This is a genomic window from Bartonella sp. ML70XJBT.G, from assembly GCF_028618575.1.
Taxonomy (GTDB): domain Bacteria; phylum Pseudomonadota; class Alphaproteobacteria; order Rhizobiales; family Rhizobiaceae; genus Bartonella.
In genome coordinates this window covers 57672-115342 of the sequence record NZ_JAQITA010000005.1, presented here as the reverse complement: position 1 = coordinate 115342, position 57671 = coordinate 57672, and the positions used below count along the sequence as shown (strand labels likewise).

Below are 57671 nucleotides of genomic sequence, written 5' to 3'. Positions count from 1 at the left end.
ACGTGATAAAGTCTCAGCAGCCCAATCTGAAGATTGCTGCTGTTTAGAAATATTCACATTCAGCAATTCACCACAAATTTCCTTTAATCCATGACGATCTGTGTAAGTACGCGTGAGTTTTGAAGCAATTTTTGTACAAAACACCACATCCGGCATCACGCCAAATGTATGTGCTAAAATAGAAAGATCAAAACGCCCAAAATGAAATATTTTTGTAATTGCCTTATCTTCAAGCAACTTAACCAAATTAGGTGCACTCTTTTGCCCTTTAGCAATCTGTATCACATCAGCACTGCCATCCCCCGGAGAAAGCTGAACAACACATAAACGATCACGATATGGTTGTAGACCTAAAGTCTCGGTATCAATGGCAATGGCATCAATTTGATAATTGTCTAAGTTTGGTAAATCACCTTGATGAACGCGAATCTCAGCCATTTACCCTCCTATTTGCTAAAGCAGCAAGAATACGTGCCCAAGACCGCTGCCCTTTATGAAATGATTTTAGATTATACTTTTCATTAGGTGAATGAATACAGTCATCAGCCAGTCCAAAACCAACCAAAAGAGTTTCCATACCAAGGATTGACTGAAAGTCTGCAACAATTGGAATCGACCCCCCCATACCTATTAAGACAGTAGGACATTCCCACTCTTGTGATAAAGCATTATGAGCTGCCTTGATAAAAGACGAATCATCAGAAAGTTGAAGAGCCGGAGCTGCACCATGACTCTTAAACTCAACTGTACAGTCAGTAGGAATTGAGCTGCGTACATAATTACGCAAAGCTTGGCGTATTTTCTCTGGATCTTGCTTATGGACTAAACGACACGATACTTTTGCGCTCGCTTGAGAAGCAATAACCGTTTTCATCCCTTCCCCTTCGTAGCCTCCACTAATACCATTCATTTCCATGGTAGGACGTGCCCACATAAGCTCTACAATGCATCGCCCTTTTTCACCAGAAGGAATGGAAAGTCCTACGGGACCAAGAAAATTTTCAGCCGTACAATTCAGCGCATTCCATGATTGCAAAAGATGTGGAGGTGTTTCTTCTACCCCATCATAAAAACCAGGAAGTGTCACTCTATTATTTTCATCATGAAGCCCAGCCAAAACTTTAGCTAAAATACGAATGGGATTGGCTGCTACTCCCCCAAAATAACCAGAATGCAAATCTCGATTAGCTGCTGTGATAATAATTTCTTCTGCCATAATTCCCCGAAGAGAAAGAGCAATAGAGGGTGTATTGGCATCCCACATGGATGTATCACAAACTAGGGCATAATCAGCCTTAAGTTCGTCTCTATTTTCTTTCAAAAATGGAATAAGAGAAGGAGAAGCACTTTCTTCTTCACCTTCACATAAAATAGTAACTTTAACAGGAAGCTGACCTGTCTCTTTCTTATATGCGCGGCATGCTTCAACAAAAGTCATGACCTGACCTTTATCATCTGAAGCTCCACGTGCACAAATAACTTTCTCTCCAGCTCTCTCCTTTAAAGAAGGCGTAAATGGATCATCTTCCCATAAATTCAGTGGATCAACAGGTTGAACATCATAATGTCCGTAAAATAATACGTGCAGACAATCATCCGAAGGTCCTGGATGATGTCCAACAACCATTGGATGACCTGGTGTATCACGCCGTGAAGCCTCAAACCCTATACTTTTTAAATCCTCTACTAACCAATCAGCTGCTTTACGACATTCATCCTTATAAGCCGAGTCTGTTGAAATCGATTGAAAACGTAAAAAAGAAAAAAGGCGTTCAAGGCTTTTGTCTATATTTTCATCAAGATGTGTTAATACTTTATTCAACATAAAAAAAAGCCTCCCAATCCTTAATATAATTAAAGAAATGACTTTAAGCTTCTTGTAGGATTTTGCAAGAGATCTTCTTCATTTTTGGCACTGTGAACAATAAAAACTTGAACGCCCTAACTGCAAAATACGTATAATAGGTGTTCCACATTGTAAACAGCCCTTCCCCTCTCGTCCATAAACTGAAAAAGCATGTTGAAAATAACCAAGAGAGCCATCTACATGCATATAATCACGTAAAGAAGATCCACCAGACAAAATAGCCTCAGAAATGACATGGCGTATATTCTGCGCTAAAGAATCTGCATATTCACGTGCACGTATCGTTTTCGAAGCTAATGTATATGCACCACGTTGTGGAGACAAGCGACTACGCCAAAGTGCTTCGCAAACATAAATATTCCCAAGACCCGCAATAATAGACTGATCAAGCAAAACTCCCTTAAGGGATGTTTTTTTATTAACGAAAACCCTTTGTAGATAACAACCAGAAAACGCATGACTGATAGGCTCAATCCCTAGCTTTTTTAAAAGCAGGTGCTCATAAAGCTTACTTGTATCCACTAAAAGCATAAACCCAAAACGACGAACATCGTTATAGGTAAGATGATAAATTTTGCCATCCTTTGCTTGAATATCCATGACAAAATGATCATGCTTAACAAATTTCTTTGTCGTAGAAGATGCTTCTTTTAAAAGGTCATCTTCTATGCGCCATGATCCTGACATTCCTAAATGGCTTAAAATTGTTTCATTTTCTGAAAGATGAAACAATAAATATTTTGCACGCCGACCAAGCTCTATAATTGTCCGACCAACAAGCCGTTCAGAAAACGCCTCAGGAAAAGGAAAACGTAAATCTTTACGATGAAGCGTGACGGATAATATCTTTGCACCAGTTATAACTGGCGCAAGTCCACGACGAACGGTTTCTACTTCAGGAAGTTCAGGCATTGTTTTTTTAATATTATATATTTTCCAACAATGCCATAGAAAAAATACAATATTAAGCCCATTCACCCTTACGAAATACAGGAACTCTTATACCATCTGGCCTAATACCATCAATGTCGATTTCACCAGATCCAATCATCCAGTCAATATGAATGACACTTTTATTACCACCACGCGCAGCAATCTCCTCTGCTGTCAATGATGCTCCATCCAAAAAACACTTGGAATAACACTGCCCTAAAGCGATATGACATGCAGCATTTTCATCAAATAATGTATTATAAAAAAGTAAATCGCTTTTGGAAATTGGTGAAGAATGTGGAACAAGAGCAACTTCGCCCAATCGGCTTGCACCCTCATCACTTTGTAAAACCCGTTGCAAAACTTCCTGCCCTGTTGATGCACGTGCATCAACAATACGCCCTGCTTCAAACCGTACCTCAATATTATCAATCAGTGCTCCTTGATAGGAAAGAGGCTTTGTCGAACGAACAAAACCTTCAACCCTATGAGCATGAGGAGTGGTGAATACTTCTTCTGTTGGAATATTAGGATTGCAGACAACACCATTTTTAGCAACGGATGCACCACCTTGCCATTCATGATCGTCCGCCAAACCCAGCATTAAATCAGTCCCTGGCCCCGTAAAGTGCAAAGCAGAAAAACGCTGCCTATTAAGCCAAGAGGAACGTTCCTTCAAAGTCGCATTATGAATAGCCCATGCCTCTATTGGGTCTTCTTCTGTGACACGTGAAGCAGAAAAAATTGCATCAGCTAATTTTTTAATCGCTTCATGAAGTGGCAGAGAGGGAAAAATCGCCTCAGCCCATCCTGTTGTTGGATAAGAAACAATGGACCAATTCATAGCAAAATTTGTTATTTGTTTAAGAGCCGGCTGGTAAGCCATTGAAGTGGCCTTATTTAAACGTGCAACCTTATCAAAATCTTGATTGGAAAGCAGCAGAGGATTATCACCAACAATCGCTAAACGTGCTGCTCCATTTTCAAAAGCCTTCGCCATTCCCTCATACAGCCAAGAAGGTGCACAATCAAAACTAGCAGTATGGGCATTTTCAAAACGTGTCAGCGATAACATATCATCGCTAAAAAGCGGTGTAATCACACCAGCACCAACCTTATAAGCATGATATGCAATACGCCGAACAAGAGGTAATGCTGAAGCTGGAGCAGTTAAAATAAGATCTTGTCCCTCTTGTAAATTCAGCCCAACTTTTACCGTAACTTCTGCAAGACGATTAAGCATTTCAGGTGAAATTGTCTCATGAATATCAAAGTACATTACCAATATCCTTCTCTTTGGTTGTGAAAAAATTACCGGATTCTGTACTGTTTTTCTAACATTGCAACGATTGCATTTAACTGATCCGATGAAGGCATAGTATAGGCCACTATTGTTTTGCTTTCCTCTTCCTTCTCTATACGATGAGGTGCGGATGTTGGAATGGGAACTTTATTAAGTTGTACGGCAAAAAAAGAGGGAGCATGCACCTCTTTTGCTTGCGCTACTTCTATTAAAGGAGATGTGTTTTGTTTTGCCTCTGTTTTTATTCCTTTATTTGCTAAACTTGCATCCATGAAACTCGCTGTATTTCTTGAGCGTTCTTGAGAAAATGCATAAGCAACATCATAGGGACGATCATTCGTAGGAACTTGAAGAGATCCATCCCGTGAACGCTTTTCATAAAAAGCATTTCCCCCTGCAACACGAACGTAGTGCATATTTGTATAAGGAAAAGATAAACCTGCGGTATGAAAAAACTTAGCATTTTTAAGTTTCTTATCCCGTTCGCCGCGCAAAACAGCATCTGCTGCTTCTCTAACACGGTTCACGGATGCAGGCTCTAGCATAGGACGCGTTAAAACGCCAGGAGCAAACTGTTTGTACTGACCAACAACACCGCAAATCGTTTTTGGATAAGCGCTTGAATTAACACGATTCATAACAACAGTGCCAACAGCAATCATTCCTTCTCGGCTGGTACGGTTTGATTCAAAATACATTGCACGCATCAAGCATTGGCGCTCGGTCAATGGATACATTACTGTCTTCTTATTATCATTTACATTTCCAACATTAAAATGATTTGAAGCACACCCAACAATAACAAACGGCGCTAAAAAACAGTTAACAAAAACAATCAAAAAATTCTTTTTCATCTTATACAACAGATCCCCAACTCTTTGAAGTATTTAAAATCTGAATGTGTTCTAAATCTACCTTCAAAAAAAGTATACGGTTAATTGTTACAACTTAGTAAAATTTTAATACAAGGAGTAACTAAAAGGCATTTATGCTCAATAAAAAATTAAAAACTTAGATTTACAGAGAAATACTGCTGTTATTCATGGAAGCAACCACACAGTATCAATTCTTAAACTTTAAAATCACAATAAAACAATACGCACTCGAGAACTCTTCAACAATTCTCCATACAAGAGAGATTGTAATATTCAAACTTTTTCTATCACTCTCGAAAAAACACGCCCCCCTTTAATACAAATTTAAATATAATGACTAGGAAAACTTCCCCTTTGACTAAAATATGTACAACGATACCACCTCATATCCAAATCTGTCAAATTAAGAATTAAAAATCCATGATATTATCTTGAAAAGCCTTTTAGCTGCTTCTTTACACCTGCCCATAATATCTCTAGCATACTCCGCTTACAGTTATATTGTAAAAAAGCGTTTAATACTTCATATCTTCAAAAAATGTTAATCTCTCTTTTTTTCACCTACTCCAACTTTATAGGTAAGATCATCACGAGGACGTTCAGAAGACATATGATGACCTGTTATAATATAATGCAACATCTCGGCAATATTGGTGACATGGTCACCAATTCTTTCAATATTTTTTAAACAAAAAAGTAAGTGTGTACAAACCGTAATATTACGCATATCTTCCATCATATACGTCAGAAGCTCCCGAAAAAGAGAAGTATACAGAGCATCAATTTTACCATCACGTTCACGTACAGCATCAACACGTTCCAATAAACGGCTCCTATAGGCACTCAACACTTCTTTTAACTGATTAAGTGCTAAAGCTGTAATCGTTTCAAGCCCATGATAAAAAGCTGCAGGTTGACGCGCTTCTGAAAGCGCAACTGTTCGCTTCGCAATATTTTTAGCCATATCTCCAATCCGCTCAAGATCAGAAGAAATACGAATGGCACCAATAATTTCACGCAGATCCACAGCCATAGGTTGGCGTTTGCAAATAATGGTAATCGCTTTCTCATCAATGTCACGTTCTGCTTCATCCAAAAATAAATCATCCGCAATAACTGCCGTCGCAAGTTGAAGATCACTACACACAATCGATGCAACAGAACATTCGATCATGTTTTCTGCATGATTCCCCATTTCTGTAATTCTTGCTTGCAAATATTTGAGTTCTGCATCATAAGAACGGACAGTATGGTTCATAGACATCTCTTATTCTCCTCAATTCACCTACCCAAAACGCCCCGTGATATAATCTTGCGTACGTTGTTCTTTTGGTGAAGTGAAGATCATTTCAGTTGCACCAACTTCTACCAAATGCCCTAAATGAAACATCGCTGTATATTGAGAAACACGTGCTGCCTGCTGCATCGAATGTGTCACAATAACAATTGTATAATTTTGTCGTAATGCATCGATAAGCTCTTCAATACGTGCTGTCGCAATAGGATCAAGAGCTGAACAGGGCTCATCCATCAAAATAACTTCAGGACTAACAGCAATGGCACGTGCAATACACAAGCGCTGTTGCTGTCCTCCTGATAAACTTGTCCCAAGCTCATGAAGACGATCTTTTACTTCTTCAAAAAGACCCGCCTGCCTCAGACTTTTTTCAACAACGTCATGTAATTCGGCACGTGATTTAACTAAACCATGAATGCGTGGACCATAGGCAACATTCTCAAATATCGATTTGGGAAAAGGACTGGGCTTTTGAAAAACCATCCCTACACGGGCGCGCAATTCTACAACATCAATCCGTGAATCATAAATATTTTCTCCATCTAAGGTAATAAGACCCGTTATTTTAGCGCTTTCAATCGTATCATTCATACGATTAAAACAACGCAAAAAAGTCGACTTTCCGCAACCTGAAGGACCTATCAAAGCTGTGACTTGATGTTCAGGAATATCAAGAGTAATACCATGAAGGGCCTCTTTTCCTCCATAAAAAACCTTTACATCTTGACCACGCATCTTAATTTTCATGACAAAATTTACCTTAGTTTAAAATATAAACTCTATCTCTCTTACTGCTTTATAGAAATCACTTTATCTAAATTACTGGCGTCGTTCAAATCGTCGACGTAAAAAAACCGCTGAAATATTCATGATCGCGAGAAAAATCATTAATATGATAATAGCACCAGAAGTCTTTTCAACAAAAGCACGCTCTACTTCACCCGCCCACATAAAAATCTGTACAGGCAAAGCTGTTGCCGGCTCCATAGGAGTGGTCGGAATATTGACCACAAAAGCAACCATGCCAATCAAAAGTAATGGAGCTGTCTCACCTAAAGCCTGAGCTACGCCAATAATCGTACCAGTCAAAATACCAGGAGCAGCTAAGGGAACGACATGGTGAAAAACCACTTGTGTTTTTGATGCTCCAAGCCCTAAAGCAGCAGCACGAATAGAAAGAGGAACAGCACGCAAAGCAGAACGTGTGGCAATAATAATTGTGGGGAGCGTCATAAGAGCTAAAACAAGCCCACCAACTAACGAAGCTGAACGTGGTAGGCCAAAAAAGTTAACAAACACCGCAAGTCCTAACAGACCAAAAACAATGGAAGGGACCGCAGCAAGATTATTGATATTCACTTCAATAAAATCTGTAAATTTATTTTTGCGTGCATATTCTTCCAAATAAACAGCAGTTGCTATTCCTATGGGAAGTGAAATCGCTAAAACTATCGCCATCATGTAAAAAGAGCCTATGATCGCAACACCTAAACCTGCAGTCTCAGGACGACTTGAAGCACCAAAGGTAAAAAAACCAAAATTAAATGTTTTATAAAGTATGCCATCATGCGCTAAGCGTTTCATCCATTCTACTTGGCGATTAGAAACTTTGCGATTTTTTTCTGCGACATGTAAATCAATTTGCCCTTTATAAGCAGAATCAATATCGGCTGCCACTAAGACTTTAATTTTTTGCATTGTACCAATGAGCTTTGGATTCTTGGTCACCATTTCACGCAGTTGAACACGCACACCACTTGAAAACATCCGGTTAACATCCCGCAATGATGCCCGATCATTTTGATCTATACCAAGCTTTTTCACCAAAGCATTGCGGACAAGAAGAGGATAATTAGCCGTTATAAGTACCTGTGGATTTGTTGCACGCTGTCCACTTGGATCAATGATCTTCTCATCCAAATAAATTGATAATGTCATTTCACTGTGAAAAAAAGCTGTATAACCCTGACTGATGATAGACCATAAAAGGGCAAATAAAAAAAACAGACCAATAAAAATGGCAATCATACCATACGCACGGAAACGCCGTTCAGCCCAATATCGGCGTTTGAGTCCAATATTGCGACGAGGAAAAAGAAAATCTTCATTCATTCATATTGTTCCCGATATTTACGTACGATATAAAGAGCAAGAATATTCATCAAAAGAGTCATCACAAAGAGTGTCATCCCTAAAGCAAAAGCAACAAGAGTTTGGGGAGAATTAAACTCAAAATCACCTGTCAATTGATTTACAATTTTTACTGTCATTGTGGTCATTGCTTCGAATGGATTGAGTGTTAAATTCGCAGCAACACCTGCTGCCAAAACCACAATCATCGTCTCTCCAATGGCACGGGATGCTGTTAATAAAATTGCTCCCATTATTCCTGGTAGTGCTGCTGGTATCACGACTTTTTTAATGGTTTCCGATTGCGTTGCTCCTAGACCATAAGAGCCTTCCCGCAAAATACGTGGAACAGCTGTAATAACATCATCTGATAAGGAAGAAACAAAGGGTATCAGCATAATTCCCATCACAACTCCAGCGGTCAAAACACTTTGAGCCATAATAAAACCAGCACCATCAGAAAGAGAAACAGAAAGATCACGTAAAAATGGACCAACAACCTTCAAAGCAAAAAAACCATAAACAATAGTGGGAATACCAGCAAGAACTTCTAGCAAGGGTTTTACTATTGAACGTAAGCGAGACGAAGCATATTCGGCCATATAGAGGGCTGAAAATAATCCTATTGGCACAGCAAAAAGCATGGCTACAAATGCTATATAAAGTGTGCCAGCAAGCAATGGTATTAAACCAAATTGCCCCACACCATCCCCTGAACCACTCGCTGAAAAACGCGGATCCCAAACCGTGCCAAAAAAGAAATTTGAAAAGGATACAGACTGAAAAAAGCTTATTGTTTGAAAAAACATAGAAAGCGCAATGGCTACTGTCGTCAAAACCGCAACAATAGAAGCACAAACCAATCCCATAACAATCAAACATTCAACCTTATTGCGCGCACGCTGATGCGGAGCAACTTGCATAAGTCCACAAATAAAACCAAAGGATGCAATGACAAAAAAAACACTATAACCAATCAACTGGAGCTTTTTAGAGGAAAATATCCATGACTGCGCTATCCTTAAAACATCATCTGATGCTTCATGAGGTAAAATCAATCCTTGCGCTAATAATTGTGCACGCACTTCTTCATATGAAGTATGAGCAAGATCTCCCTCAAAGTGATGAAGCATTTTGACTAAATTTCGAAGCGTCCCCCAAAGTAGGTCGTGATTTAGAAGCCCTGTTATATGCGCACCATATGTCTCAATCTCTCGAGAGGCACTATACTCTAAATAAATTGCACTCCCACTCTCCCAAAAAAGTAAAAAAACAAGCGGTGGAATAACCGTCATGAGAAACGTCCACCAACCGTAATAATACGCACGAGAATGCATCTTGCATTGTGTATATTCCAAAGTGCGTGCCCGCATATAAGAAATACAAAAACCAACAAATCCAAGAAGCAATAACAGAAAAATAATAACGGAAATGTGCATATTGTCTTTCAATTTTTGTAAAAAAGCAGCACAGACAACGTCTACACCAGCAAATCCAAAAAATTATTCCAATGTCATCACTCTACCAGCAGAAAAAGCAGAACGCTGGGCTTGACGCTCCTTTTCAGAAGCCACAATCAAACCATACTCAGCCAAAGGACTATCTGGACCAATCATTTGATCAGAAAGAAAAAAATCAACATATTCCCGTAATCCTGGGACAATAGCTAAATGCGCTTTCTTAACATAGAAAAAAAGGGGACGAGAAATGGGATATTGACCACTAGAGATTGTTTCAACGGTTGGTGCAATACCATTAATATCCGCAACTTTTAGCTTATCAGCATTGTTTTGATAAAAAGATAAACCAAAAACGCCAACTCCTGATTTATTAGAAATGAGACGCGCGAATGTTTCAGAATAATCGCCATCAATATCAATGGCTTTACCATCCTTACGCACAGCAACACACGCAGCATTTATTGCTTTCTCATCCATCCCCAAAGACTTCATCGCATCCACTGCTCCACTCTCTTGACAGCCCGCTTTTAATAGTTTTTCTTCAAAAACTTCACGCGTTCCATGCTTCTCTCCAGGGATATAAGCTGCTATCGTCCAATCAGGAAGAGCACCATTGATTTTGCTCCATTTTGAAACGTCATTGGGTTGCAATTTTCCGTCTTTCATAATTCGAGCAGCAAGTGCCCTATAAACATCTGCTGGCTGTAATTTCCAATCAGGACCATTGATATCTGTTGCAAAAACAATGCCATCATATCCAATGCGTATCTCTTCAACATCTTTGATACCAGCATCAAAACAAGACTGTAATTCACTAGACTTCATTGCCCGAGAAGCATTCACAATATCAATGGCATTCTCCCCGATGCCACGACAAAATTCCTTAATACCAGCTCCTGTCCCACCAGATTCGATAACAGGAACCTTAAACTGAGGGTACATTTCTCCAAATGCCTCAGCAACGATCTTTTGATAAGGTAAAACTGTCGATGAACCTGTCATCTGAATTTGATCACGTGCATTGCTAACATTCACTGATAACAATATCGCGAAAATCAGTCCCACCCCAACTGATAATAATTTGCTCATCTATAAACTCCTTAATGTGAATCAAATTCTCTTAATTTGCAGTACATGACAGTTTTAATTCTAGTTCATATTTGCAGCAGAACAAATATAAAAAATATTATTGATAACTTTTTCTGACAAAATCATGTTTGGATTCTGTGTCTAAATAAATTCAATTTGCACGTTTGGCCTCAATAACATCCCAGAAAAAATGAGCAATATCTGTACCGCAAAAGCGTTTTATTTCACGAATTCCAGTAGGAGATGTCACATTGATTTCTGTTATATAATCTCCAATCACATCAATTCCCACAAAAAGAAGACCACGTTCCTTTAAAGCTGGACCAATACGTTGGCAAATCTCATAATCACGTTTTGTTAAATCAATATTTTCTGCCCCCCCCCCAACATGCATGTTCGAGCGAACATCCGTTTCTGCAGCTATCCGATTGATCGCTCCAACGGGAGTACCATCAAGCAAAATAATTCGTTTATCCCCTTTGCGCACTGCATCTAAATAACGCTGAACAATAAAAGGTTCGCGATAAATTTGTCCAAACATTTCCAAAAGCGATGCTAAATTGCGATCATCCTGTTTTAAATGAAAAACACCAGCACCCCCATTGCCATAAAGTGGTTTCACAATAATATCACCAAATGTGGCTCTAAAAGTCATTATTTCTTCAATATCTTTTGTAATTAAAGTTTCTGGCATCAAATCAGGAAATTCCGTAACAAAAATCTTTTCTGGACTATTGCGCACCCATGCTGGATCATTCACAACAAGAGTCTGAGGATGAATGCGTTCTAACAAATGCGTTGTCGTAATATAATTAAGATCAAAGGGAGGATCCTGCCGTAAAAGAATCACATCCATATCGCTCAATTGCGTACGACATGGCTTGCCTAATTGATAATGATTCCCTTCTTCATCACGTACCATTAATGATTCTAGCCATCCAATCACACAACCATCGCGCATAGATAAACGATCTGGTGTATAATGAAAAAGAGAGTGTCCGCGTTCTTGCGCTGCTAAAGCAAGTGCAAATGTTGTGTCCCCTTGAATCTGAATGGTTGAAATATGATCCATCTGAATAGCGATTTTCATAAATAAAAGCTCCTTATACTAAAAACAGACTGGTCTATGCGCTATAAATTCCGTACATAAAAAGAACTATGACGAGGGAAAGCCTATGATACAAGACACTGACACAAAATTAAGCAGTGAAGAAATTGAACGCTATGCACGTCACATCATTCTGCCTGAAATTGGTGGTGCGGGACAACAAAAGCTTAAAGCCGCACGTGTTCTTGTTGTTGGTGCTGGCGGACTTGGGGCCCCTATCTTAACCTATTTAGCTGCCGCAGGCGTTGGTACTCTTGGAATTGTTGATGATGATATCGTTTCGCTTTCCAATTTACAACGTCAAGTAATTCATAAAACCAGCACAATTCATCAATGTAAAACGGAGAGCGCCACAGCTTTTATAAAAGACATAAACCCCCATGTTAGCGTTGAGAAACATAATATACGCTTGGATAAAAGTAATGTGGATAAACTGCTGAACGCTTACCACATTATTATTGATGGGTGTGATAATTTTACTACACGTTATTTGCTTGCTGATCACGCTGCTCACTGTAAAAAACCTTTAATCAGTGGCGCTGTAGAACGTTTTAGCGGCTCACTGACAGTCCTTATGCCTTATAAAGACAATAATCCTTACTATCGTGACTTCTTCCCAAATCCGCCTGCCCCTGGTGTTGTCCCAACATGTGCTGAAATTGGAATCATCGGCATTTTACCTGGAGTGATCGGAACACTACAAGCCATGGAAGCCATTAAACTGATCACAAATATTGGCGAACCATTAGTAGGTAAAATTCTCTTCTATAATGGATTGTCAGCACAATTTAATATCATTACCTATAAACGGTCAGATTCCAATAAAAATATCCATGCGCCTTAAGAATTTTGGGAAAATGTGATCTTTTCTAATCCACAAACGTGTAACATTCTTACAAAATCTCCTGAAGCCGAAAAAACCAATCTTTTACTGCAAATCACCAAAAGGCTACGAAGCTATTAAACTGATCATAAATATTGGCGAATTATTGTTTAAGACAAATCTTTTCTAGAATGGATGGTCCGTACAATACTCATTCCTATAGGCAACGAAAATGCTTCTGCCATCACATTTTGTGTATAAGAATTTTAGGGATGAGAAAAAATACGACCCGCGGAACCGTATTCAACCATTTCTCCATTAGCATAATAATCACTTGTATGAAAAAGCTTTAACAGCTTTCAAAGCATGACTCATGAATAGATAACTCAAGTGATATTTGAGTTGTAGATGGCGCAAAAAATGAATAATCTGCGCTTGCTTACTTACATTAAGCGAGGATGTTGTTTCATCAAGCATGATAAGGCGTGGCTTAAGAATCATTGTACGTGCAAGATCGATGCGTTGTTTCTGTCCACGAGAAAATTCATGGAAATAACATAGCAGAGAAAAGGAACGAAACAAATCTCATGCAAAGCGTCAATATATCAATAATCTCTTCTCTTTTCATATCCTCACAACTTCTGTTAAAGTTCTTTTCTCTATACTCTAGAATGAAAGTAAAGTTGCCGTTTTTTAGAGAAATCTTAGAAACCGTGTTTGATGAAATAAAGTAAATTCAGCCTTACAGAATTCTGTATGATTTCAGTGCATTGCATTCAGTAATTTACATCATAGAAAAATTTCTGGAGACAAATTTTCCTGTTTCATTCGTAAAATAAATCCTGATTATTTTTCTGATCTCCAAAACTTCAGAAGCAAATATTTTTCAACTGTATTTGTCATATTGTTTTTTTCAAAATAGATTTACCAGAGAGCGACATCCACCTGATGGTGACCAAACCACATAGGAAAAAAGTTAAAGTCGGTAGTATAAGATAACAAGACGGTGAAATTTTTGCAGGAAGAAATGAAATAGCGCTTAACACCGTTATTGAAAATATTCTTCCACTGAAAGATACAGCACCAATAATACCGGAAATATGCCCAGTTTGTTTTTGGGTAAGTTCTGAGAAAAATAGACTCTTTGCTCCTATCGGTACAGTGCAAATAAATCCATGAATTAAAGAAAAGGCGATAATTGCTAGAGCGGTTTGATTGCTATGGACAAAAAAATAAAGAGCAATACACATAAGGGCAGAGAAAAATGAAAAATATTTCATAGTAATCCTTATATTTTTTATCAAGTACGTGATACTTAGACATCAGTAAATTAGAAACATATTGAGCTGAGAAAGCTCCAATATGGCAGAACATAAGTGTCAACATTTGCGAAGTGTTGAGGTGGCTAATCTTTCTACCAGAGAGTATTATTGGCTGCCAGAAGTGATAAATAACTTGAATGCCAGCGCTGAAAAGGCACATCAGCAAAATAAACCATACTCCACCCACGGTGTTTTTAAATACCCAGAGCGTTTCCTTGGCATTTTGCAGAATATTTTTTGTTTTTGGTCCTTCCCTCACAGATGTGTTTTCTTCAGGAACAATAAGAAATATAAAGAAAATTACTCCCATCATGATGCCTGAAATAATATACCCCATAAAATATTGCCTAGAATAATAGATCGTTGCAATTCCTATGATACCACTGATAATGCTGCCGAAAGAGTTTATCTGGTGAGAGAGATGTGCATAATACGAAAAGCGATCTTGTTGATGCCCTAGAGAATGATAAATCCATCCATCAATGGCGCTAGCAATGAGGCAAATTCCTGCTGCATAGAGGATTTGTGCAATGATAAGCGCTATCATATTAGGGGCTTGAAGACAGAGAAGATAAAACAACCCCGTCATAAAAACCCCAACCGTTACTGAATATTTACGCCGATATCTGTCAGCGAAAACAGCACAAGGAAAATCAAGAAGTAAAACGGTTACCGAAAAGGCGACTTGAAGTAAAGCCAATTGGGATAGAGTAACCCCCATAGACATGAGAAAAATAGCATGATAAACACCGATTAACATCCGTACCGCGTGATAAGATCCGTAGGTTACTGCAAGCGTTCGAGATTTGTTCATTGTTTTGTTCCACAAACTTTGCAGTGGGGGATCTTTTTAAAGGAACGCTCTTCTGTGAAAAGCTTGCTACTCCATATTCCTATACGACGATCCGTGGAAAGGAGATCACCATAATTACCCAAAAATTTAAGAGCATCGTTAGTACACATAGCAGCTGAAAGAGCATTCACGGGAGGAAACGTTGCAACTTTAAAATTATGATTAATAGCAACGCAAGCCTCATAGAGTAAACCGTCACTTTTTGGAGGAAGATTTCCTATGGATGAACCACATGCATAGCAACCAGTTTTTCCTGGTATGTAAAAAGGTCCAAACGCAGCTATATCATTGACATACCCAGAATTTATATAAGCTTGTTGATTCTTTACACACCACTCATTTACCCATGGCATCAACTGATCAGGTGTGTCAGCAGAAATAATCCATAAATCAGCTTTGGGTAATTTGTTGATATCCGTTTTGTCCATGATTGACATTTAAGGGAGTTTTTTTAGTGTTTGTGTTTTATAATTTGCTAATTATTTTTATCCAACACACTTATGGGCATATTTTGTTTTATTACTAACAAGAGAGGAAGAAGAAATGGAAAAATATTTGTCACTCATGCACAATTTCCAAGTGCTATTAAATTCAATGCACCCCCACTTCTTTAATGGATAAAATTTGAGTAACATGTTTTTACTCTTAAGAATAAAAACATGCTAACGAGACGATGTAATCTGAAAAATTAAATTGCTTTTTTCAGCATCATTAACCGCATAAATCTTAAAGTGTTAATGGAATATTTTTTATAATAAAAAACTACCGTGTGCTAGTGATAAAACCAACGCGTTAATGACAAATATCTGTATAATTTTGTGTTATATAGCGAATTCCACTATGCAATAAAAGTAGATGGATCGAGTGGATTAAAAATATGTTAAGACCCCAATCTCCTCTCTTTTGAAAGTGCTTTACTTCTGAAATAGTTCATCTTTTGTTGGCTTTGGTTCGCTTTCTTTATTATCCATTGGCAAAGGAACGGGATGATCAGATAAACTGCGTAAATAAAGCAAAAGATCAGCACGATCTTGATCATTTTTTATCCCACGAAAAGACATCGTTGTTCCTGGAAACGCTTTACGTGGTGATTGTAGATAACGATCTAAATTTGCAAAACCCCAGTTTTGATTAGAATTTGCACGCAATGCCCGTGAATAAGCAAAGCTTGGTGACGCGGCTAAAGGACGGTTCACTATGTCCCAAAGCACTGGACCAACACGACCAGCTTCATTGCGTCCCGAGGTATGGCATATAGCACACTGGCGAAAAATTTTACGTCCATTTTCAAGATTACCCCGTTGAAGACGATCATTTAATGACAAAGAAGAGCTCGATGCCTGTTGTTTTTCCTTGTACGTATCAATTTTTGTCACCATATAAGAATGTTGAACCGATGGAGAGTTATCATAGACTATATCGCTAAGTGTGGAAATTCCCAGCAAAACAATCAAGACAAAAAGGCAAGAAACCACAAAATAAACAACAGTTGAGCGATTCATAAAAACTTAAACGTTCATCTTTTCATTACCATTCCCAGTTTAAGCTCTTTCCTTATAACATACAACATTATAAATACGTCACAATAGCATTTGGAACTTTGTAATGGTACTTGAACCAATTATTCTTATTCCCGCCCGTATGGGCTCAACCCGTCTCCCCCAAAAGGCTCTCGCTGAAATTTCTGGAAAGCCTATGATTGTTCATGTTGCGGAACAAGCGAAAAAAGCTGCAATAGGACGGACTCTCGTGGCAACAGATCATAATGACATCGCCAAAGCTGTTACAGCTTATGGACATGAATGTATCATAACATGTGGCGATCATAAATCTGGTTCTGATCGCATTTATGAAGCTTTAATGCGTATTGATCCTGAAAAACATTACAATACCATTTTGAATGTACAAGGTGATCTGCCAACAATAACGCCCAATGAAATTATCAGTGCTTTGCGCCCTTTGGAAAATAGCTGCACTGATATTGCAACCTTGTCTGCTAAAATCAATGAAGAAAATGAAAAGAGAGATCCGAATGTCGTCAAAATTATTGGTTCACCACTTTCTCAAAATCGCCTTCGTGCTCTTTATTTTACCCGCGCAACAGCACCTTATGGAGATGGTCCCCTTTACCATCATATTGGAATATATGCTTACCGGCGTGGAGCACTGGAGAAATTTGTGGCGCTAAAACCTTCTCCACTTGAACAACGCGAAAAACTTGAACAATTACGCGCATTAGAACATAATATGCGTATCGATGTAGAAATCATCGACACTATTCCCTTAAGCGTTGATACGCAAAGTGACCTTGAAAGAGTACGTAAGATTTTAGCATGAAAGCACTTAAGAAAACCAATAAAATCTCTTTCCAAGGGGAATATGGTGCCAATTCTCATATCGCTTGCTCCAATATGTTCCCTGATATGGATGCTGTACCCTCAGCAACATTTGAAGATGCCCTTAACTTAGTGGAAAGCGAGCAAGCTGATCTTGCTATGATCCCTATTGAAAATACTCTTGCTGGCCGTGTTGCGGATATTCATCATCTTTTACCACAATCTTCCCTCTATATTATTGATGAATATTTTTTGCCTATTCATTTTCAACTTATGGTTTTACCTGGCGTTACGCATGATGAAATTAAAACCGTTCATAGCCATACGCATGCCCTAGCACAATGCCGGAAAATCATACGAAAAAATGGCTGGGTACCTGTTGTTTCCCCTGATACCGCTGGAGCTGCAAAATTCATTAAACAAAATGCAACGCGCTCACAAGCCGCTTTGGCTCCTCTCATTGCAGCAGAACTCTATGGACTTGATATTCTTGAAAGAAATGTGGAAGATAACCCTCATAATATTACCCGTTTTGTCATCCTTTCGCGTTCTCAACGCCATGTTTCTAAACCCCAAAATGGTGAAAAAATTATCACTAGCCTTCTTTTTCGCGTGCGTAATGTGCCCGCTGCTCTTTATAAAGCTCTAGGAGGATTTGCCACAAACGGCATCAATATGACAAAATTAGAAAGCTATCAAATTGGTGGAAATTTCAATGCAACACAATTTTTCGTTGACATTGAAGGACATCCTGAAGATCCTATGATGCAACTCGCTCTAGAAGAGCTATCTTTCTTCTCTGCTGAACTTCGCATTATCGGCATTTATCCGGCTCAAAACGATCGCACACCTCTATGAAAACAATTCAATTGTATCACTTTTCATAGACATCGAAGAACATCTTGAAAATTTCATCGTGCAATACGCCTTAGAAAAACCTGCTCTTTTCTTGCTAACATAGCTTTATCATAAACCTTGAAAAAATGAGCTATCACACCACTTCATGGAACACTTTCAATTTTCCGGATAATATTTTCCGCGAATGACGTATATAAGAACATAAATTCGGCAGGAAAAAAAATACAAGCACAAAGGCAAAATTTGCCTTAGCCATCCTATTTCTCCCATACAAAAAGCCCTTCGGAACGATATGCTATCATCTATGGCAATTTATTTTAAAGGAATGCGCGTCAATCTCGTAAAAAGGTTACACAACCATTGAAATTTCTTTTAGAAGACATCAAACACTACCGCTTTTCATTGTTTTGGATTCAAGCAATGTCAAAATAATTTTTTAAGCTAAAAATTACACTTTTTCCCTGTTTCTCATAATAAAATTTGATCTTTTATATTGATGAAAACTCATTTATCATCAATGCTATTTTAGAACAAAAGGGAAAAATAATGAAAAAAATTATCACTCAAGGATTATTCGCCGTCAATATTCTGGCGTGCTCCAATGTTGCATTTGCTGGATTTGGTGAAAAAACGTGGAATTTTGCGCCAAGTGAAAGTGTTACAATTGGTACGCCCGATAAGACAATGCATCAAGGTGTTGAATATGCTTGCAAAGCATTTAAACCTAAAAAAGCATCCTTTTCTTTATCGTACTCTTCCCCTTCTGACTTGGACAAACTTAAAATTGTTGCAGATGATGCAAAGAAAATAAAACATGATAAAGAACATAAACTCTTTACTCTCAAAGCTGTCGAATCCCTCGATATCAGTTTCCCTCCATCAGGACATTATACTTTTAAAAATATTACTAAGAAAAAAATTATCGGGATAGACTGTGATACAGGAGATTATAATTAATAATATTTCCAACAATATCTAGGCTTGTGTAAATTTATAAAAATGTTGAAGTAAGCCTTTTTTCAAAATCAAGCGTGGTAAATTATCAACGCTTGATTTTTGGGGAAATTAAACTTTATGCTTGATTCGTAAAATCAAGCTGTTCAGAAAACTAAAAAAACTGAATAGTGAACGTCTTTTGCTGCTAATATATTGTTTTGTCTTTGTGTATCAGAGTATTTTAAAATGAGAATATTGCATTCATCCTTGCCATGAAGATCATCTTCAAATGCTATATCTCTAAAACATATCCATAATAAAATATTTGCTTTGAGATTGTCAGTATATGCCACATCTTGCAAAACGTAATCACAAAAAATAGCAAATATGTTCTGTTAACAGTCAAATAAACAGCAAACACCATAGAAAAAACTTAGATCTATTTGATTTCTAAGCCTGCTAAAACGCGTAATTATACTGCATTTTTGTTCACATCCATTTAAACTTAATCTCCCCCAAAAATGAACTTCATTTTCTCAACTGTTCAAGAATCTATGAACTCTTTAAAGTGATATAATATCGATCACACTGCACTATTGAAACAAACAATATTTTCTCCAATTTTAACTTATTAAAATCGCCTATATACTCCTTTTTGCTCCTGCATTTGTTATCATGCCTTGAGAAAATATGATAACGCGTTTTATAAGGTATAACTTGCTGTTTTTATTAAGTTTTATAAGTTGCGCAATGTAAAATTAACGACCTCCTCGCATCTCAAAAGACGAAGTTTCTTCTCCATATCGCTTTGTAAACAATCAAGCTTCTTATCTCACGGTTGCCACCTGTTAACCATTCAATGTATTTTATTCCTACAAGGATCTACATGCAAGCCCTACCCTCAATATTCACACCACTGCTTAAAGATCCTTAATGTATAATTACATACCTTATATCAACACACTCTAAATCACAGCGTTTTATAGTATAACTGGATAAAGCTTTGTAGAATTTTCAAACATGTGCCTATTCGCGTGGAGATTCTCAGCATATTGCTTCTCATAATTTTTTTGCATGCTTTAAGTCTTCTTCAAACAAACCATTTTAAATTTTCACCGACGTGCCAACAATTCATATTGCAATGGATGAAAAGATTTCATTGTGAAATTCTTGTGATAAGCATAAACTTCTTTGCTTCAAAAAAAATTAAAAAAATAAATTCCCCTCCCTTAAACAAACTTTCGTCAATAAACATCTCCTTAATGTCGAATAAAATAACCATCTTGTTCATAGCCAATCAAATAGAATATACTCTTCCAATAAAATTGATAAATCTCCATCTTCTTTGTCGTCCATAATACAAGAATGGAGTATAAAGGAAAAATTCTTCGTTGTTCGCTGAATATTTCTTGTTTCTTAGCTTGATTTTTCATTTTAAATCGACAATATGAGCATGGGAGGTTGGTGATGGACGAACTGCTCGCCAACCGGGTCAGGTCTGGAAAGAAGCAGCCCCAACGAGTTTTGGTACGGGTCATTGTACCAACCTCCTACTTCGCTCTATAAATTACGTTTCTGTTGTTTCTTAGTGAAGTGTTTTCAATTTTCAAAGCAGCGTTGTGTATGAAGTAAGTAAAGGATGTTGGGCTGTCTTTTAGAAAGTTGTCCTCTTCTTCAAAAAATAAATTGATTGAGAAAAAATCCTTTTATATTAAACTATGATATTAATCTGTGCCTTCGTATTATCGAACTATACGCATAAAGAGCTCCAAAGTTGGAATCGTTGATGGAAAATATGCCGGTAGAAACAACCTATCGTGTTCTTGCTCGCAAATATCGGCCTCAAAATTTCTCTGACCTTATTGGTCAAGAAGCTATGGTACGTACCCTTACAAATGCCTTTGAAACAGGTCGCATTGCACAAGCGTGGATGCTAACAGGAATTCGTGGCGTTGGCAAAACAACCACAGCGCGTATTTTGGCACGTGCACTCAACTACAAAACAAAAGATATTGACCAACCAACAACCGTATTAAATACACTTGGTGAACATTGCACACAAATCATTGAAGGACGCCATATCGATGTTATAGAAATGGATGCGGCTTCACATACGGGTATTGATGATATTCGTGAAATCATTGAACAAATACGTTACCGTCCTGTTTCTGCTCGCTATAAAGTTTATATTATTGATGAAGTGCATATGCTCTCAACGCAGGCATTTAATGGTCTCTTGAAAACACTTGAAGAACCACCAGCGCATGTCAAATTTATTTTTGCAACGACAGAAATTCGCAAAGTTCCTATTACCATTCTTTCACGTTGTCAGCGCTTTGACTTACGACGTGTTGAAGCAAAAGTTTTGAGTACACATTTGCACCAAATTGCAAAATATGAAAAGGTAGAAGTGGAAAAGCAAGCGCTCTCCATGATTGCTCGTGCTGCAGAAGGCTCTGTACGTGATGCGCTGTCCATTTTTGATCAAGCAATTGCTCACAGTAATGGAAATGTCAGTGCTGTTGCAGTGCGTGCAATGCTAGGGCTAGCCGATCAGGCACGTATTATTGATCTTTTTGAATTCATCATGAAGGGCAATGTCGTAAATGCCTTGCATGAATTACGTAGCCAATATGATGCAGGTGCTGATCCCCTCACAATATTGACAGAATTAGCCGATTTCAATCATCTGGTGACACGTCTGCGTTTTACTCCAGAAATAGCCCAAGACCTCTCATTGACCGAAGAGGAACGCTTAAGAAGCTTAAGCTTTTCACAAAAACTTTCTGTCCCTGTATTATCTCGAAACTGGCAAATGTTACTTAAAGGTTTACAAGAAGTGAGTCAGACAGCCCACCCTCTTCAAGCAACCGAAATGTTACTCATTCGCCTTGCTCACACTGCGGATTTACCCACTCTTGATGAAGCCTTAAAAAAGCTTAGCCAAGAAAAAACATCTCTCACAATCGTCCCAAACTCATCTCACCAAGAGTCTACAAATACAAAAGTAACAACTCTATATACCGATTCTTCCCAAAGTATTTCAAATACGCCAGCCAATCAATCGGATTTAAAACCATCTGTGGTCAAACAACTTAGCCACTCCTTACAAGAAAAAGAGACAGTTAAAACTCAAGTTTTTGAAAGCACCAACACTTCTGAGATAATAGAAACTCTTGAAACTTCAAAGTCTGCTAAGTTTTCTGAAGATATTACGCATTTATCAGATTCCTCTAAGAAGAGTGCAGAAGAAATTACAGTATCGCAAACCACTGTTATTAATTCCTTGCACGATATTGTTAAATTAGCTGAACAATATAATGAGATTCCTTTCAAACTCCTTATTAAAGAATTTGTGCATCCTGTTTCCTTTCAACCAGGGCATATTACCTTGAGGCTTTCTGAAGATGCTCCACATTCACTTGTTCGTGATATAGAAAAAATGCTTTTTCAATGGACCCAAAAACGTTGGACTGTAACCTTTGTCAGTGAAGGGGGAGGACCAACCTTACAGGAAGAAAGTATAGCTGTCCAAAAGACTCTTTTTTCCAATGCAGAAACAGATCCTGATATTGCAAAAATACTTAACCATTTTCCAGAAGCGAAAATTGTCGATATTCGCCTGAATAAACAAGAAAATGACCTTGATTTACCATCTAATAGCTTTAAAAATGTTGATACTTTTGAAAATGAAAGTGAAACTAATGATGAATAAGGATCCCCATTCCTATGCGTGACATGATGAGCGTGATGAAAAAAGCCAAAGAAATGCAAGAAAAAATGCAAACAATTCAGGAGGAACTGAAAAAAATTGAAGTCATGGGTTCTGCTGGAGGAGGACTTGTCAGCATTACTTTAAATGGCCAAAATATTATAACAGCGATTCACATTGATCCTTCTCTACTCACACCTGAGGAAGTTGAAGTCCTTGAAGATCTTATTATGGCAGCCTATAATGAAGCCAAAGCAAAAATGGAAGTCATTGTAGCAGAAAAAACCAAAAGCATAACAGCAGGATTACCGCTTCCTCCAGGTTTCAAACTACCATTTTAATGAAGCAGATTTTATTTAATCCCATGGGACAACAATATGTCTAAACACATTGCAGGACCTGAAATCGAGCGTCTTATTCAACTTTTAGCACGGTTACCAGGTCTTGGTCCACGCTCTGCTCGGCGTGCTGCGCTTTACCTTATCAAAAAAAAGGAAACCTTGCTGGAGCCTTTAGGAGCAGCAATACAAGAAACTGTAAATAAAGTTTGCATTTGTTCTATTTGTGGAAACGTCGATACAATTGATCCTTGTTCAATTTGTACAGATCCACGCCGCGATGAAACAACAATTATTGTTGTTGAAGATATCGCGGATTTGTGGGCTTTAGAGCGTGCAAAAACTCTCGCCGCACGTTATCATGTACTGGGTGGACGTCTTTCTCCCCTAGATGGAATAGGTCCTGATGAACTTAATATCACTTCCTTAATACAGCGCGTTGTACAAAATTCAATTATGGAGATTATTCTGGCTGTCAATGCTACTGTTGAGGGACAAACAACAGCGCATTATATCACGGATCAGCTTGCTAACTTTTCAGTTAAAGTGACTCGACTTGCCCATGGAGTGCCTGTAGGAGGTGAACTTGATTATCTTGATGATGGAACTTTAGCGGCAGCTTTACAAGCAAGAACAAATCTTTAAAAGTTTTTTCTCTTAGCTGCTCTCTCTTATTTATTATCATTGCTCTTTTGGGGGGAATATTAAATTGATAAAGAAAAATCTCTCACTTTTAAACGACTTTGCTCCTGGTATCTTGATATGTTTACTCATATCAGCCTTAGCGTATGGTCTAGAAGTTGTAGAAAAACAACTTTTTGGGCAAGCATGGCTCGAAAGTCTTGTTTTAGCAATTCTCTTAGGATCGATTACCCGTAGTTGTTTTTCTTTGCCAGCGTATTTTCAAAAAGGTATAAGTTTTTGTGCAAAAACACTTCTTGAGTTTGCTATTGTTCTTCTAGGAGCAAGTATTAGCGTACATGCCGTTTTTTCAGCTGGTTGGAGTCTGCTTGCTAGTATTGTATTTGTTATATTCATAACTATCCTTATAAGTTTTTTTATTGGCCGAATTTTTGGGCTTTCTTCACATTTAGCAATGCTCGTTGCTTGTGGAAACGCTATTTGTGGTAATTCCGCTATCGTTGCCGTTGCACCTGTCATTAAAGCGAAACATGAAGAAGTGGCTGCATCAATTGCTTTTACTGCTCTTTTAGGCGTTCTTATTATTTTACTTCTCCCTGTTTTACATCCTCTCCTCAATTTGTCATTGAGTCAATATGGTGTTCTTGCTGGCATGGTGGTATATGCCGTACCACAGGTTTTAGCAGCAACAGCATCTGTTTCTTTTGTAAGCGTGCAAATTGCAACAGTTGTTAAATTGGTGCGCGTTCTCATGCTCGGTCCTATTATTTTTGCCTTGTCAATTATTTATCATCGATCAGCACAAACCCGTTTGCGCCTACACACTCTTGTTCCATGGTTTATCATTGGCTTTATTATTATGATGTTGATCCGCTCCAGCGATCTTATTCCTGAAAGCGCTCTTATACCCATACAATTTATCGCTCAGCTGTTCACTGTCATTTCAATGGCAGCTTTGGGACTAGGCGTTGATATCCGATCCTTAAAAAAAGCTGGATGGCGTGTCATTTTGGCTTCAACCTGCTCCATACTGATCCTTGGAATTTGTAGTCTTATCATGATACAATTGAATGATTTAAGCCATATCACATTTTGAAATATATGTTCTCAAATATTTTTACTTTTTTCAGCCTACCATGCAATCATGCCATAGACTTGCCAATATTGGAGAAGCCCTTCTATTAAACCAAGTGAAAAATGATAAACTGCTTTACAGTACATAATTATTTGCCACCAACAGTGTATAGAAATATACAATGTATAAAAAGTGCTTTTTTATTTTATCTACTCTCATCTCAATACAGACTATGTTCTTATCGGAGAAAAACAAATGTAACTTCAAAATTTCTCCTTTCAAATTTCTGTTACGCACTATACTTTGCAAAAGGATGTGAATGACAATCAAATCCTTATCTAGGGAAAAAGATATTGTGGCTTATTTGCACGAGCAATCTTCTTAAATTCTTACAAAATGAAAAAACTAAAAAACACCGTCAACCTTTTGTTTATTATCTTATTCAACTAAAGTCTTTTTATGCTTATTCTTGCTATAGACACTGCTTCCATTTATTGTGCCGTTGCACTTGTTCGTCACAAATCTGTCATCGCGCGTATCAATGAGCGCATGCACAAAGGACATGCTGAAAAACTTATTGGACACATTGCACAAGTCATGACACAAGCCAACATGACTCTTCATCAAGTTGAACGTATTGCTGTCAATATTGGACCTGGATCATTTACGGGTGTGCGTGTGGGTGTTTCCACAGCACGCGCGTTAGCATTAGCGCTTGAGATCCCAGCTGTCGGGGTAAGTGCACTGGAAGCATTAGCAGCACAAACAACAACCAGTACAAATACTGCATCAGCAATCACTGCTGTCATTGAAGCGGGAAGAGATATGTTCTACCATCAAAACTTCAAGGAAGATTTGACACCTTTAGGAGAACCAGGATTAAAAACAATTGAGGATATCATCCAAGATTTACCACAACAAACGAGATTAACCGGTCCAGCAACTGATCTTATTGCACAGTATATTATAGACAATAAGATAAATAAAAAAATCATACGAGACCAAAGCTACTGTGAGGCAGCAGACATTGTAAATTATGCCTATCTTGCTGCAAATAAACAACCAAAAGGTCCACCCTGCCCGCTCTATTTACGTCATACCGACGCAAAACAACAAACGGGTTTTGCATTGCCACGAAAAAAATAATGTCCAAATTTTCATTGCCAAAGAAGCTTTTTGAGATTGCTCGACTCCAAGTTGATGATAGTGCTTCTCTTCATCAAATCCATCACTCTTGTTTTATTCCTGCTTGGAAAAAACAAGCTTTTGATGATTTCTTAACAGATTGTTCTATCTTTGGATACAAAGCCTCTCTCATTGAAAGACCTGAACACGTTGTCGGCTTTTGTCTTTGCCGTCTTATTCTTGATGAAGCAGAAATTATCACAATTGCTGTTCTCCCTGATTTTCATCGACAAGGCATTGGCTCCTTGCTTATTGATCGCACACTTTACCATCTGCACAATGAGCGTGCTCTTAAACTCTTCTTAGAAGTAGAAGAAACAAATCTTTCTGCTTTGAACCTTTATCAACGTTTTGAATTTCAAAAAATTTCTAAACGCCCTGCTTACTATCAAACAAAAAATGGACGAGGGAATGCAATCGTTATGCAAAAAACTTTTCAGCAAACAGATTGAGATTTATGTCAAAAACATTTAGACATACGCTATGAATAAAGCAGATCCTAAAAATATACCTCCTGTTGCTCCTAAAAAGGTTTTTATCAAAACCTATGGATGCCAAATGAATGTTTATGATAGCCAGCGAATGACTGATAGTCTCAGCGCACAAGGTTATGTGACAACACAAACACCAAATGATGCTGATCTTATTCTTGTTAATACCTGCCATATTCGTGAAAAAGCAGCAGAAAAACTTTATTCTGATCTTGGTCGTTTGCGGGTGATGCGTCAAGAACGGAGCCCCGATAAACCCTTGATGGTTGGTGTGACTGGTTGTGTTGCTCAAGCTGAGGGGGGTGAAATTTTACGCCGTGCTCCAACCGTGGATCTGGTTATTGGTCCACAAATGTATCACCGCTTGCCAGATTTGTTAGAAAAAGCAAAACAAGGGAAAAAAATTATCGAAACAGACTATGCTGTTGAAGATAAATTTGCTCACTTACCCCCTCATAATAAACGTGCTGTCAAAAAACGGGGCGTTAGTGCATTTTTAACAGTACAAGAAGGATGCGATAAATTTTGCACTTTTTGTGTTGTTCCTTACACACGTGGTGCCGAAATATCACGACCTGTCGAACAAATTACCGAAGAAGCACGTCAACTTATTGAAGCAGGTGTCAAAGAAATTACGCTGCTTGGACAAAATGTTAATGGTTGGCATGGACAAAGTGCAAATGGGAAAACTTGGCGGCTTGGTGATCTTCTCTATCATCTTGCCAAATTGGATGGTTTAAAGCGTCTACGTTATACTACCAGCCACCCACGAGATATGGATGATAGCCTTATTGCCGCGCATCGAGATCTTGACATATTGATGCCTTACCTCCATCTACCTGTTCAATCAGGTTCGGATCGCATCTTAAAAGCAATGAACCGCCAACATAAAAGCATTGATTATCTCCAGCTTATTGAAAAAATTCGTACCGCACGACCCGATATTGCTTTTTCAGGCGATTTTATTGTAGGATTTCCAGGAGAAACAGACGAAGATTTTGAAGAAACTATTAAACTTGTTAAACAGGTGCAATATAGTTCAGCTTATTCTTTTAAATATTCACCCCGCCCTGGAACAGTTGGTGCAACAATGAAAAATCATGTTGATGAAACTGTAAAAGATGCGAGACTGCAGCATTTACAAATTCTGCTCCTTGAGCAACAAGATGCATTTTTGCGTTCTAAAATTGGTCAAACAACCAATGTTCTCATCGAAAAAGCTGGGCGTCATGAGGGACAAATGGTCGGTCGTTCACCTTGGCTTTTGCCCGTTGTCGTGGACACAGATGCTATGACAGGAGATGTAGTGGCGATCCATATTAAAAATACAAGTTCAAACAGTTTTGTTGGTGAAATGGCAAATGTGTAAATATGCCTTTCATGCCTCGTTCACAACAGAGATGTTAAAAAGCTCTTTTATTTTTAAAGAAAATGATTACATTTAAATCATGCATTCTATGAAAAATATAGTGTTTTCTACAAAGTTTACTGCAGAAAGTATGCAGAATTTATGTCAATATGGGAGAATAGGTTGAAAGCTTCAACCGAGAAAATAAAGCGCGTTAAAGAAAAAATAAATGCTTACCCTGAAAATACGCATATCTTAGGAAAAGCAAACCTTTCAGATGTTCATCATGTTGTTCTCATTTTTGAAAACAACAAATATGCGAAAACGGTTTTTGGTAAACTCGACGAAAATCTTGCTTATATTGAAAAAAAACTCGAACTTAACATTCATCCGCGCGGTAATGAAGTTTTCATCCGTGGAAATGTGATTGCTATAAAACAAGCACAATATGTATTACAGCAGCTTTATGAACGCGCGAAAACACATCAAGAGCTCACTTTATCAGATACAGAAGGAGCGATTGCTATGGCAAATTTGCTACAAGAGCAGCAAGAAGCCCCAATAACAATCCAACATGGGAAAAAATATAGCCCCGCACGACTTAGTACCCATAAAAAAATCATCCATGCTAGGACCCCTACACAAGATGCTTATATACGCGCAATGGACCGTCATGAACTTGTTTTTGGTGTAGGTCCTGCTGGAACAGGAAAAACATATCTTGCTGTTGCACATGCTGCAATGCTTCTAGAGCGTGGTATCATTGAACGTATTATCCTCTCACGTCCTGCCGTTGAAGCTGGAGAGCATCTTGGCTTTCTGCCTGGTGATCTGAAAGAAAAAGTTGATCCTTATTTACGTCCCCTTTACGATGCGCTTTACGATATGATTCCTGCTGAAAAAGTAGAGCGCATTTTAGCCTCTGGTGTCATAGAAATTGCTCCTCTTGCTTTCATGCGTGGGCGAACACTCTCTCATGCCGCTGTTATTCTTGATGAGGCACAAAATACTACACCTATGCAAATGAAAATGTTCCTTACCCGTCTTGGCGAGGGAACACGTATGATTATCACTGGTGATGTAAGCCAAATTGATTTACCTCGCGGACAAAAATCAGGTTTAAGTGAAGCAATCCGTATTCTCTCACAGGTAGAAAATATTGCCATTATTCGGTTTGATGAAAAAGATGTCGTACGCCATCCCCTTGTTGCCGCTATCGTCCGTGCTTATGATCAAGATTCTGCTGGTCAAATTGAAAAATGTCATCCTCAAACTCTTCCTTAAAAAAGTGAGTTCATTTGTTATGATTACTATCGATATAACTGTTGAGAGCTCTGGGTGGGATAATGAACAAATACTTTATAATATCACTGAAAAAGCATTAACAACGACAATGCATCATCTTTCGTTAGAAAATGTTGTAAGTGAAGTCAGCCTGCTTTTTACGGATGACCAACATATGGCACAGATCAATGCACAATGGCGTGGTAAAAACAAACCCACCAATGTCTTGTCCTTTCCTGCTTTTCCACTTAAAATTGGACAGCTTCCAGGACTCATGCTCGGTGATATTATTATTGCACGAGAAACTGTTCTCCTAGAAGCAAAGAGAGAGGGAAAATTGTTTCAAGACCATTTGACACATATGATTGTTCATGGTGTGCTTCACCTCCTTGGCTATGATCATGAAACAGATGATGAAGCTCACCGCATGGAAAAACTTGAAAGAGAAATTCTTCAAAAACTTTCCATACAAGATCCCTATATTGAATTGTTTTAAAAATGATAAAAATTAACTTTTTAAATTCACATCATCATCATACAATCTAATGTCTCTTATGCCTCTATTATAAAAAGAAAGTTTGAAGATTTCAAAATCATGGCAAACAAAATAAATGTACCAAATAACCGTCAAATACCTTCTGTTATTGAAGAACATTCCTCTCAACAGGCGAATCATACAGAAAAACATTCCCTGTTAAATCATTTATTTTCGTTTCTACGTGGCCGCAATTCTACATCACTGCGCGATGATCTTGCCGTTGCACTCACAACCGATAATGAAAAAGACACAGCCCTCTTCTCCCCTGAAGAACGTACTATGCTGCATAATATCTTACGTTTACGCGAAGCACGTGTTGATGATGTGATGATTCCACGTTCTGAAATTAAAGCATTGGAAATCAATACTCCACTGGAGGAAGCTCTCAAATGTTTTGCAAAAATTGGTCATTCGCGCATACCTGTTTATGCTGAAACCTTAGATGATCCACGAGGAATGATCCATATCCGCGATATACTTAATTATATGACTCGTTTTATTGTCAACTCAACCCAAACTGAGCAGAAATCCGATTTGCTTCAGTTAAATCATACGCATTTACAAACCCCAATCGGTGAATTGGATTTGATTCGAACCGTGCTTTTTGTTCCAAGTTCTATGCCTGCAAGCAAATTATTAACACGTATGCAAACCACACGAACACAGATGGCTTTGGTTATTGATGAACATGGAGGCACAGATGGTCTTGTTTCAATGGAAGATATTGTCGAATTAGTCGTTGGTGATATCGAAGATGAACATGATAATGTCGAAAATGCTATCGTGCGTGAACATAATAATAAATGGCTTGTGGATGCAAGAACCGAATTAGAGGATGTGGAAAAAGCTCTTGGTCCTGATTTTATTGTAGGAGAATATGGTGATGAAGTTGATACCATTGGTGGTTTGATTGTTTCCATTCTTGATCGCATTCCGGCAAAAGGTGAAGTTATTGAAGCGGTACCTGGCTATCGATTTCGTATCTTAGAAGCTGATAAACGCAGAATTAAGCGATTGCGCATTTGTCGTACTCCAGAAAATGAGAATTTTAAACACAATGTCATCCCTAAAGAATAGCCAAACGTTTTTAAACAGTTTCACATTTTTTTTGATTTCTGTTACCGGCTGGAAGCGGCAAATGTGGGTATTCCTGTGTGGTGCTTTTACTTCTTTTGCACTCCCACCCTTTTATTTGACACCCCTTTGCTTTTTAACTTTCCCCATCTTTATTATTTTACTTGATTCAATACGCGCTATACAAAACAATACAAAACGGTTTCTCACCTATGCTCTAAGCTGTGGAGTCTTTGGCTTTAGCTATTTTATTTGCAGCCTTTGGTGGTTGTGCAATGCTTTATTCACAGATCCGGTGTCTTTTGGTTGGGCAGTGCCCTTTGCTATTTTAGGCCCTCCTCTCTACCTTTCTCTTTATTGGTTTTTTGCAGGCTTCATTGTCGGTTTATTATGGACAAAAGGTATAGCGCGCTTCTTTGTTTTGGCCTTCGCGCTAGGATTAGCAGAATGGTTGCGTGCATTTTTATTCACAGGATTCCCTTGGAATGCTCTTGGCTATACAGCTATGCCAACCCCGATGTTCATGCAATCCGATGCAATTGTTGGACTTTACAGCATGAATATTCTTGCCGTCTTAGTTTACAGTTTACCCGCTGTTTTATTAACAGATGAAAAAAAGAAAGCCGCACTTTCTCTTTGCTTATCACTTATATTGATCCACAGTGGTTTTGGATTTTACCGCCTCAATACCATCCCAAATACAGCAGATAACCCAAAAAGTGGTTATTGGGTGCGTATTGTTCAACCTTCTATTCAGCAAGATATAAAATTGAGTAATATAACACGAGAAGCTATATTTGCAGCCCATATGCGCTTGAGTGCAACACCAACATCAGGGCATAATAGAGAGCCTGACTTTATCATATGGCCTGAAGCGTCTATTCCTTATCTTCTCTATGATAACTCTACAACCACAATGCGCATCGCGTCTCTCCTAAAACCTAAACAATGGGCTATTATTGGTGCCATACGTGCCAGCAATGATTCTCTTAATACACAAATGCAATATTTTAATACAATTGCCGTTATTAATCATAAAGGGAATATTTTAAACACTTCTGACAAACTGCATCTGGTTCCTTTTGGAGAATATCTCCCCTATCAAAACTTATTGGAAAAAATTGGATTGCATACCCTTGCTGATAATATTGGTGGATATAGCGCTGCAAGTGCGCGTGAAATTGTCACGATGCCAAACGGATTTTCTTATCTTCCACTGATTTGTTATGAAGTCATATTCCCTCATGAAATGACTTTTAAAGGCTCCTCTCCTCAAGCAATCATTAATGTCACAAATGATGCATGGTTTGGTGTAACACCTGGTCCTTATCAACATCTTCAACAAGCACAGCTTCGTGCCATTGAACTGGGAATTCCTCTCATACGTGCAGCCAATAATGGAATATCAGCTGTTATTGATTCTTATGGACGAATCGTTGTAGCTCTCCAGCAGAATGTTATTGGCATTATTGATTCACCAATTCCATCGCCTATTATGCCCATAGGAAGCAATGAATATAGAATATTCTCTACTTTCATCTTATTTATTCTTATGCTATTGTGTCGTATCGGTTTTGGTTCTACAAAATACCTTAAATGATTCAAATGCCCATCTTCGGTATTCCGTTGTGTGTGCCGGTAATGTTGGGAAAAATGTTACATATTATCTTAATTATATGATAAACCAATTTCATAAAAAGATGATGTTGGTTTAGAAGCAAAGTGCTGGAAATAAAGAGTTGCATTATGACCGAGACTAGAAAAAAACCCGATCCTATAGATATCTATGTTGGAACCCGTATTCGTTTACGTCGTAATATTTTAGGACTTACGCAAGAAAAACTCGGTGAAAAGTTAGGCGTTACTTTCCAGCAAATTCAAAAATATGAAAAAGGTACAAACCGTATTGGTGCAAGTCGTCTTCAAGCAATTGCAGAAATTATGGATGTTCCTGTTTCCTACTTTTTTGATAAAGGCATGAATACGCAACAGGTAGAAGGCTTTGCTGAAAGCGATAACGATTTTATGGACTTTTGCTCCAGCAATGAAGGAATCCAGCTAATGCGTGCTTTTACGAATATATCTGATGCTAAGGTGCGTCGAAAAATTATTGATTTGGCAAAAGCATTATCTGAAGAAGATATGGCAAACAAATCATAAAGTACAGATTTCATCTTTTCTCTCCAGCTTATAAATTGGGCATTGACGATTTGCCATGAGATTGGCAAATAGGGGCAGTTTTAATAGACAATTTCATAAACTGTTGGTTTTCTTTTTTGAAGGAGTTCCTATGCCGCATCAAGATTATCATTTTACAAGTGAGTCGGTATCGGAAGGACATCCTGATAAGATTTGTGATCGTATTTCCGATGAAATCGTTGATATGGTCTATAGAGAAGCGCAAAAAACTGGTACAGATCCATGGTTGGTACGAGTCGCTTGTGAAACTTTGGTCAGTGTGAACCGCGTTGTTATTGCTGGTGAAGTACGTGTGCCTGATACACTGTTAAAAAGAGATAAAAATAAAGAATTTATCTACGATGAGAATGGCTGTCCATTCATTGATCCTACACGTTTTCGTGCAGCGGCACGTCGTGCTATTCGTGAAATTGGTTATGAACAAGTCGGTTTCCATTGGAAAACTGTCAAAATTGATGTTCTTTTACGTCCCCAATCAACGGATATTGCACGTGGTGTTGATAATGCTACGGATCGGAATGGTGAAGAAGGAGCAGGTGATCAGGGCATCATGTTCGGATATGCTTGCCGTGAAACACCAGATCTCATGCCAGCTCCCATTTATTATGCGCATAAAATTCTCAAACTTCTTGCTGCAGCCCGCCATAAAGGAGAAGGAGAAACTGGAAAATTAGGGCCAGATGCTAAAAGTCAAATAACAATACGGTATAAAAATGGAAAGCCAATAGAGGTAACGTCCATTGTTCTTTCAACACAACATTTAGATGAGAGTTGGGATTCCGATAAGGTTCGTACAGTGGTTGAGCCTTATATTCGTCAGGCTTTACATGATATTCCTATTTCGGCTCAATGTCGTTGGTATATTAATCCAACAGGGAAATTCGTTATTGGTGGTCCTCAAAGTGATGCTGGACTGACGGGGCGCAAAATTATCGTTGATACTTATGGAGGGGCTGCCCCCCATGGCGGAGGCGCTTTTTCAGGAAAGGATACGACAAAAGTTGATCGTTCTGCTGCCTATGCCGCACGTTATCTCGCTAAAAATATTGTTGCAGCTGATTTAGCAGAACGATGCACTATCCAACTCTCCTATGCGATTGGTATTGCACAGCCCCTATCCATTTATCTTAATCTCCATGGAACAGGAAAAGTCGATGAAAAAATTCTTGAAGCAACCATTCGCAAAATCATGGATCTTTCACCAACGGGCATTCGAAAACATCTTGATCTCAATAAACCTATTTATACAAAAACAGCTGCCTATGGTCATTTTGGACGTACACCAAAAGATGATGGTTCGTTTTCATGGGAAAAAACTGATTTGATTAAAACACTTCAAACGATGATTAAAATATCATGATTGATCATAATACACGTGCGTGTAAAGCCTTTTTTGGTCGCCGACAAGGAAAGCGGCTACGAAACAGTCAAATTGCGCGTATAAAAATGCTTCTCCCCACTCTTCATATTGATTTAAATACCCCGCCCCCCCTAGACTTAACAACTTTGTTTCCCAATAAAGTAAAAGAAATTCGGCTTGAAATTGGTTTTGGTGGAGGTGAACATTTGCTTCATGAAATGGAATATTATCCGCAAACTGGTTTTATTGGTATTGAACCCTTTGTCAATAGTATGGCAAAAATATTGCTATCTCTTGAACAACATAAACAGCATCAAAACCAACTTCGCCTCTATGATGATGATGCTACACACCTCCTTGATTGGCTCCCCAATGCATCACTTGATGGAATAGATCTCTTCTATCCTGATCCATGGCCTAAAAAGAAACATTGGAAACGACGTTTCATCAATATAAAAAATCTTAATCGTTTTGCTCGCGTTCTTAAGACAGGAAAAAAATTCCGCTTTGCCAGCGATATAGACAATTATGTAAATTGGACCCTTTATCATTGTGCACAACATCATCACTTTGAGTGGGAAGCAGAAAAACCTCAAGATTGGAAAACCCCCTATCCACTCTGGATAAGTACCCGCTATGAAACAAAAGCTTTACGCGAAGGGCGGATACCTACTTATCTCACCTTTATCAAAAAATAAATGGTGAAATGCTTTTCTTATAAACGACTTGAAAAATTTTGAATTTAAGAGTATCAATAAGTAAATTCTTGGTCTTATGATGAGGAGTGGGCCGTTGGACCCGCTCTTTTTTAATGTCGTGAAACTTAGAAAAACGCCTTGGATGAAATGTATGAACGAAACTGAAAAAATAAGCAGTCTTGATGAACCACGTCTGTTTGAAGAAGATGGTGTTGAAGCGCGTGTTGGGGCTCTTATTATACCTTTGCTTAAACCTTTGGGGTTTCGTTTGGTTCGTGTGAAGCTTCTTGGTTTAAATGGTTTAACACTTCAGATTATGGTAGAACGCGCTGATGGCTCTATGACCGTGGAAGATTGTGAAACTGTTAGCCGAACTGTTTCACCCCTTCTTGATGTGCAAAATATTATTGAGCGCAAATATCATTTAGAAATTTCATCTCCAGGAATTGACCGCCCACTAGTAAGAAAATCTGACTTTTTGCATTGGCAGGGACATATTGCAAAAATTGAAACCAAAAGAACAATCGATGGGCGTCGAAAATTTCGTGGAACACTAACGAATATCACACAAGAGGGATTTACTTTAAACACTGATAAAGTTGCTTATGGAGAAGCACTATATCTCTCTATTGCCTTTTGTGATATTACAAATGCACATCTGGTGTTAACAGATGAACTTATTCGCGACGCATTGAAAAAAAATAAAGATTTGAATCAACAAGTTACTCCCGAAGATCATTCTAATATCTCAAAACAGAAATCCAATTACAAAAGTTAATATCACTGGGAAATGCCTATCGTGTGGCACAAAAAAGGAGAAAATTGATGGCTACAAGCGCTAACAGGCTTGAAATTCTGCAAATTGCAGATGCTGTTGCACGTGAAAAGTCAATTGACCGTGAAATTGTTATTTCTGCGATGGCTGATGCTATTCAGAAAGCGGCACGTTCTCGTTATGGTCAAGAAACCAATATCCGTGCTGAAATCAATTCCAAAACAGGTGAAATTAAATTACAACGCCTGCTCAAAATTGTTGATGTCGTTGAAGATTATACAAGTGAAATCACCTTGTCCGATGCACTTAAACGCCAGACAGATGCAAAGGTTGGTGATTTTTTTGCTGATCTTTTACCTCCTATGGATTTTGGTCGTATCGCCGCGCAATCTGCTAAACAGGTTATTGTACAAAAGGTCCGTGATGCAGAACGTGACCAACAATATGAGGAATTTAAAAATAAAATTGGTGAAATTATTTCTGGTACAGTAAAACGTGTAGAATATGGTAATGTTATCGTTGATTTAGGGCGTGGTGAAGCTATCGTGCGCCGTGATGAATTAATTCCACGTGAATCTTTCCGTTATGGAGATCGTATTCGTGCCTTTGTCAATGATGTGCACCGTGAATCACGTGGTCCACAAATTTTTCTTTCACGCACACACCCACAATTTATGGTGAAATTGTTTACCATGGAGGTACCAGAAATCTATGATGGTATTATAGAAATTAAATCTGTTGCTCGTGATCCTGGTTCACGTGCTAAAATTGCTGTTGTCTCACGGGATGGTTCCATTGATCCTGTTGGAGCGTGTGTGGGAATGCGAGGAAGTCGTGTACAAGCTGTGGTTGCAGAACTACAAGGTGAAAAAATTGATATTATTCCTTGGTCCCCTGATGCCGCAACATTTATCGTTAATGCACTACAACCTGCTGAAGTTTCCAAAGTTGTGCTTGATGAAGATGCCGAACGCATTGAAGTCATTGTGCCTGATGACCAACTGAGCCTTGCAATTGGACGACGTGGGCAAAATGTTCGTTTGGCTTCGCAATTAACAGGATGGAATATTGATATTTTAACCGAAAAAGAAGAATCAGAAAATCGTCAAAAAGAATTTACTGAACGCAGTAAGCTGTTTATGGAATCCTTAGATGTTGACGAAATGATTGGACAGGTTATGGCATCAGAAGGATTTTCTTCTATTGAGGAAATCGCTTATATCGATCTCGAAGAAATTGCTTCCATTGATGGTTTTGATCATGAGACTGCTGCTGAAATTCAAAGCCGTGCGCGCGAATATCTTGAACATAAAGAAAAAGAACTTGATGAAAAGCGCAAAGAACTTGGTGTTTCTGACGAATTGCGAGCACTGCCTGGAATGACAAGTGCTATGTTGGTTGCTGTTGGCGAAGACGGTGTGAAAACGATAGAAGATTTTGCTGGCTATGCAGTCGATGATTTGGCTGGTTGGAGAGAACGTAAAGAAGGACAAACACAAAGTTTTTCTGGTATCTTAACCCCATTTGATATTACACGTGCTGATGCAGAAGCTATGGTTTTAGCAGCACGTGTGCAAGCAGGCTGGATAAATGAAGCTGATCTTGTTAAAGAACCTCCTGCAGAAAGTGAAAATTCTGCGAAAAATGAAAAAAAAGACAATTAGAGCGTGGATGAATTTTAAATGAATGAACGGACCTGCATTGTAACCAGAAAAGGCGCTTCAGCAAAGATGCTGATCCGTTTTGTTATTGGTCCCAATAATCAAATCGTCCCTGATCTTAAAGCCAATTTGCCAGGGCGGGGGGTTTGGATCTCTGCTCATCATTCTACCATTGAAGCAGCAATTAAACAGAAAGCTTTTCATAGAAGCTTTAAAACAGATGTTGAGGTTGCAGAAAATCTTGCACATATTGTTGATACACTTTTGCTAAAATCTGCTCTTGCAAGTCTTTCTTTGGCCCGTAAAGCAGGTGCTGTTGTCATGGGAGCGACAAAAGTTGATGCTGCTATCCGCTCTGGTCAAGTTATTCTTGTACTTCATGCTAAAGAAACAACAGAAGATGGAAAACGAAAAATTGCACAAGCCATCCATACAATACAGAAACAGACAAATAGGAATATAAAAACTATATCTTTATTTACAAGTGATGAAATGCGGGTAGCTTTTGGTGATAATCCTGTCATGCATGCAGCCTTATTAGACACTAAAGCTGCTGAAGGATTTCTCAAAACGATACATAAACTACTCGCCTATCGTGATGAAAAACACAGCAAGCCTGGTGAAATAACGGCACAAGCCGTGAAGGAAGTACAATGAGTGAAAATAATAACGACAAAATAACAGGCAAAAGGACACTAACCTTGAAGCGGTCCGTCCTAGAAACAAGTACGGTCAAACAAAATTTTAGCCATGGTCGTACCAAGGCTGTGGTTGTCGAAACCAAACGCCGCAAAATTACGCGACCTGATGAAAAGACTGAAATACAACAGCCTATTACAAAACCGCATGTGGCTTCTCAACGCTCTAAACCACGGTTTGAAGAAGAAAAGCCGAGTAAACCTGTTGCTAAAAGTAATCTCTCATCCGCTGAAATGGAGGCGAGACTTCGTGCGTTAGAAGAAGCACATATTCAAGAAAAAATAACGCGTGAACGAGCCGAAGAAGAAGCAAAACGTGCAAAAGAGCGTGAAGAAAGTTTGCAGCAATCGATTCAAGAAGAAACAGAAATACATCAGGAAGAAGAAACTCCACCGGTAGAAATTCCTGATCTTAGTCCTGCTCACGTCCCTATAGAACCTACCGATATTCCTATCACACCTAAAAATACAACTGTCATTGAAAAACGCAAAGTCGATGATAATAAAGAAGACGATCGACATAGTCGGCGTGCTAACCTTTCTAAATCAGAAGTACGTACGCCAAAAGTTGTAAAAGGCGCTGATGAACGACGCCGTGGAAAACTAACCCTCAATAGTGCTTTGGATGAAGATGGGAATGCGCGTGGGCGCTCAATGGCTGCAATGCGTCGCAGACAGGAGAAATTTAAACGTGCACAAAACCAAGAACCTAGAGAAAAAATTTCTCGTGAGGTTGTTCTTCCTGAAACTATTACAATTCAAGAACTCGCACAGCGTATGACTGAACGTTCCGTTGATGTGATTAAATTTCTGATGAAACAGGGACAAATGATGAAACCTGGTGATGTTATTGATGCTGATGTTGCTGAACTCATCGCCGTTGAATTCGGTCATACTGTTAAACGTGTTTTAGAATCTGACGTAGAAGAAGGCATCTTTAATATCCCTGATAACCCTCAAAAAATGCGGTCTCGCCCTCCCGTTGTAACAATTATGGGCCATGTCGACCATGGAAAAACGTCTCTACTTGATGCTATTCGAAAAGCGAATGTTGTTTCTGGTGAAGCTGGGGGTATTACGCAGCATATTGGTGCTTATCAAGTGGAGCAAAATGGTCAAAAAATTACCTTTATTGATACACCTGGACATGCTGCCTTCACTGCCATGCGTGCGCGTGGTGCTCGTGTTACCGATATTGCCGTTCTGGTTGTTGCTGCTGATGACAGTGTCATGCCGCAAACGATTGAATCAATTAATCATGCCAAAGCAGCTGGTGTACCAATTATTGTTGCTATCAATAAAATTGATAAACCCGCTGCTAATGCACAAAAAGTGCGCACAGAACTTCTACAACATGAAGTGTTTGTTGAAACTATGGGTGGAGAGACTTTGGAAGTCGAAGTTTCTGCTAAAACTGGACAGAATCTTGATAAACTTCTCGAAGCTATTCTCCTTCAAGCTGAGATTCTCGATCTGAAAGCAGATCCCCAACGAACAGCAGAAGGTGTTGTCATTGAAGCAAAACTGGATCGAGGACGTGGATCTGTTGCTACAGTTCTTGTTCAGAAAGGTACATTGCATCCTTCTGATATTATTGTCGCCGGTAATGAATGGGGGCGCGTGCGCGCTTTGATTGATGATCATGGTCGTCATGTCAAAGAAGCTGTTCCTTCTACACCTATTGAAATTTTAGGTATGCAAGGAACACCACAAGCTGGTGATCGTTTTGCCGTTGTCAGTCATGAAGCAAAAGCACGTGAAATTGCTCAATACCGTCAGCGATTAGCGCGTGATAAGGCTGTTGCCCGACAAACCGGTTCTCGTGGTTCTCTTGAACAGATGATGACAAAATTACAGACCACCGGTATTAAAGAGTTCCCTCTGATTATTAAAGGAGACGTGCAAGGATCAATTGAAGCAATCGCTTCAGCATTAGAAAAGTTAGGAAATGAAGAAGTACGCGCGCGCATTGTACATTCTGGTGCTGGAGGTATTACTGAAAGTGATATTTCTCTTGCTGAGGCTTCCAATTCCGCTGTCATCGGCTTTAATGTTCGCGCCAATAAACAAGCGCGTGACTGTGCAAAAACACAAGGAATTGAAATCCGCTATTATAATATCATCTATGATCTTGTGGATGATATAAAAGCTGCCATGTCAGGATTGCTTTCACCAGAACAGCGTGAAACTTTCCTTGGTAACGCCGAAATTTTAGAAGTCTTTAACATTACAAAAATCGGAAAAGTTGCAGGTTGTCGTGTCACAGAAGGTAAGATAGAACGAGGCGCTGGTGTTCGCCTTATCCGTGATAATATTGTTATTCATGAAGGAAAGCTTAAAACGCTCAAACGTTTCAAAGATGAAGTCAATGAGGTACAAAGTGGACAAGAATGTGGAATGGCATTCGAAAATTATGAAGATATCCGTGCAGGAGACATTATTGAAACCTTCCGTATTGAACATATTAATCGCACATTATAGAATATATCCAATAACTTTTCTTTATCGTAAAATGGAAAAAATTTTAGGTTTGTGTATAGCGCTTCTGTTCTTTCTTAATTTTTTTAAGATGGCCAAAAAAAGAAGTGTTGTAATGAGGATAAAACTTTCATGAAAAATGCAGGGCCATCACAACGGCAACTTAGAGTAGGTGAACAAGTGCGCCATGCAGTAGCGCATATTCTACAGCGCGGAATTTTACTTGACGATCTCCTAAAAAATATGGTCATTTCTGTCTCTGAAGTCCGCATGTCAACAGATTTAAAAATTGCTACCTGCTTTATTTCTCCTCTTAGTACTCTTAAAAATGCATCCCATATTGATGTTGTTAATATTCTTAATACACATAGCCGTTTTATCCGTAAAGAAATCAGTCACGCATTGCGACAGATGAAATATATGCCTGAACTGCGTTTTCGGCTTGATAGTAGTTTTGATAATTTTTCAAAAATTGATGCTCTTCTTCGCTCCCCTGAGGTGGCACGTGATCTTCAACATAATGATGAAGTTGAGGATTAAAATATGGCGCCGCAACGCAAAAAAAGAGGCCGTTCTGTTTCTGGCTGGGTCATATTCGATAAACCAAAGGGAATGAGATCAACAGAAGCTGTCTCACAAATAAAATCGCTCTTTCATGCGCAAAAAGCTGGACATGCGGGTACACTTGATCCTCTTGCTTCTGGACTCTTGCCAATTGCATTGGGCGAAGCAACCAAAACTGTTCCCTACGTGATGCAAGGTACAAAAACCTACCGTTTTCAAATTGCTTGGGGCGAAGAGAGATCGACAGACGATCTAGAAGGTGAAATCACAAAAACATCTCTCAAACGTCCAACACAAGAAGAAATACGTGCTCTTCTCCCTCAATATACAGGTGTTATTTTGCAAACACCTCCTCAATTTTCAGCAATTAAAATTTCTGGTAATCGTGCCTATGATCTAGCCCGTGAAGGAGAAATTGTTGAAATTCCACCGCGCCAAGTGGAAATAGAAACTTTTACATTAATAGAAACTCCTTCCAGCGAGCATGCTATCTTTGAAATAACCTGCGGAAAAGGAACTTACGTGCGTTCCTTAGCACGCGATATAGGACGTGATCTTGGTTGTTATGGGCATATTGCTGATTTAAGACGTATTGCAGTCGCACCGTTTTGTGAAGATGATCTTATCACATGGGATACCCTAAAGGCGGCAGGACTATATAAAAATGTGACAAATGAAAATAATACTCCTCCCAAAAAAGATTTTTCAACACTTGATGCACTTTTAATTGAAACAGGTGCTGCTGTGGATTCCCTCTCTCGTTACATTCTTAATGAAACCCAAGCACAGCGAGTCATGAAGGGTGCTCCAGTGCCTCTCTATAGTCATAATGCATCTCTTGATGAAGATGAGCTCTGTGTCTTTTACAAAGGACAACTTCTTGCTATAGGCACTCTTGACAAAATCCTGTTCAAACCAAAGCGAATTTTTACAATTTAATTCATGCTTTTTCACAACAAGTTCTTGCCAAAAGATATTTTTCTATATCAATGAAGAGAAGAGTGCTTTTTTTATCGTCTTATACTGAGCCTTTACAAGAATTGACATAGGATGCCTAAAATCTATGATGCATTCAAAAATCCAATCCTTGACTTGCACAATAAAAGACAAGAAACAACTTCGTTCTTTTAAATGGTCTCTCGCAATCATTCTTAGAGATACGCGTATATCCTACCTGTGTTAAGAAATTTTTGTGGAATAAAAAACAGACTTTAGCTTAACAAATCGCAATATTCGTAACTTTTCATTATTTGTTTAGAATAAATTTGTTCTTAACTGACTAGCCGTATAACGTACTTATTTAACCTCTAAAATGCTGCTGTTATATCCATATAAACAAACTCACCCTTGATCTTCTCCTCGCACCTTAAATGAGGGAGATTCCTCGTAAGTACCGACCTATAAACAATCCGGTTTCTTGTCTTGTGCATTCCAGCTGCTGACATTTAATGACGTACTTGCATAAGACTGTACGGACAACTCTACCCTGAATATTCACTCCATTCCCTCAAAAGACTGAGATGTGTAAAATCTTACTTATCTTATATCACCACACCTCAAACAACAGTGTTTTACAGCACAACCGGATAAAACATTGTTGCACATATTAAATAGTTTATAAGAAAACTTATTTTTATCTTTTTACCATCAAGGTAATTGATCAGCAGAAGACTTTAAAATCATTTCATTGGCTTGTGGTATGGTTTGGCGTTCAATCATGCGGTGGACTCTTATACCGTTAGGCGCACGGTTTAAATGACGCAGAAGTTTATTGACCTCTGCATCCGCTTTTATACGTCGGTGATTATGGCGTAAATAATCTACCCATGTTGGCATATGATAGGCTTCTGTCCAATATTCAGGTCTTTCAAGATCACGTAAGAGAACCCATTGGCGAGCGCCATCACGTAAACGAATATGGCGACGACGTGTCATGACTTTGAGAAACTCTTCAAGATCATTTTCATGAATTTGATAATCGATCATTATCATAATCGGACCACTCCTTGCTTTTAGATCAAGTAAAAGCTCTGGTTCTCTGAAATGATCAAGTGGATCCAAATCTATCTGAGGAATTTCCTGAATTCTAAACTTTATGCCAGCAAGGGCCCCAAAAACCAAGAAAAGAGAACAAATACTCAAAGCAATTGTTGGAGAATAACCATCAGCCAAAGCACCCCAAATTGCACTTCCAACAGCCATCCCTCCATATGAGGCCGTTTGATAAAGTGCTAAAGCACGAGCGACAACCCAGCGTGGTGTAGAAAGCTGTACAGATGTATTAAACAGCGATAACGCTAAAACCCAACATAAACCCGCAGGAAATAAGGCAATATGGCTTATAATCAATGAACGACTTATTGCTAAAACAAAGCAAGAAAAAGCAAAACCAATAAATGCACTGGCAATAATTGTCTCTAAACGAAAATAATTTCGTACAGATGAATTAATAATACCCGCTGTCATGGCTCCCAAGCCAAAAAAACCAAGCAGTGTACCATAAAGAAGTGCACTCCCTCCGAGAATTTTATGCACAACAATTGGCAAGAGTGCCAAAATCGAGATTGCTCCAAGACCAAAAAGAAATGCCCTGACCATAATACTGAGAAGATTAGGCGACATAGCAACATAACGTAAACCATCTGAGACAGCGCCTAAAAATCTTTCCCGTGGCAAGATATTGTTTTCATAGTTCGGTTTCCAGAAAAACAAAACACCAATTAAAGGAATGTAACTTATCGCGTTGAATAAAAAAGCAGCTGCTGCACCTAACATTGCAATGATAGCACCACCAATAGCAGGACCTACACTACGCATCAAATTAAAGCCAACACTGTTCAAACTCACAGCAGCAGGAATATTTTCCCTACTCACAATATCTCCTATTGTCGCCTGCCAAGAAGGATTATAAAACGCTGTTCCACAGCCAATCAAAAACGTGCAGCATAATAAAAGTGACGGTGTTAGAAAGCCCATATAAGCTAAAATAGCCAAACTCATTGATACAACCATCATCATAATTTGCGCACACAGCATAATTTGACGACGATTAAAATTATCAGCCAATGCCCCTGCCATCAAAGAAAACATCACAAGTGGTAATGTTGTAGCACTTTGAACAAGCCCAACCATGGAATGCGAAGAACTAATCAACGCCATTAACCACCCTGCTCCTACAGCCTGTATAAGCCCCCCTAAATTAGAAATCAGAGTGGACGACCACAAATTTCGAAATACCGAATTACGAAAAAGTTTGAATGTTGAAATGCTCTGCATCTTTTTCCTCCAAATCGGTATTTAATGCTTTTGTTATCATACATATACTCTGTAAAGCAGTCATCTTTGTATCAAAAGGATGCATAATTCTTTAAAAACTTCTCATACAACCCTGTTAAAATAGTTATTTTAAAACAAAACCATTGATTTAAGGGAGGTTTTCAATGTTTTTAAGGGCTAGCATTTTAACCTCTTTTCCTATATAAGTGTCAAGATAAGTGAGAGTCTTTAACTCTTCTTATTTCTTCATAGACCCTTGCTGAACGACATCTCGGCTGTGGGTGGCTTTTGTTTCTTTGTTTGTGAAAGGATAATACGATGTCGATTACAACTGAACGTAAACAAGCTCTTATCGCAGAATATGCAAATAAAGTTGGTGATACAGGATCTCCAGAAGTGCAGGTTGCTGTCCTTTCTGAGCGTATTTCCAATTTAACAAACCATTTTAAATCACACAAAAAGGATAACCATTCTCGCCGTGGTCTTTTAAAGATGGTATCTCAACGCCGTCGCCTTCTTGATTACCTTAAAGGAGTTGACCAAAATCGTTATCAAACACTTATCAAGAAATTAGGTTTGCGTCGCTAGAAGAAAAATGGGTGGATAGTATCTTTACAAAATTCACCCATTTTTTCAGCTTGCTGCTTTTAGTTCAAACAGATGAGTAACCATCATGGGGCAGGATTGCTAGTTGCTTCGCGTTTAAATTGCGATTTATTTCTCTCTTCTCGCGAAAAAAACAGAAGTGTCTTGTTGTCCTGCCCATAGCTTTAAATATGCTACGCAAAACCAGAATATAAGCACTCAAAGATGTGAATACTGGTTATTAAGGATAAAAAATGTTCAAAACGCACAAGATAGAAATTGAATGGGCTGGTCGTCCACTCACCATTGAAACGGGAAAAATAGCGCGTCAAGCTGATGGTGCAGTAATTGCGACCTACGGAGAAACCATTGTCTTAGCAACTGTTGTATCAGCAACAAGTCCAAAACCAGACCAAGATTTTTTTCCACTCACAGTTAATTATCAAGAAAAATCCTATGCTGTTGGTAGAATACCTGGTGGTTATTTAAAACGTGAAAGCAGGCCAACGGAAAATGAAACCTTAATTTCACGTTTAATTGATCGTCCCATTCGTCCCCTCTTCGCTGACGGTTATAAAAATGACACACAAGTTATTGTTTCTGTTATACAGCATGATCTTGAAAATAATCCTGATATCCTTGCGATGATTGCATCTTCTGCTGCTTTAACTCTATCCGGTGTTCCTTTTATGGGGCCCATTGCTGGTGCCCGTGTTGGCTACTGTAATGGACAATATGTCCTCAATCCTCATATCGATGAAATGCCTGAATCAAAACTTGATCTTGTTGTGGCTGGAACAGAAAGTGCCGTGTTAATGGTTGAATCAGAAGCACAAGAATTGCCAGAAGACATCATGTTGGGCGCAGTTATGTTTGGGCACAAAGGTTTGCAACCTGTTATTGATGCCATCATAAAGCTTGCTGAAGTTGCCGCAAAAGATCCACGTGATTTCGTTCCTGAAGATCTCTCCGATCTTGAAAAAGCCATGCTGGAAATGGCCGAACAGGATATACGAAAGGCTTATACGATTACGGATAAACAAGAGCGTTATGCTGCCATTGATGCACTGAAAACAGAAGTCATCAATAAATTTATGCCTGAAACAGAAGAGGAGTGTAAATTTAATGCAGATCAAATTGCAACCGTTTTCAAACAGTTGCAAGCAAAAATTGTACGTTGGAATATTCTTGATACGGGAAGACGTATTGATGGGCGTGATCTTTCAACAGTACGTCCCATTCAGTCAGAAGTAAGTCTTTTACCACGAACACATGGGTCCGCACTCTTTACCCGTGGCGAAACACAAGCAATGGTTGTTGCAACATTGGGAACTGGTGAAGATGAACAATATGTTGACTCTTTAACAGGTATGTATAAGGAAACATTTCTTCTTCATTATAATTTCCCGCCATTTTCAGTAGGAGAAACAGGGCGTCTTGGCTCTCCTGGCCGCCGTGAAATTGGACATGGCAAATTGGCGTGGCGTGCACTTCATCCTATGTTGCCAACAAAGGAATCTTTCCCTTATACCATTCGTGCTGTCTCAGAAATTACTGAATCCAATGGATCATCTTCCATGGCAACGGTTTGTGGAACTTCACTTGCTCTCATGGATGCTGGTGTTCCTCTAGCGCGCCCTGTTGCAGGTATTGCCATGGGCTTGATTAAAGAAGGTGAACGCTTTGCTGTACTCTCTGATATTTTAGGAGATGAAGATCATCTTGGAGATATGGATTTTAAAGTAGCGGGAACAGAAAATGGTATTACTGCTTTGCAAATGGATATCAAAATTGATGGTATTACCGAAGAAATTATGAAAATCGCACTTGAACAAGCTAAAGGTGGACGAATTCATATCCTTCATGAAATGGGGAAAGCTTTAACCAGTGCGCGTGCTGAACTTAGCGAATTTTCTCCGCGTATTGAAGTGATGAATATTGCCGTTGATAAAATTCGTGAAGTGATTGGCTCTGGTGGTAAGGTCATTCGAGAAATCGTTGAACAAACCGGAGCAAAAATCAATATTGAAGATGATGGAACAATTAAAATTGCCTCTGCCGATGCTAAAACTATTGAAGCAGCAAAACGCTGGATCCATTCTATTGTTGATGAACCTGAAATTGGTGCTATCTACCAAGGAACAGTTGTAAAAACTGCCGATTTCGGTGCGTTTGTAAATTTCTTTGGCTCTCGTGATGGACTCGTTCATATTTCTCAGCTCGCATCAGAACGCGTCACAAAAACAACAGATATTGTTAAAGAAGGTGATAAGGTTTGGGTGAAACTCATGGGCTTTGATGAGCGTGGTAAAGTCCGCTTATCAATGAAAATTGTTGATCAACAAACCGGAGAAGAAATTACAGCAGATCGTCCGGTAAAAGAAGAACAAGAAATGTGCGTGGAAGAAAAAAATAAATCCGAAAACAAGCGTCGTCGTAAGAAAAAAGAAGAGTAATCTTTCCTCTTGTTATGAAATGCCATTTTCACATGAGAATGGCATTTTTGCTTTGAAAGACTGACATGTGTCACTGTTTTTTGCCTTTTGAGAACCATAGTCTTCCTCTTCCCAGTCCAAACCAATTATGGTTGAGTTTTGGTTTAACAGAAATTCCCGCTCTAGAATGGGTGAAAAACTTAAAAGTTATCACGCCTTGGCGACCAGATTTTTTAAAATTCGTCAATGCTCAGTTTGATTGTGCTCCTCAAATAGATAAAACTTTCACCTATGATGGTGCACTTTTACATTTAAGCAAATATCGTGGTTTTAACCAAAATTGTTTTCTTGATTTGTTAGAATGTGTGAAACCTAGTGGGTGGATTGTTATTGGTGGAAATAAAACTGCCGGTGCTGCTTCAATGATGAAGTGGGTCAAAACATTTATTCCTATCACCGATAAATTATCAAAAAAACATGGACTAGTCTTTTGGCTTCAAGTTCCACAACAAATAGATAGACAGAAAATTACACAATTGCGTTCACCACCGCTCACTTTTGAAAATAAATTTCAGACCACTTCTGGCATGTTCTCGCATGGTCGTATTGATCCTGGATCTGCTGCGCTTGCTTCACATATGCATAAAATTACTGGAAAAACTGCCGATTTTGGTGCTGGCTGGGGTTTTCTTTCTCATGCTGCACTTGAAAAAAGCAAAAAACTAACAACTCTTGATCTCTATGAAGCCGACTACAATGCTTTGCGAGCAGCCAAACAGCATCTCAAAACTATAACAACTTCTTGTCCGATTCATTTTTATTGGCATGATCTTGTCCATGAATCGATCACAGATCTCTATGATACTATCATTTCAAATCCACCCTTTCATATACAACAAACGACAGATGTCTCATTAGGGCAGCATTTTATTATAAATGCTGCAAAATACCTAAAGCCAGGTGGTAAGCTGCTTCTTGTTGCTAACCGCCACCTGCCTTATGAAATATTGTTAAAAGACATTTTTCAAACGGTGCTGATAGATGAAAAAGCCCATGGTTTCAAAGTTATCGAAGCGCACCGGTAGATGCAAACAAACGATAACTCTAAAGAATGAAACGCGAAAGATCGATATCAGCAGCAAGCTCTCCTATCGATTTTCTGACATAAGCAGCATCAACTTTAAATGATGTTCCAGCTTTATCAGGTGCTGTAAAAGAAATCTCATCTAAAACACGCTCCATTACTGTTTGTAAACGACGTGCCCCTATATTTTCAATTCTTGCATTTAAATCTACAGCGATATCGGCCAAAGCATCAATGGCATCATCGGTGATTTCTAAATGAACTTCTTCCGTTGCCATTAAAGCAATATATTGCTTAATGAGACTCGCTTCAGGTTCGGTGAGAATACGTCGCAAATCCTCTCTTGTGAGAGCATTCAATTCCACGCGAATGGGTAAACGCCCTTGAAGTTCTGGCAACAAGTCAGATGGCTTGGAAACATGAAACGCACCTGAGGCAATAAATAGAATATGATCTGTTTTGATTTGACCATATTTTGTAGAAATTGTTGTTCCCTCAACCAAAGGCAAAAGATCCCGTTGAACGCCCTCACGGGAGACTGCAGCACTTCCTCCACCATCCCTCGTGGCAATTTTATCAATCTCATCAATAAAAACAATTCCATCATTTTCAGTAACACGAAGTGCTTCTTGAATGATTTGATCTTGATCGAGGAGCTTTTCAGATTCATCATCCATGAGAGGCTTAAAAGCATCCTTGACTGTTGTTTTGCGGACTTTCGTACGGCTCCCCATTTTGCCAAAAATATCTGACAAATTCATAATTCCCATTTGCGCACCAGGTATACCCGGAATTTCAAAGGTCGAAGCGCTATTACTATTATTATCGGCTACTTCAATTTCAATCTCTTTCTCATCCAATTCACCTTCGCGCAATTTTTTGCGAAAAGTATCGCGAGTAGCGGGGCTTGCTGTCTTGCCAACGAGAGCATCTAAGACGCGCTCTTCAGCATTCATGTGAGCCTTTACTTTCACTTCCTCTCGTTTTTTTTCACGCACAAGAGAAATAGCAATCTCAACAAGGTCACGAATAATCTGCTCAACATCACGTCCCACATAACCAACTTCAGTAAATTTAGTCGCTTCTACTTTAACAAAAGGGGCTCCAGCAAGCTTCGCTAATCGACGCGCTATACCTGTTTTACCAACACCTGTTGGTCCGATCATCAAAATATTTTTGGGCATAACCTCTTCACGCATTGGACCATCAAGCTGTTGTCTGCGCCAACGATTGCGCAGTGCAATAGCAACAGAACGTTTAGCATCATTTTGGCCAATAATAAAACGATCAAGTTCAGAAACAGTCTCACGAGGGGAAAATACAACACACATTCAAATAGCTTTCTCTAAAGAAGATAATTCTGCATCCAATGTTTCAATTGTAAAATGATCATTGGTGTAAACACAAATTTTAGCGGCAATCTCCATAGCTTTACGCGCAATAGTTTCGGCATCCAAATCCATATCCATAAGTGCCCGAGCAGCTGAAAGCGCAAAATTGCCTCCAGACCCAATTGCCATAACTCCGTCTTCTGGTTCTAAGACATCACCAAGCCCTGTTAAAGCTAAAGTTATTTTCTTATCAGCCACAAGCATCATTGCTTCAAGACGACGTAAATAACGATCTGTTCGCCAGTCTTTTGCAAGTTCTACACAGGCACGCATGAGCTGATCAGGATATTGTTCCAGCTTCGTTTCCAATCTTTCCAATAAAGTGAAAGCATCCGCTGTAGCCCCTGCAAAACCAGCTATAACCATTCCGCCTTTCCCAAGGCGACGAACTTTGCGTGCATTGCCTTTCATAATCGTCTGCCCCAATGAAACCTGACCATCTCCGGCCATCACGACTTTGCCACCTTTTCGTATCGTAACAATAGTTGTACCATACATGATGTCTGGCTTATGTTCTGCCATAAGGAAACTCCTTAATATTGATTTCTTTCCATCAAATGTAAAATCTAATCATTATTGTCTCTATTTAAGAACATATATTGCAAAACACAATGATTTAGCACAATTCAATTTGTTAAAATAAAAAAATGAATGCATTGTTATCAATGTAAATTGTTGTTAAATAGTTCTCTAAAACAATCTACATCTTCTAAGGGAAAGATTATGACGAAAATAGCCATAGGAACACTAGGGGGTACAATTGCAATGACTGCTGACGATTCCGGCCAAATGCAACCAACCTTAACCTCAGATATCCTTATCAAAAGTGTTCCTGATTTAAATAAAGTTGCTCATGTTCATGCACAAACACTCACACAATTACCCAGTGGATCTTTATCTTTTAAAATTCTTTTTGAAATCATAGAGTGGGCAAAACAACAAATAAAGGCTGGCGCGGAAGGTGTTATTTTAACCCAAGGTACTGATACAATTGAAGAAACAGCGTTTTTTCTTTCCCTTTACTGGGATAAAGCAGAACCGCTTGTCATTACCGGCGCTATGCGTCTACCTCATGAAGCAGGTGCTGATGGACCGGCTAATGTTTTAGCAGCAACCCGTGTCGCTGCTCATCCACAAAGTCGTAATAGAGGCGTTCTCGTTGTCATCAATGATACCATTCACTCACCTTATTGGGTGCAGAAAAGCCATACCGTCAAAATTGAGACATTTCAATCAGGTATGATAGGTGTTCTGGGTACTCTTTTGGAAGGAAAACTGATTTATTTTAATGATCGAAAGTTTTTCTCTACAACATTTGATCTTCCCAAAAATTATGATCACCAAGTTGCACTCCTTCACGCCTCTTTATCTTCTGATACACAGCTAATGAAATTCTGTCTTGAAAGTGGGTGTTATGCTGGACTTGTCATTGTTGGTTTTGGCTCTGGACACTGTAGTTTTGAAGAAGCAGACATCGTGCGACAATATACACAAAAAATACCTATCATTATTGCTAGCCGTACCTATACTGGCTCAACAACCCGCACAACTTATGGCTATAAAGGTTCAGAGGTCGATTTACTTGCTTCTGGCGCTCTTATGTCTGGGTATTTATCAGCAGTAAAAGCGCGTTTACTTTTATGGGCTTTTTTGGCACAAGGACACTCCTTGGCACAAATTAAAGAACACTGGAATGACTGGACTATAAGCTAACGAAAGATTATTTATTTAAAAGAAAAAAACATGCAGAAAAAAATTCATGTGAATACAAAACAGCTTGTTGCTTTATTTTTAAGCAGTTACTGCAGCAAAAAAGATCTCGACTGATACAAATGATTGATACGATTCTCTCAAAAACTGATCAGGAAGATAACTTGGTCACATCAATTTCTGATCGATATTCACCCTATCGTGTTTTTACTGCACAAGAATGGTCAAAATTTCGTGCGGATACACCACTTACATTGACCTTCGATGAAATTAAACGCTTACGTTCCATTGATGATCCTATTGATCTTGAAGAAGTACAACGTATTTACCTTTCTCTATCGCGTCTATTGTCATGCCATGTTGAAGCAGTACAGGAACTTTTTTATAAGCGTCAAAAATTTTTACATCAAGATGGAACAAAGAAAACTCCTTTTATCATTGGGATTGCTGGCTCTGTTGCGGTAGGAAAATCAACCACCGCTCGTATTCTTCAGGAACTTTTGAAACGTTGGACATCCAGTCTTAAAGTGGATTTGATTACAACGGATGGTTTTCTCTATTCTAACGCTGTTTTACAGCAAAAAAACCGCATTCATCGTAAAGGATTTCCTGATTCCTATGATATTAAAAAATTGCTGAACTTTCTTTCTGCTATAAAGGCTGGTGTTGGTCATGTGAGCGCCCCACTTTATTCGCATATGATCTATGATGTCCTAGAAAATCAAACCATTACCATTGACCGCCCTGATATTTTAATTATTGAAGGTATTAATGTTCTGCAAGTCAGTGATCTTCCTAAAGATGGTAAAGTCATTCCTTTTGTTTCAGATTTTTTTGATTTTTCAATCTATGTAGATGCTGAAACAGAAGTCATTCGGCACTGGTACTTGGAACGTTTTAAACGTTTGCGTAAAACTGCTTTTCAAAATCCTGAATCCTATTTTCATCGTTATGCACTCCTGCATGAAGAAGAAGCCCTAAAAATCGCTGAAAATATTTGGCAAACAATTAATTTGAAAAATTTACAAGAAAATATACTGCCAACACGACCACGGTCTAATCTTATTCTACGCAAAGGAAAAAACCATTTGGTCGAATATGTCGCACTGCGACGACTATGAGGATTTCATAAATATGCCTTCACATCACATTCATTTTAGCCAAAAACATTTGGATAAGAGTTGCCCCATATTCTTGGTAAGCCCTGAAAGTCTTGCTGATTTATCGCTTGATGCATCAACAATAGTATGGATGAAAGTCAATAATTTTACTGGGAAAGCAGGACAAATACTCTTCGTTCCTCATGAAACAGGACATTTAAAAAAAGTGTTCTTTGGACTTGGAAATGGTGATGAACCTTTTATTACAGGCCTTCTCGCTAAAAATCTTCCTGCTGGACATTGGCATTTAGAAGGAACTGCCTCCCATGAAATAAAGAGCTATCTTGGATTGGCATTTGGAAGTTATCAATTCAACCGCTATCGTCAACACTCTTCTTCTAAACCGTTGTCGATCTATGTCAATGATAGGGTTGATTTTGACGAGCTGCAACGAATTTATCAAACTGTCTTTTTTGTTCGTGATCTCATTAATATTCCAGCCAATGATATGAGTCCTGATAACCTCGAGAAAGAAGCACGCCAATTAGGAAAAACTTATGGTGCTAATGTCCAAAGCATTTGTGGAGATGAACTCTTAACACATAATTTTCCTATGATTCACGCTGTAGGACGCGCCAGCAGTACTGCACCACGACTGATTGAACTACGATGGGGTCATGAAAACCATCCTCAAATAACATTGGTTGGTAAAGGCGTAAGCTTCGATACTGGAGGTCTCGATATTAAATCAGCCAATAACATGTTACTCATGAAAAAAGACATGGGGGGTGGAGCACATGTTTTGGGACTGGCTAAGCTTATCATGGATGCCAAATTACCCTTTCGTCTGCGTGTTTTGATTCCAGCCGTTGAAAATGCAATTTCTGCTCATGCTTACAGGCCAGGTGATATTCTTCAAAGCCGTAAAGGTTTAACTGTTGAAATTGGCAATACAGATGCGGAGGGACGACTTATTCTTGCCGATGCACTTGCCTATGGTGATGAAGAAAGTCCACAATTCATGCTATGTATGGCAACTTTAACGGGAGCAGCACGGATAGCATTAGGACCAGATCTTCCTGCATTTTATTGTAATGATGCAATATGGGCACAACAGATTTCTCAGTCTGCTCACGCTGTTTGTGATCCTCTTTGGCAAATGCCCCTTTGGAAACCTTACTTGGAAATGTTATCTTCACCAAATGCTGATCTGAACAATATAACGGGAAATAACTATGCCGGCTCTATAGTAGCGGCTTTATTTCTTAACTCTTTCGTTGAAAGAACCAAACATTTTGCGCATTTTGATCTTTATGGCTGGGTTCCTAAAGAAAAACCAGGCTATCCTGTCGGTGGATCTGCACAAGTTATTCGTGCTCTTTATAATCTCTTTAAAAACTAAAAATTGTCACAAAATATCCACAAAGATGGACAATTGTGGCGATTTAGGAATGATTGCTTATCGTCTCTAATGATGCTCTGTGCTGTATTTAAAGATGAAAAGCTCTGCGTTTTACAGTGATTATAAACTTGTTTAAAGACAAAAATGAAAGGGAAATGAATGGTCTCTAAAGATCCAAGGTTACATGCATTCAGAGAAGATCTCGCTGACAAACGTCTTGAAACAGAGGTCACAGCGCAGCGCTTCGTGCAAGGTGAAAAAAAACGCGTTCATGTCCCTGTTGCTGGACTGTTTAAAGAAAACAGTAAAAAAAGCGAAATGCAAACCGAATGCTTACTTGGAGAAGAGCTTCTTATCTTTGAACAAGGGGAAGCCATGTCGTGGGGACAATCTCTTAAAGATGGTTATGTTGGTTATATTGATACAACAGCACTTTGTACATCAAACATAAAACAAACACATGTCGTTTCAGTGCCACGTACTTTTCAATATTTCCAAGCTGATTTGCGTGGACCAATGGAATATCCTTTATCCATGGGAAGTAAGGTAACTGTTGTTGATCAAGTTGAAGTCCGTGAAACTATGTATTCTATACTTGAAAACGGAAAAGCAGTCATCAGCAATCATCTCAGTCCCATTGGCCGTGTATATAAAGATTATGTTGCCGTTGCTGAAATGTTCATCCGCACGCCTTACCTTTGGGGTGGAGCCAGTGGTTTTGGACTTGATTGCTCAGGACTCATCCAGCTTTCTATGATCATGACCGGTCAAATGGTTTTACGCGATACTGACATGCAGCAAAAAACTATAGGTCATCACCTCTCAGACAGTGATGAACTTCAACGAGGTGATTTAATCTTTTGGAAAGGCCATGCTGCCATTATGGTTGATCATGAAAATGTCATTCATGCAAATGGTTTTTCTATGGACGTGATGATTGAGCCCCTAGAGGAAGTCATTATGCGTGTCGCTCAAACATATCAAAAATATCCCGTAGAAAAACGTCGTCCAATAATAGAAACATAAGTGGTATTTTTAGAGATGAGTAAAACCAACGAATCTTTCTATTGTTGTGTTTTTTATAGTTCTATTGAAAACCCTTAAAAATAATAATGCCGATAGAACGAAGTTATTAATTATATGGGCGAAAAGGTATTTTTATAAACTTATTGATATCAAAGAAAATGCATAACTCGATTTTTTTGAAACTTATATTTAGTAGGAAGCTTTATCAACACTCATAGATTTTTCGCGTATTGTGTAACACACAAGCCCATTTCGTAAATAGCTTGCATGAAAGTTTGTATATTACAAGTGACATAATAATTTTAAATATAATGGAGCATTATATACCTTCATGACAAAGCATTAAGATGATTGGCGTATTCGTTTTGGCAAGAGATCTCTGCATAAAGGTGAAAGTGATTATGAGGAACAGGCACTCTTGTGAAAGAGATTTTGGAGCGTTGAAAAATATTTTTTACAAGGAGGTAAATGTAGAACCAATGGCCTTTTGATCACATGAGGGACATAGCTCCGTTGAAAGACCGTGAAAAACAAAAGCGTGAGGTATTGCGCATTCTCATTATTTTCAAATTTTGCTGTGGATATTTTGAATGTTCCAGCGCCGAATTTAAAAGATATAGTAAGGATACAACGTATTGGCGATGAAGAAATTGGTTGCGCCAAAAGAACAATCTCTCATAAAAATTACAAAGCTCTCTCTTTAAAAAATCTTTTCTCACATTAAGGCCTTATGGAACGAAGTATCCTCTATTTATAAATGATATTGTCTTTTCAAAAACTTATTAAAGAAGAAATTTTTTCAACAATTGAACTAATGGTTTATCAGCATCAGGCATAGGATATTTATCTAGGTCACCAATAAAAACCCATTTTAAATTTTGCCCTTCTCGCCCTCTAGCAACACCTTCATAATGGTAACAAAGATACAAGGGCATTAGGAGATGAAATGTTTCATAGCTATGGCTTGCAAATGTTAAGGGTCGTAAATTACATGCTTGAACATGAATACCAAGCTCTTCTTCTAACTCGCGAATCAATGATGCCTCTGGCGTTTCGCCTTGCTCAACCTTTCCTCCAGGAAATTCCCATAAACCAGCTAGTGATTTTCCTTGAGGACGTTCTGTAAGCAAAACACGATTATCTTGATCTAATAATGCGCATGCAACAACAAGAAGAAGTAAACTTTTTACATGCATACCACTCTCCAAAAGAAATAAAGAGAACCATCTCTTTTGTATTACCCTATACTCTAAAATGAAAGAGCTAAAATATCTCGTCCTCTCCAAAAATGTACAGATGTTCTAGTGTTAAATTTATGATGTATCTGTTAACTTCTGTAATCGCCATTGATCATAACGTACTCCTTCGTTAAATCGCATGACCAAACTGTTGCTTTACCAAGCCCCAAACCAATATCAACACGAATTGTGATGTGTTTTCCGCACATATAAGTAGCTATTTGCTCTTCACAATATTCAGGATCTCGTTCGCCATTGATCGCCAAACGATGTTCACCAAACCAAATTGTCAATAGATCACGGTCGACTTCAACCCCTGCTTTGCCAACTGCCATAACCACGCGCCCCCAGTTCGCATCTTCACCAGCAATAGCCGTTTTTACAAGAGGCGAATTTGCAATTGATAGGGCAATAGTTTTCGCAGCATTGTCTGTTGTCGCACCAATCACATTCACTTCAATTAAATGACGTGCACCTTCTCCATCACAAACAACTTGTAACGCAAGCTCATGCAAAAGCCCATTTAAGTGCTTTAAGAATATCCCATAACGCGGATCAGCTCTCTGTGTAAGGGGAGGAAAGTTTTCTTTTCCTGTCGCAAACATCATGAGTGTATCTGATGTTGAAGTATCGCTATCGACAGTAATCGAATTGAAAGAACCCTGAACCGCTTCTGATAACATCGATTGAAGTATATCCGAAGAAATTCTAGCATCACTTATGACAAAAGAGAGCATCGTTGCCATATCTGGTGCGATCATACCAGCCCCTTTTGCAATTCCATTAATGGTCACGATCTCTCCTCCACAATCAAATCTGCGCGTAGCAAGTTTTGGAAATGTATCCGTCGTCATAATGGCTTTTGCAGCCTCTAACCAATTGCCTTCTTTCGCCGTTTCCAGCATATTTGGTAAAAGGTTTACAACAGCCGATGCATCCATTGGTTCACCAATAACACCTGTAGAAGCTATAAAAATTTCATTTTCTCTCACCTTCAAAGTGTTTGCTGCAGCACACATGATTTCATTGGTCGCCTGTCTTCCTTTGCGTCCTGTAAAAGCATTTGCATTCCCAGAATTAACAACAACACCCCTTGCAACTCCATGAGGAAGCG

At 38.7% G+C, this 57671-nt stretch carries 50 protein-coding genes, 1 other RNA gene and 1 pseudogene (2 of these 52 cut by a window edge); 32 read left to right on the top strand and 20 right to left on the bottom strand.

Going from position 1 to position 57671, the window contains the following annotated elements:
- From PVV64_RS03860 to gshB, 11 genes are all read right to left on the bottom strand, one after another.
- Nucleotides 1-438, bottom strand: partial view of a ribonuclease D gene (locus tag PVV64_RS03860; protein WP_273759893.1) — the 5' portion only. It extends 183 nt beyond the left edge of the window; 438 of the gene's 621 nt are visible here — the first part of the coding sequence; the start codon lies at nucleotides 436-438; its stop codon lies beyond the left edge, outside the window.
- Complete coding sequence (locus tag PVV64_RS03855) at nucleotides 431-1825, bottom strand: M20/M25/M40 family metallo-hydrolase (protein WP_273759892.1); 1395 nt, start codon at nucleotides 1823-1825, stop codon at nucleotides 431-433. Before PVV64_RS03855 ends, PVV64_RS03860 begins: the two co-directional genes overlap by 8 nt.
- Before the next feature lie 78 nt (nucleotides 1826-1903).
- Nucleotides 1904-2779, bottom strand: a complete 876-nt coding sequence (gene mutM / locus PVV64_RS03850; protein WP_273759891.1) for a bifunctional DNA-formamidopyrimidine glycosylase/DNA-(apurinic or apyrimidinic site) lyase — start codon at nucleotides 2777-2779, stop codon at nucleotides 1904-1906.
- A 52-nt stretch (nucleotides 2780-2831) separates the two neighbouring features.
- Nucleotides 2832-4079 carry an aminopeptidase gene (locus PVV64_RS03845; RefSeq protein ID WP_273759890.1) on the bottom strand — a complete coding sequence of 416 codons (1248 nt, stop codon included), beginning with the start codon at nucleotides 4077-4079 and terminating at the stop codon, nucleotides 2832-2834.
- Nucleotides 4080-4111: 32 nt separating this feature from the next.
- A complete protein-coding gene (locus PVV64_RS03840) occupies nucleotides 4112-4957 on the bottom strand; it encodes a cell wall hydrolase (RefSeq protein WP_273759889.1) in 846 nt (281 codons plus the stop codon).
- A gap of 562 nt (nucleotides 4958-5519) precedes the next feature.
- Nucleotides 5520-6242, bottom strand: a complete 723-nt coding sequence (phoU, locus tag PVV64_RS03835; RefSeq protein WP_273759888.1) for a phosphate signaling complex protein PhoU — start codon at nucleotides 6240-6242, stop codon at nucleotides 5520-5522.
- 21 nt (nucleotides 6243-6263) lie between these two features.
- The gene (gene pstB, locus PVV64_RS03830) at nucleotides 6264-7022 is read right to left on the bottom strand and encodes a phosphate ABC transporter ATP-binding protein PstB (protein ID WP_273759887.1); all 759 of its coding nucleotides are present in this window, start codon (nucleotides 7020-7022) and stop codon (nucleotides 6264-6266) included.
- 72 nt (nucleotides 7023-7094) lie between these two features.
- Nucleotides 7095-8387, bottom strand: coding sequence for a phosphate ABC transporter permease PstA (pstA, locus tag PVV64_RS03825; RefSeq protein ID WP_273759886.1), 1293 nt, complete (start codon nucleotides 8385-8387; stop codon nucleotides 7095-7097).
- A complete protein-coding gene (gene pstC / locus PVV64_RS03820) occupies nucleotides 8384-9844 on the bottom strand; it encodes a phosphate ABC transporter permease subunit PstC (RefSeq protein WP_273759884.1) in 1461 nt (486 codons plus the stop codon). The genes pstA and pstC overlap by 4 nt, the downstream gene beginning before the upstream one ends.
- Before the next feature lie 63 nt (nucleotides 9845-9907).
- Nucleotides 9908-10954, bottom strand: a complete 1047-nt coding sequence (locus PVV64_RS03815) for a PstS family phosphate ABC transporter substrate-binding protein (protein WP_273759883.1) — start codon at nucleotides 10952-10954, stop codon at nucleotides 9908-9910.
- 151 nt (nucleotides 10955-11105) lie between these two features.
- The gene (gshB, locus tag PVV64_RS03810) at nucleotides 11106-12044 is read right to left on the bottom strand and encodes a glutathione synthase (RefSeq protein WP_273759881.1); all 939 of its coding nucleotides are present in this window, start codon (nucleotides 12042-12044) and stop codon (nucleotides 11106-11108) included.
- A gap of 85 nt (nucleotides 12045-12129) precedes the next feature.
- Between gshB and PVV64_RS03805 the strand changes: the two genes are divergently transcribed.
- Nucleotides 12130-12906, top strand: a complete 777-nt coding sequence (locus PVV64_RS03805; protein WP_273759880.1) for a molybdopterin-synthase adenylyltransferase MoeB — start codon at nucleotides 12130-12132, stop codon at nucleotides 12904-12906.
- Between the two features lie 309 nt (nucleotides 12907-13215).
- Here the strand turns inward: PVV64_RS03805 and PVV64_RS03800 are convergent, their stop codons facing one another.
- The 4 genes and pseudogenes from PVV64_RS03800 to PVV64_RS03785 all read right to left on the bottom strand — a co-directional run bounded on the left by PVV64_RS03800 (nucleotide 13216) and on the right by PVV64_RS03785 (nucleotide 16562).
- Nucleotides 13216-13467 (bottom strand): ATP-binding cassette domain-containing protein, encoded by a 252-nt coding sequence (locus PVV64_RS03800; RefSeq protein WP_273759879.1) that lies wholly within the window; start codon nucleotides 13465-13467, stop codon nucleotides 13216-13218.
- 317 nt (nucleotides 13468-13784) lie between these two features.
- Nucleotides 13785-15021: pseudogene (locus tag PVV64_RS03795) on the bottom strand (MFS transporter).
- Nucleotides 15018-15488: a ThiF family adenylyltransferase gene (locus PVV64_RS03790; RefSeq protein WP_273759878.1), complete on the bottom strand. Its 471-nt coding sequence runs from the start codon at nucleotides 15486-15488 to the stop codon at nucleotides 15018-15020. Before PVV64_RS03790 ends, PVV64_RS03795 begins: the two are co-directional and overlap by 4 nt.
- A 486-nt stretch (nucleotides 15489-15974) precedes the next feature.
- Nucleotides 15975-16562, bottom strand: a complete 588-nt coding sequence (locus tag PVV64_RS03785) for a cytochrome c family protein (RefSeq protein ID WP_273759877.1) — start codon at nucleotides 16560-16562, stop codon at nucleotides 15975-15977.
- Nucleotides 16563-16665: 103 nt separating this feature from the next.
- On the opposite strand from PVV64_RS03785, the gene PVV64_RS03780 reads away from it, so the two are divergent.
- The 24 genes from PVV64_RS03780 to truB all read left to right on the top strand — a co-directional run bounded on the left by PVV64_RS03780 (nucleotide 16666) and on the right by truB (nucleotide 42249).
- Nucleotides 16666-17397, top strand: coding sequence for a 3-deoxy-manno-octulosonate cytidylyltransferase (locus tag PVV64_RS03780; RefSeq protein WP_273759876.1), 732 nt, complete (start codon nucleotides 16666-16668; stop codon nucleotides 17395-17397).
- Nucleotides 17394-18254: a prephenate dehydratase gene (locus PVV64_RS03775; protein WP_273759875.1), complete on the top strand. Its 861-nt coding sequence runs from the start codon at nucleotides 17394-17396 to the stop codon at nucleotides 18252-18254. Before PVV64_RS03780 ends, PVV64_RS03775 begins: the two co-directional genes overlap by 4 nt.
- Nucleotides 18255-18800: 546 nt before the next feature.
- A complete protein-coding gene (locus PVV64_RS03770; protein WP_273759874.1) occupies nucleotides 18801-19211 on the top strand; it encodes a hypothetical protein in 411 nt (136 codons plus the stop codon).
- 1435 nt (nucleotides 19212-20646) lie between these two features.
- An RNA gene (ffs, locus tag PVV64_RS03765) (signal recognition particle sRNA small type) lies at nucleotides 20647-20744 on the top strand.
- A gap of 232 nt (nucleotides 20745-20976) precedes the next feature.
- The gene (locus tag PVV64_RS03760; RefSeq protein ID WP_273759873.1) at nucleotides 20977-22905 is read left to right on the top strand and encodes a DNA polymerase III subunit gamma/tau; all 1929 of its coding nucleotides are present in this window, start codon (nucleotides 20977-20979) and stop codon (nucleotides 22903-22905) included.
- Between the two features lie 14 nt (nucleotides 22906-22919).
- Nucleotides 22920-23243: a YbaB/EbfC family nucleoid-associated protein gene (locus tag PVV64_RS03755; protein ID WP_273759872.1), complete on the top strand. Its 324-nt coding sequence runs from the start codon at nucleotides 22920-22922 to the stop codon at nucleotides 23241-23243.
- A gap of 36 nt (nucleotides 23244-23279) precedes the next feature.
- Nucleotides 23280-23885: a recombination mediator RecR gene (gene recR, locus PVV64_RS03750; protein ID WP_273759871.1), complete on the top strand. Its 606-nt coding sequence runs from the start codon at nucleotides 23280-23282 to the stop codon at nucleotides 23883-23885.
- A gap of 64 nt (nucleotides 23886-23949) precedes the next feature.
- Nucleotides 23950-24978: a YeiH family protein gene (locus PVV64_RS03745; protein WP_273759869.1), complete on the top strand. Its 1029-nt coding sequence runs from the start codon at nucleotides 23950-23952 to the stop codon at nucleotides 24976-24978.
- 438 nt (nucleotides 24979-25416) lie between these two features.
- On the top strand, nucleotides 25417-26103 hold the full coding sequence (gene tsaB / locus PVV64_RS03740; protein ID WP_273759868.1) for a tRNA (adenosine(37)-N6)-threonylcarbamoyltransferase complex dimerization subunit type 1 TsaB: 687 nt from the start codon (nucleotides 25417-25419) through the stop codon (nucleotides 26101-26103).
- On the top strand, nucleotides 26103-26594 hold the full coding sequence (locus tag PVV64_RS03735) for a GNAT family N-acetyltransferase (RefSeq protein WP_273759867.1): 492 nt from the start codon (nucleotides 26103-26105) through the stop codon (nucleotides 26592-26594). Before tsaB ends, PVV64_RS03735 begins: the two co-directional genes overlap by 1 nt.
- A 31-nt stretch (nucleotides 26595-26625) precedes the next feature.
- Entirely contained in the window at nucleotides 26626-28002 is a 1377-nt protein-coding gene (gene miaB / locus PVV64_RS03730; RefSeq protein WP_273759866.1) for a tRNA (N6-isopentenyl adenosine(37)-C2)-methylthiotransferase MiaB, read from the top strand.
- Between the two features lie 162 nt (nucleotides 28003-28164).
- Nucleotides 28165-29265, top strand: a complete 1101-nt coding sequence (locus PVV64_RS03725; RefSeq protein WP_273759865.1) for a PhoH family protein — start codon at nucleotides 28165-28167, stop codon at nucleotides 29263-29265.
- 19 nt (nucleotides 29266-29284) lie between these two features.
- Nucleotides 29285-29761: an rRNA maturation RNase YbeY gene (gene ybeY / locus PVV64_RS03720; RefSeq protein WP_273759864.1), complete on the top strand. Its 477-nt coding sequence runs from the start codon at nucleotides 29285-29287 to the stop codon at nucleotides 29759-29761.
- A gap of 99 nt (nucleotides 29762-29860) precedes the next feature.
- The gene (locus PVV64_RS03715; protein WP_273759863.1) at nucleotides 29861-30880 is read left to right on the top strand and encodes a hemolysin family protein; all 1020 of its coding nucleotides are present in this window, start codon (nucleotides 29861-29863) and stop codon (nucleotides 30878-30880) included.
- Nucleotides 30843-32477 carry an apolipoprotein N-acyltransferase gene (lnt, locus tag PVV64_RS03710; protein WP_273759862.1) on the top strand — a complete coding sequence of 545 codons (1635 nt, stop codon included), beginning with the start codon at nucleotides 30843-30845 and terminating at the stop codon, nucleotides 32475-32477. The genes PVV64_RS03715 and lnt overlap by 38 nt, the downstream gene beginning before the upstream one ends.
- 146 nt (nucleotides 32478-32623) lie before the next feature.
- A complete protein-coding gene (locus PVV64_RS03705) occupies nucleotides 32624-33037 on the top strand; it encodes a helix-turn-helix domain-containing protein (RefSeq protein WP_273759861.1) in 414 nt (137 codons plus the stop codon).
- 130 nt (nucleotides 33038-33167) lie between these two features.
- Nucleotides 33168-34436 (top strand): methionine adenosyltransferase, encoded by a 1269-nt coding sequence (gene metK / locus PVV64_RS03700; RefSeq protein ID WP_273759860.1) that lies wholly within the window; start codon nucleotides 33168-33170, stop codon nucleotides 34434-34436.
- Nucleotides 34433-35134 (top strand): tRNA (guanine(46)-N(7))-methyltransferase TrmB, encoded by a 702-nt coding sequence (locus tag PVV64_RS03695; RefSeq protein WP_273759859.1) that lies wholly within the window; start codon nucleotides 34433-34435, stop codon nucleotides 35132-35134. The genes metK and PVV64_RS03695 overlap by 4 nt, the downstream gene beginning before the upstream one ends.
- 151 nt (nucleotides 35135-35285) lie before the next feature.
- Nucleotides 35286-35912, top strand: a complete 627-nt coding sequence (gene rimP / locus PVV64_RS03690; RefSeq protein ID WP_273759858.1) for a ribosome maturation factor RimP — start codon at nucleotides 35286-35288, stop codon at nucleotides 35910-35912.
- A gap of 47 nt (nucleotides 35913-35959) precedes the next feature.
- Nucleotides 35960-37573 carry a transcription termination factor NusA gene (gene nusA / locus PVV64_RS03685; protein ID WP_273759857.1) on the top strand — a complete coding sequence of 538 codons (1614 nt, stop codon included), beginning with the start codon at nucleotides 35960-35962 and terminating at the stop codon, nucleotides 37571-37573.
- Between the two features lie 18 nt (nucleotides 37574-37591).
- On the top strand, nucleotides 37592-38227 hold the full coding sequence (locus PVV64_RS03680) for an RNA-binding protein (RefSeq protein WP_273759856.1): 636 nt from the start codon (nucleotides 37592-37594) through the stop codon (nucleotides 38225-38227).
- Nucleotides 38224-40749, top strand: coding sequence for a translation initiation factor IF-2 (gene infB / locus PVV64_RS03675; protein ID WP_273759855.1), 2526 nt, complete (start codon nucleotides 38224-38226; stop codon nucleotides 40747-40749). The genes PVV64_RS03680 and infB overlap by 4 nt, the downstream gene beginning before the upstream one ends.
- Nucleotides 40750-40878: 129 nt before the next feature.
- A complete protein-coding gene (rbfA, locus tag PVV64_RS03670) occupies nucleotides 40879-41286 on the top strand; it encodes a 30S ribosome-binding factor RbfA (RefSeq protein ID WP_273759854.1) in 408 nt (135 codons plus the stop codon).
- A 3-nt stretch (nucleotides 41287-41289) separates the two neighbouring features.
- Nucleotides 41290-42249: a tRNA pseudouridine(55) synthase TruB gene (gene truB, locus PVV64_RS03665; protein ID WP_273759853.1), complete on the top strand. Its 960-nt coding sequence runs from the start codon at nucleotides 41290-41292 to the stop codon at nucleotides 42247-42249.
- 708 nt (nucleotides 42250-42957) lie between these two features.
- Here the strand turns inward: truB and PVV64_RS03660 are convergent.
- The gene (locus PVV64_RS03660) at nucleotides 42958-44586 is read right to left on the bottom strand and encodes an MFS transporter (protein WP_273759852.1); all 1629 of its coding nucleotides are present in this window, start codon (nucleotides 44584-44586) and stop codon (nucleotides 42958-42960) included.
- Nucleotides 44587-44904: 318 nt separating this feature from the next.
- On the opposite strand from PVV64_RS03660, the gene rpsO reads away from it, so the two are divergent.
- From rpsO to PVV64_RS03645, 3 genes are all read left to right on the top strand, one after another.
- Nucleotides 44905-45174, top strand: coding sequence for a 30S ribosomal protein S15 (rpsO, locus tag PVV64_RS03655; protein WP_208440251.1), 270 nt, complete (start codon nucleotides 44905-44907; stop codon nucleotides 45172-45174).
- A 251-nt stretch (nucleotides 45175-45425) separates the two neighbouring features.
- The gene (gene pnp / locus PVV64_RS03650) at nucleotides 45426-47627 is read left to right on the top strand and encodes a polyribonucleotide nucleotidyltransferase (RefSeq protein WP_273759851.1); all 2202 of its coding nucleotides are present in this window, start codon (nucleotides 45426-45428) and stop codon (nucleotides 47625-47627) included.
- Nucleotides 47628-47692: 65 nt separating this feature from the next.
- On the top strand, nucleotides 47693-48691 hold the full coding sequence (locus tag PVV64_RS03645; protein WP_273759850.1) for a class I SAM-dependent methyltransferase: 999 nt from the start codon (nucleotides 47693-47695) through the stop codon (nucleotides 48689-48691).
- 19 nt (nucleotides 48692-48710) lie between these two features.
- On the opposite strand, the gene hslU is transcribed toward PVV64_RS03645, so the two are convergent.
- Together hslU and hslV are read right to left on the bottom strand one after the other, a co-directional pair.
- Nucleotides 48711-50021 (bottom strand): ATP-dependent protease ATPase subunit HslU, encoded by a 1311-nt coding sequence (gene hslU / locus PVV64_RS03640; protein WP_273759849.1) that lies wholly within the window; start codon nucleotides 50019-50021, stop codon nucleotides 48711-48713.
- Entirely contained in the window at nucleotides 50022-50603 is a 582-nt protein-coding gene (gene hslV, locus PVV64_RS03635) for an ATP-dependent protease subunit HslV (RefSeq protein WP_273759848.1), read from the bottom strand.
- Nucleotides 50604-50804: 201 nt separating this feature from the next.
- Between hslV and PVV64_RS03630 the strand changes: the two genes are divergently transcribed.
- The 4 genes from PVV64_RS03630 (at nucleotide 50805) to PVV64_RS03615 (ending at nucleotide 55319) form a co-directional block, all read left to right on the top strand.
- Nucleotides 50805-51794, top strand: a complete 990-nt coding sequence (locus PVV64_RS03630) for an asparaginase (protein ID WP_273759847.1) — start codon at nucleotides 50805-50807, stop codon at nucleotides 51792-51794.
- Nucleotides 51795-51967: 173 nt separating this feature from the next.
- Nucleotides 51968-52912, top strand: a complete 945-nt coding sequence (coaA, locus tag PVV64_RS03625; protein ID WP_273759905.1) for a type I pantothenate kinase — start codon at nucleotides 51968-51970, stop codon at nucleotides 52910-52912.
- A 13-nt stretch (nucleotides 52913-52925) separates the two neighbouring features.
- Nucleotides 52926-54293: a M17 family metallopeptidase gene (locus PVV64_RS03620; protein ID WP_273759846.1), complete on the top strand. Its 1368-nt coding sequence runs from the start codon at nucleotides 52926-52928 to the stop codon at nucleotides 54291-54293.
- Nucleotides 54294-54452: 159 nt separating this feature from the next.
- Nucleotides 54453-55319, top strand: coding sequence for an NlpC/P60 family protein (locus tag PVV64_RS03615; RefSeq protein ID WP_273759845.1), 867 nt, complete (start codon nucleotides 54453-54455; stop codon nucleotides 55317-55319).
- A 782-nt stretch (nucleotides 55320-56101) separates the two neighbouring features.
- Here PVV64_RS03615 and mutT read toward each other — a convergent pair.
- Both mutT and argJ read right to left on the bottom strand, forming a co-directional pair.
- Complete coding sequence (gene mutT / locus PVV64_RS03610; RefSeq protein ID WP_273759844.1) at nucleotides 56102-56515, bottom strand: 8-oxo-dGTP diphosphatase MutT; 414 nt, start codon at nucleotides 56513-56515, stop codon at nucleotides 56102-56104.
- 131 nt (nucleotides 56516-56646) lie between these two features.
- A protein-coding gene (gene argJ / locus PVV64_RS03605) for a bifunctional glutamate N-acetyltransferase/amino-acid acetyltransferase ArgJ (protein ID WP_273759904.1) crosses the window boundary here: on the bottom strand, nucleotides 56647-57671 show its 3' portion. 208 nt of this gene lie beyond the right edge of the window; only the last 1025 of its 1233 coding nucleotides appear in the window; its start codon lies beyond the right edge, outside the window — the gene reads right to left on this strand; it ends in the stop codon at nucleotides 56647-56649.

Excerpts from the sequence above, each read along its gene's own strand:
- hslU (WP_273759849.1), bottom strand. The coding sequence starts at position 50,021 with ATGTGTGTTGTATTTTCCCCTCGTGAGACTGTTTCTGAACTTGATCGT.
- rbfA (WP_273759854.1), top strand. The coding sequence starts at position 40,879 with ATGAAAAATGCAGGGCCATCACAACGGCAACTTAGAGTAGGTGAACAA.
- pstA (WP_273759886.1), bottom strand. The coding sequence starts at position 8,387 with ATGAATGAAGATTTTCTTTTTCCTCGTCGCAATATTGGACTCAAACGC.
- ybeY (WP_273759864.1), top strand. The coding sequence starts at position 29,285 with ATGATTACTATCGATATAACTGTTGAGAGCTCTGGGTGGGATAATGAA.
- PVV64_RS03770 (WP_273759874.1), top strand. The coding sequence starts at position 18,801 with ATGAAAAAAATTATCACTCAAGGATTATTCGCCGTCAATATTCTGGCG.
- nusA (WP_273759857.1), top strand. The coding sequence starts at position 35,960 with ATGGCTACAAGCGCTAACAGGCTTGAAATTCTGCAAATTGCAGATGCT.
- PVV64_RS03645 (WP_273759850.1), top strand. The coding sequence starts at position 47,693 with ATGTGTCACTGTTTTTTGCCTTTTGAGAACCATAGTCTTCCTCTTCCC.
- PVV64_RS03855 (WP_273759892.1), bottom strand. The coding sequence starts at position 1,825 with ATGTTGAATAAAGTATTAACACATCTTGATGAAAATATAGACAAAAGC.
- PVV64_RS03620 (WP_273759846.1), top strand. The coding sequence starts at position 52,926 with ATGCCTTCACATCACATTCATTTTAGCCAAAAACATTTGGATAAGAGT.
- PVV64_RS03790 (WP_273759878.1), bottom strand. The coding sequence starts at position 15,488 with ATGGACAAAACGGATATCAACAAATTACCCAAAGCTGATTTATGGATT.
- PVV64_RS03780 (WP_273759876.1), top strand. The coding sequence starts at position 16,666 with ATGGTACTTGAACCAATTATTCTTATTCCCGCCCGTATGGGCTCAACC.
- miaB (WP_273759866.1), top strand. The coding sequence starts at position 26,626 with ATGAATAAAGCAGATCCTAAAAATATACCTCCTGTTGCTCCTAAAAAG.
- PVV64_RS03775 (WP_273759875.1), top strand. The coding sequence starts at position 17,394 with ATGAAAGCACTTAAGAAAACCAATAAAATCTCTTTCCAAGGGGAATAT.
- rimP (WP_273759858.1), top strand. The coding sequence starts at position 35,286 with ATGAACGAAACTGAAAAAATAAGCAGTCTTGATGAACCACGTCTGTTT.
- PVV64_RS03680 (WP_273759856.1), top strand. The coding sequence starts at position 37,592 with ATGAATGAACGGACCTGCATTGTAACCAGAAAAGGCGCTTCAGCAAAG.
- PVV64_RS03715 (WP_273759863.1), top strand. The coding sequence starts at position 29,861 with ATGGCAAACAAAATAAATGTACCAAATAACCGTCAAATACCTTCTGTT.
- PVV64_RS03755 (WP_273759872.1), top strand. The coding sequence starts at position 22,920 with ATGCGTGACATGATGAGCGTGATGAAAAAAGCCAAAGAAATGCAAGAA.
- PVV64_RS03735 (WP_273759867.1), top strand. The coding sequence starts at position 26,103 with ATGTCCAAATTTTCATTGCCAAAGAAGCTTTTTGAGATTGCTCGACTC.
- gshB (WP_273759881.1), bottom strand. The coding sequence starts at position 12,044 with ATGAAAATCGCTATTCAGATGGATCATATTTCAACCATTCAGATTCAA.
- PVV64_RS03845 (WP_273759890.1), bottom strand. The coding sequence starts at position 4,079 with ATGTACTTTGATATTCATGAGACAATTTCACCTGAAATGCTTAATCGT.
- truB (WP_273759853.1), top strand. The coding sequence starts at position 41,290 with ATGGCGCCGCAACGCAAAAAAAGAGGCCGTTCTGTTTCTGGCTGGGTC.
- mutT (WP_273759844.1), bottom strand. The coding sequence starts at position 56,515 with ATGCATGTAAAAAGTTTACTTCTTCTTGTTGTTGCATGCGCATTATTA.
- phoU (WP_273759888.1), bottom strand. The coding sequence starts at position 6,242 with ATGTCTATGAACCATACTGTCCGTTCTTATGATGCAGAACTCAAATAT.
- PVV64_RS03615 (WP_273759845.1), top strand. The coding sequence starts at position 54,453 with ATGGTCTCTAAAGATCCAAGGTTACATGCATTCAGAGAAGATCTCGCT.
- infB (WP_273759855.1), top strand. The coding sequence starts at position 38,224 with ATGAGTGAAAATAATAACGACAAAATAACAGGCAAAAGGACACTAACC.
- PVV64_RS03660 (WP_273759852.1), bottom strand. The coding sequence starts at position 44,586 with ATGCAGAGCATTTCAACATTCAAACTTTTTCGTAATTCGGTATTTCGA.
- PVV64_RS03785 (WP_273759877.1), bottom strand. The coding sequence starts at position 16,562 with ATGAATCGCTCAACTGTTGTTTATTTTGTGGTTTCTTGCCTTTTTGTC.
- pstC (WP_273759884.1), bottom strand. The coding sequence starts at position 9,844 with ATGCACATTTCCGTTATTATTTTTCTGTTATTGCTTCTTGGATTTGTT.
- PVV64_RS03705 (WP_273759861.1), top strand. The coding sequence starts at position 32,624 with ATGACCGAGACTAGAAAAAAACCCGATCCTATAGATATCTATGTTGGA.
- hslV (WP_273759848.1), bottom strand. The coding sequence starts at position 50,603 with ATGGCAGAACATAAGCCAGACATCATGTATGGTACAACTATTGTTACG.
- PVV64_RS03630 (WP_273759847.1), top strand. The coding sequence starts at position 50,805 with ATGACGAAAATAGCCATAGGAACACTAGGGGGTACAATTGCAATGACT.
- PVV64_RS03840 (WP_273759889.1), bottom strand. The coding sequence starts at position 4,957 with ATGAAAAAGAATTTTTTGATTGTTTTTGTTAACTGTTTTTTAGCGCCG.
- PVV64_RS03815 (WP_273759883.1), bottom strand. The coding sequence starts at position 10,954 with ATGAGCAAATTATTATCAGTTGGGGTGGGACTGATTTTCGCGATATTG.
- recR (WP_273759871.1), top strand. The coding sequence starts at position 23,280 with ATGTCTAAACACATTGCAGGACCTGAAATCGAGCGTCTTATTCAACTT.
- metK (WP_273759860.1), top strand. The coding sequence starts at position 33,168 with ATGCCGCATCAAGATTATCATTTTACAAGTGAGTCGGTATCGGAAGGA.
- PVV64_RS03760 (WP_273759873.1), top strand. The coding sequence starts at position 20,977 with ATGGAAAATATGCCGGTAGAAACAACCTATCGTGTTCTTGCTCGCAAA.
- tsaB (WP_273759868.1), top strand. The coding sequence starts at position 25,417 with ATGCTTATTCTTGCTATAGACACTGCTTCCATTTATTGTGCCGTTGCA.
- PVV64_RS03695 (WP_273759859.1), top strand. The coding sequence starts at position 34,433 with ATGATTGATCATAATACACGTGCGTGTAAAGCCTTTTTTGGTCGCCGA.
- rpsO (WP_208440251.1), top strand. The coding sequence starts at position 44,905 with ATGTCGATTACAACTGAACGTAAACAAGCTCTTATCGCAGAATATGCA.
- mutM (WP_273759891.1), bottom strand. The coding sequence starts at position 2,779 with ATGCCTGAACTTCCTGAAGTAGAAACCGTTCGTCGTGGACTTGCGCCA.
- lnt (WP_273759862.1), top strand. The coding sequence starts at position 30,843 with ATGAGAATTTTAAACACAATGTCATCCCTAAAGAATAGCCAAACGTTT.
- pstB (WP_273759887.1), bottom strand. The coding sequence starts at position 7,022 with ATGAAAATTAAGATGCGTGGTCAAGATGTAAAGGTTTTTTATGGAGGA.
- PVV64_RS03805 (WP_273759880.1), top strand. The coding sequence starts at position 12,130 with ATGATACAAGACACTGACACAAAATTAAGCAGTGAAGAAATTGAACGC.
- pnp (WP_273759851.1), top strand. The coding sequence starts at position 45,426 with ATGTTCAAAACGCACAAGATAGAAATTGAATGGGCTGGTCGTCCACTC.